A 57409-nucleotide genomic window follows, 5' to 3' on the forward strand; every position below is an offset into this window, starting at 1 on the left:
CCATGCCCCGGAAGATCGAGCGCAATCAGACGCCAATTCCGGGACAAATGGCTGTGTAGTTGCCGTGAAAAGACCGTCCGTGAGCTGCCGGAACCGTGTATCATAAGTAGTGGTGCAGCGCCATCGATAGTGTCACTGATGCGCACAGCGCCGTGGCTGGTGTCGATTGTACAGTGAAATACGTCCATAAGCTGCGACCCCTAAAGCGCAGCCAAAATCTTGCACAAAAAGATCTACGGCAGGTGCATAATCATCGTAAACCAGATCTAAACCAGGCCGTGCAATCACGACACGTTTCGATGCGGTTACGTATCATACATCAATCATTTGCCTTGGCGTTTTATACGGGTTAGGTCTGTCGCAGCAGCAATTGTAACCAACCTTTCAAGCTGGGTATCGAGATGCAATTTCTTCTGGACTTCATTATTTCGATCACCAGCCTGACTATCGTCGGGTCCTACGCGTGGTCGTTGCGAGGCCACTTCAACTCACCGAAGATGGAAGCCGGAGCAAAGCTGATCACCATCGGCGTCATCGCGACGACGGCGTTTTTCCTGTACCTGGTTTGGTCCGGGACCCAGATGCTATGGGTACAAGTAGTAGGACTGGGATTTGAAATCGGGTCGGCGGGCTTGTTCTGGTGGGCGGTGTCGGCCTCGCGACAGGCCAGGTTGCGCTTCGTGTTCACTCTCGATCATCCAGATAGTCTTGTCACCGACGGTCCCTATCGCTACCTGCGGCACCCTTTTTACACGTCCTACCTGCTCTTCTGGTCGGGGTGGGCGCTGGCATCTTGGTCGATATGGTCGATCCTGCCGGTCTTATTTTTTACGGTTGTCTACGTGATTGCAGCCCGCAATGAGGAGAGGAAGTTCTCCCTATCACCGCTGGCATCCGAATATGAAGCCTATCGGCGCAAGACGGGCTTGCTGACACCGTGGTTCGATTGGCGGTAAACCTGCTTCCGAGGGAGGGTACGCATGGCGGAACCGCGTCGGACGCGATGAAGCTGTACCACGAGGCAGCGGCTCGACAGGCGACTGACCTCTCGACGATGCGATAAAGCAATCAGCGTCGAAAGCCTCCGACCGATGGACTTTTCGGACTGCTCCACGGAAACTGTCGATCGTGGCCAGGCGAGTGTCGTTGCCTGCAACAAATCCAACTTGAACACATGGCATTAATCCGACGCCTGGCCCGGCTGTCGCCACGGTGGATCGCCGGGCGCGAACTCCCAAAGCAATTGCGGTTCGCGCTAACTATCACCTCGAACCCGGTCCGCGGTAAGCCCCTCAATCAAGCCGCGACCCGCGCCTTGGCGAAGCGCTTGATCGCCTGTTCCAGTGGCCGTTGGCCGTCGCAATAGTCTTCCCAGGCCGACGATTTCGCCAGAAGAGCAGGAACGGTGCGGATGGTGAAGCGCTTGGGGTCCAGGTCCGACTTGACCTGGGTCCAGGTCAGTGGCATCGAGACGGTGGCGCCCGGCCGGGCGCGCGGTGACAAAGGCGCCACCGCCGTCGCCATCCGGTCGTTGCGCAGATAGTCGAGGAAGATCCGGCCGTTCCTCAGGCTCTTCGTCATTTTGATCAGATAGAGATCGGGATTGTCGCGCGCCATCTGCTGGCACACATCGTGCGCAAAACCCTTCGCTTCAGCCCACGAAAGCGGCTTGCGCTTGTTGACCGCGAGCGGAGTGACAACGTGCAGACCCTTGCCGCCAGTCGTCTTGCAAAAGCTGATCAGGCCCAGCGCGTCGAGACGGTCCCGCATTTCCCGGGCCGCCGAAACCACAGCGGAGAACGGCACGTCCGGACCTGGATCAAGGTCGAAGACGAGACGCCCGGGCACCTCGGGCTGATGCGGTTCGCAATTCCAGGGGTGCAGCTCGACCGCGCCGATCTGCGCGACGGCGGCCAAGCCTTCGACCCGGTCGATTTGCAGATAGGGCTTTTTATCGCCGAAGACCTTGACCAGTTCGAGAAGGTTCGAGGTGCCGGGCATCGCATGGCGCTGGAAAAATTGCTCGCCGCCGATCCCGTCGGGTGCGCGGATGACCGAACATGGGCGTCCCTTGATGTGCTCGATCAGCCAGGAACCGACGGCTTCGTAGTAGCGGGCCAGCTCTTCCTTGGTGACCGCTTCGCCGTCATTCGCATCCGGCCATAGCGGCTTGTCCGGGTTTGAAATCAGCACCCCCATGACCTCGGCTTTGGCGCTTTTTCGGCGGACGGGCCTGGCCTTCGCCTGCACCGCCGGCTGCGGCACGTCAGTTCGCGCGGGCTTCGCCGGCCGTTCAGCCTTGACCTCTTTCGCCGGCTTGTCTTCCCTCAGCCCCTTGAAGGCCGCCTGCCGGACAATACCGTCTGAGGTCCATCCTGCGAATTCGATTTCCGCCACGAGCTCGGGCTTCAGCCACGTGACCTCGGCCTCCTTTTTCGGTGCGCCGACACCGGTGAAAGGCGATTTCGCCGTCTCGAGCGCCTTCAACTTCGGCAGCAGCGTTTCGACTTTCTTTGCGCCATATCCAGTGCCGACGCGGCCGACATAAACGAAGTGGTCGCCACGATAGACGCCGACCAGCAGGGATCGGAATTTCCCGTTGGTCTTTGCGTAGGCGCCAATTACCACCTCATGGCCGGCGCGGCATTTCGACTTCGCCCAGCTTTCAGTACGGCCGGATTGATAGGGTGCATCCGCTTGTTTGGAGATGATGCCTTCCAGCGAGAGCTTGCATGCAGACCGGAGAACTGCATCGCCGCCAGTCTCGAAATGTTCGACGAAACGAATGCGCGGATCGCTGCCGGCGTCGGACAGGAGGCTTTGAAGCCGCGCCTTGCGCTCGACGAGCGGCAGAGATCGCAAATCCTCCCCTCCCTCATAGAGTAGATCGAAGGCGAAATAGACGAGTTCGCTGGTCTTGCCTTCCGAAAGGGCAGCCTGCAGGGCCGCGAAATCAGGAGCGCCACTATCGTCGAGGGCGCAGATCTCGCCGTCGATGATCGCATCGGGCAATGCCGATGCCGCCTCGGCGATATCGGGATATTTTGCAGTCCAGTCGAGCCCTTTCCTGGTCTTCAGCGTCGCCTCACCATCGAGCACGCGCATCTGGATCCGGTAACCGTCGAACTTGATCTCGTGAATCCAGCCGGTGCCTGCCGGAGGGCGCTCCAGGGTCTGGCAGAGCTGCGGCGCAATGAAATCCGGCAAATCGACCTGTGTCACCGTCTTGGAGTCTCCTCCAGTTCGGGCATCCTCTTTTCTCTCGTCGGCAGCCAGTCCCTGATTGCTGTCCCAGACCGCATCGGCCCGAACATCGCCGCCCTCGACCATGAAAGGCTTGGGCTTTCGTCCTTTGCCGGCCGCGATCATTTCCATGGTTCGGCCGGAGGCAACCGATGTCTGATTTTCTTCGAGGATAGTCGCGCCGTTCTCGTCGACGGAGAACTCGTCGTGGTGTTTGATCAGCAGCCAGTTGGTGCGCTTGCCACGGTCGCGATCGTTGCGCATCCGCACCAGCACGAAGCTGCCGTGCAGGCGTTTGCCTTCCAGCGTAAACTTGAAATCGCCTTTTGCCAGCGCCTGCTCCGGGCTCTTCTTTCCTTCCGGTTCCCAATAGCCCCGATCCCACAGCATGACAGTGCCGCCGCCATACTGGCCTTTCGGAATGGTGCCTTCGAAATCACCATAGTCCAGTGGGTGATCCTCCACCTCGACGGCCAGCCGCTTGTCGTGCGGATCGAGGGATGGCCCTTTCGTGACAGCCCAGGACTTGAAGACGCCGTCCAACTCGAGTCTCAGATCGTAGTGCAGCCGGGTGGCATCATGTTTCTGGATGACGAAGCGACGGCGGTTGCTGCGCGTCAGGCGCTTTTCACCGCTCGGCTCGGCCGTTTTTTGAAAATCGCGCTTCGATCGATAAGTCGATAGTTTGTCGCTGGCCATAATCGCTCCAGAAAGCAGCCCCGACAGCGAAATGCCGGCTGGCAGCTGGAAGTTCCATCAGGGCGTTTATACCGGCGCTCATCGGGAAAACGCGCGCTTCGGCAAGACCTCGCCTCATCGGAGGCGAGGTCATCACTGATACCCTAGATGGCCGCGTGACGCGCTGGCCGGGGCGGATGCGGAGCGGGCTTCCTCTTCCACGGGACCAGGACGCCACGAAGGCCTCACGCGCGACGATGCCGGGAATGATCCCGTTAAGCGCGCCGCGGCACGTCTTCACCGCTCGCTCATGGCGCTCTCCATGACGCAGCGGCCATTCGTTCTCGAGAAAATCCAAGGCGTCGTAAACGCCTGTGAAGGTACGCTCTAAACCGCACTGCAGCCGGATCGTCACCGGCCGGATCCATGGAACATCGTTCAGCGGCATCTTTTCCTCCTTTCATGCCACCAATGGTCCTGACGAAATGATATTGTGGCTGTGCGCCGACGGTTCAAGGACCGCCGTGAAGCGTCTCTCAGATGATCTTCTCGATACCGGCATTGGCCCGTCCAGCTCCTGTAGCGCCTGCCTCGGCATGCGTCCTGGGATCAACCCGCCGCAACTGTCAGAAGATAGAGCGGTGAGTATCGGAACAAAAAATTCACCTCACCAAGCATCGTTATCCAGGCTCAAGCGTTAATCGCTACCATCAGGATGCAAAGATGCGCTGGGATCAATGGCTGTCCGTTCTCGTCATCACGCTGATGATGGGTGCGTTTCTATGGGATCGTTATCGATATGATATCGTCGCCGTGAGCGCACTTCTCATCGCGATCATTATCGGGGTCGTCCCCGCCAAAAATGCCTTTACCGGCTTTGCCGACGACATCGTCATTATCGTCGGCAGCGCGCTCATCGTGAGTGCGGCGATATCCAGATCGGGGATCATGGATGTCGCCTTGCGCAGATTTTCGCCCGAACGACGTGGGCCAAGGATGCAGCTGATCATCTTGGTTGCCATAGTCGCAGCCCTGTCAGCCTTTATCAAAAACATCGGTGCGCTGGCGATCATGATTCCGGTCGCTGTGCAAATGGCGCGAAAGTCAAACGTATCGCCGTCCATGTTCTTGATGCCGATGTCTTTCGCCTCCCTGCTTGGAGGGCTCATGACGCAGATCGGCACGTCGCCAAACATCATCGTGTCCCGGGTGCGCGAGGAGATCACCGGGCAGCCGTTCATGATGTTTGACTATACGCCTGTCGGCCTGGCGCTCTCGGTCGCCGGCGTTGTTTTTCTGGCGCTCTTCTACAGGCTGCTGCCTGAAAGATCGCGTGTAGAGACATCGATGGACGAGGCGGTAGCGATCAAAAACTATACCACCGAAGCCAAGGTCGCAGCGCCGTCCGGGGCGATCGGGCAGTCGGTCAGCTGGCTGCAGAAACCTGCCGGCGGCGATGCGATGGTCACCGCCATTATCGGCGGCGGCGGGCAAAAGCGCACGCCCCTTCCCGACACCGTGCTCAAGGATGGCGACCTGCTTATTATCGAGGGCGAGCAGAGCGCGCTCGACAAGATCGTCAGCGAAGCCAAGCTTCAACTGTCCGATCGCAAGCACCAGCCGGAGGCGCGCCGCGACATAGGTTCTGTCGAAGCCATTGTCGGCGAACATTCCCGATTGATCGGCGTCAGCGCAAAAGACGTCTCGCTTTTTGACAATACCGGCCTCAACCTTCTTGCCGTCAGCCGCCGCGACAAACGCTTCACCGAGCGTCTGGGGGAGATCAAGATCCGCAACGGGGACGTCTTGGTCCTGCAGGGCAACCTGCAGAAATTACCGGATCTTTTGCGCGAGTGGGGATGCCTACCGCTCGTCGAACGAAATCTGAAGCTCGGCAGCGCCCGCAATGGCCTGGTCCCCGTCATCATCCTCTTGGCGACGATGGCGGCCACGGCCTTTGGCGGGATCCCCGTTGCGACGGCGTTTTTCGCCGCAGCTTTTTTGATGGTGGTCACCGGATCCATCCCTTTGCGGGAAGTTTATCAGCATCTCGATGCGCCCATTCTGATCATGCTGGCCGCTCTCATTCCGATCAGCGACTCGCTCAGGACCACAGGAACCACCGACATCATCGCGGACCTCCTCTCGCGAACCGCCGAAATGCTCCCGCCCTTCGGTGCGTTGGCTCTCATCCTGGTTGCGGCCATGGCCGTAACCCCGTTTTTGAACAACGCAGCGACGGTTCTGGTCATGGCCCCGATCGCCGCGACCTTTGCCGAGAAGCTGGGCTTTAGACCCGATGCTTTTCTGATGGCGGTGGCAATTGGAGCCGGCTGTGACTTCCTCACCCCCATCGGACACCAGTGCAACACGCTCGTGATGGGACCGGGCGGATATCGGTTTGGTGACTACGCGCGATTGGGTCTGCCGCTCTCGCTCATTGTGGTGGTCGTCAGTGTGCCGATCCTGCTATTGGTCTGGCCGATCTGATTGCACCTGACCGGGCGTTGCGGCGACCGATAGAAGTTTCGAAGCCGAGATGTTTTCGTCAAGCAGCGACGTCAGGAAGAGGCAAGCCCAGGATCTCGGCATGTTTACAAAGCTTCTGCCAAGCCACCTCGCCGACCGGCACGCCCTCTTCCAACGCCGAGCGGCGCTTTCGTGCGGCGCTGTCGCCCGGCATGCGAACGGGGCCATTGTTCCAGGGCGCCGGAGGATTGCTGCGGCATGCAGAGGCGAGAAAGTCAGACTGCGCCGTAAAGGCATCCAGCCCGGCAAAAAAGGCGGGATCGATGACCTGAAGGAAAGCGCTTTGCGAAAAGACACCGGACGGCGTGTTGGCCCGTCCCTTGCCGGAAAGCCCCTGCCCCAGCAATTCGACGATCAGCCCGAGCCCAAAACCCTTGTGCCCCTTCAACTGGCCGCCAAGAGGCATCATTGTCCCGCCCCGTTCGGTCACTTCGCGTGGATCATCGGTCGGCTCGCCTGCGGCGGTGAGAGCCCAGGCCTCAGGAAATTTCTTGCCGGCCTTCGCCAGGTTTTGCGTCATGGTCGTGGTGGTGATCGAGGCCGAGACGTCGATCAGGATTGGATCCCTGGACGTCGGGAAGCCGGCCGCCATCGGGTTTGGCGTCAGAAGCGGCTTCGTGCCGCCATAGGGCGCGACACGGCTCGCCGCGGGATGCGAGACCGACAGCTGCACGATCAGACCGCGGTCGGTGACCTGCCGCATGAAGGCTGAAAGAGCGCAGGTATGGTGGCAGTTGCGGATCGCGGCGGTGACAACGCCATGATCGCCGACCCGTTCGCAGGCCTGCTCGATCGCCTTCGTCAGCAGCCATGCGCCTGGGAGGGATTTGCCGTCCCAAACAAAGGCTGCGCCGCGGTCATTGACGACCTCATAGCTGCCGGACTTCGCAAGGGAACCGTCCTCCAACGCCTCGACGTACCAGTTCAAAAGGCTGACGCCATGGGTTTCGTGACCGATCATGTCGCCTTCCACCAGCACGGCGGCAGTCGTTTCGGCCTTGTCGGGCTCCATGCCGGCGCGGGTCAATATCTGCTCGGCGAATTGGGTCAGGGCAATGCGGTCAATCAGCGGCATAGGCATTCCTCCCTCACGTCATGGAAAGCACGGGCCGCTATTTGCGGGCGGCCCGTGCTTAAGTGCGGCAACCCGGCTTACTTGAAGCGGATCTGCGACAACTGCAGTTCGGAATTCGTCGCGATCGTCGGCTTGAAGTCGAGACGCGGCGAGACGCGGGTGAAACCGACCATGTGGAACATCGGGATGTCGGCGATGATTTCGGTATTCACCTTGGCGAACAGCTCCTTCCAGAGTTTTGTTCGCTCGTCGCCGGTGGCAGACGTCGCCTTGGCGATCAGCGCGTCGACGGCAGGATCGCGAACCATGGAGTGCGAGCCGTCGGTCGCGTATTTCACGAATGCGGTGAAGACGGGATCGCCGGTCGCATTGTCGTGCTGCGACTGGGTCAGAGTCGGACCGGAATCGGCGACAAAGGGTGCAACGAAGTAGCCGTTCCACACGGAAACGTCATACATGTCGAGCTTTACGTTCAACCCAACTTCCTGAAGCATTGCCATCATCGCTTCCATCGCTTCGGTGGCATTGGGATATTGCCCATTACGGCCGATGATGCGGATCTCGCGATCGACCGGCACGCCGTCCGTTTTCGCTGCTGCGACCAGTTCCTTTGCTTTTTCGGGATCATACGGCCAGGCGGGAATATCGGCATTGTAGCCGATCGTGGTCGGCACGACGAGCTGTGTCGCGATCTTGGCCTGTTCGGGGAACAGTGTTCCGAGCATCGCCTGGCGATCAATAGCGAGGTTCATCGCTTCACGGATGCGCCGGTCGTTAAGGGGTGCTGCGCGCGTATCGATGCGCAGCGATGTCGTCTCCGAATTCGGATAGGCGAAATCGGTTTCCTTGTTGGTGGCATCCTGCACGGATACAGCCGGGACGATATCGGCTTCGCCGGCATCGACCATGGCGGCAGCAACGGCGCTGTCGGAGCGGAACAGATAGGTCGCCTGTTCCACCTGCGGCTTTTCCCCCCAATATTCCGGATTGCGTTTCAGCACGATCGACTGGCCGATTTCCCATTTGTCGAACGTATAGGGGCCAGTGCCAATCGGCTTGCGGGTGAATTCGTCTGCTGGTGTCGCCTCGGCCGATTCCACGGCCATCACGGTCATCAGAAGCGGAAGAATCGGTTGCGCCGGTTTTGTCGTAATCCGGATCGTGTTGGCATCCGGCGTTTCGAAGCTGAACTCGGTGCCGCCGAAATATTTGCCGCCGGTCTCACAGCTGAGCTTCTTGTTCTTGTTGCGCTCGATGGTGAACTGGACATCTTTGGCGGTGAACGGCTTGCCATCGTGCCATTTGACATTCGGGCGCAGCTTGAACTCCCAGGTGTCGTCGTCAATCTTCGACCATTCCGTCGCCAGGCGGGGCTTGAGGCCGCCATTGACGTAGTCGAATTCCACCAGCATCTCGTTGACGTTTTCAGAAATGACCCGGCCGACGTCCTGGCGGGCAGCCATACAGGGCTCGACGACATCGACCGTTTCGGCAAGCACAATAGTGACGTTGCTCTTGGCATCCTGCGCCTGAGCCGAGCCGAAACTCAGCGCGAGCACCGTTGTTGAAAAGCAGGCAGCTAACAAATGCAGTTTCATTTCGTTCTCCTCCCATGCGCCTTTGGCGCTCCTCACAGTAAATCTGTGTCCCGTTTTCCGGTGCTCCGGCATCCACTCGGCAGGCGCGAAATTTTACCCGGCCGAAGCGATCAGTTCGCGCATCATCTCGACTTCCTCGTCGGTAAGATCCGTCAGCGGCGCCCGCACCGGACCGGCATCAAAGCCGCGCAAACGCACGCCTGCCTTGACCGCAGAAACAGCATAACCGGCCTTGCGATCGCGGATGCGGGCAAAGGGATAGTAGAAATCGCGCAGCATCTGCTCACAGGCCGCGTCGTCGCCGGCGAGGAATGCCTTGTGGAATCTCAGTGCCGTTTCAGGCACGAAATTGAAGACCGCCGAGGAATAGGTCGGCATGCCGGCTCCGCGATAGGCTTGAGCAAACAGTTCGTGCGTCGGCATGCCGCCGATATAGGAAAGGCGGTCGCCGAGCGCGATCGTGACACGGCGCACCGTATCGATGTCGCCGGTTCCATCCTTGAAGCCGATCAGATTTGGGCATTCGTCGGCAAGCTGAGCAAGCTGCTCGGCCGACACCCGCGCCTGGCCACGATTATAAACGATGACGCCCATATTAGTGGCCTTGCAAACGGCTCGTACACGCGCGGCGATGCCATCTGCCGGCGCCTCGGTCAGGTAATGCGGCAGCAGAAGAATGCCGTCGCCGCCGGCCGCCTCGATGTCGCGCGCCATGTCGCAGGCAATCCGCGTGCCGTAGCCGCATCCGGCAATAACGGGTGCATCGCCGGATACGGCGCGGGCGGCCTTTACCACCTCAACCACCTCACCCGGCGTCAGCGAAAACAGCTCGCCGGTGCCGCCGGCAACGATCAGGCCGGCAACGGGGTAGGATGACAGCCATTCCAGATGCGCTGAAAATGGCTTGGCGGCAAACCGGTCTTCGGCATCGAAAGGGGTGACGGGAAAGGACAGCAGGCCGTTGCGAATGATCTCGCGAAGTTCAGTCGGGGCAATCAATTTGGCACTCCTTCAGTTGCGCAGGTCTTGCGGCAACAGGTCCGCGGGGAAATTCTGGTAGGCAACGGGGCGCAGAAACCTGCGGATCGACATGGTCCCGACGCTGGTTGCGCCGAAGTTGGTCGAGGCCGGGTAGGGTCCGCCATGCACCATGGAATCGACAACCTCGACGCCGGTTGGGAAGCCATTGACCAGCAATCTGCCCGCCTTTCTTTCGAGGATCGGCAGCAGGTCGCGGGCAAGGCGGAGATCGGCGTCGTCCATATGGATCGTCGCGGTCAACTGTCCCTGGAAGCTTTCGGCAAGGGCGAGCATTTTTTCAGGCGAGCCGACGCGTACGACGAGACCGAGAGGACCGAATACTTCTTCGCTGAGCGAGTGATCGGCAAGCCAGGCCGAGCCGTTGGTCTCGAACAGGTTCGGCGCTGCGTCGCGGCCGGCACTCTCTGCAGCGAGAACCGGCGCGACGGCATTGCTTGCCCGCAGGCGGTCCACGCCGTCGTGATAGGCTGTGGCGATGCCGTTGGTCAGCATCGTCTGCGTCGCCACCTTTTCAAGAGCCGCCTTGGCGGCACTGGTGAACTTGTCCGCCTCCGGCCCGTCGACGACAACGGCGATGCCGGGCTTGGTGCAAAACTGGCCGGCACCGAGCGTTAGTGAACCGGCCCAGCCTGAACCGATTGCCTCCGCCCGGGCAGCGGTAGCGGCCGGCAGCAGGAACATCGGATTAACGCTGCCCAATTCCCCGAAAAACGGGATTGGCTCAGGGCGCTGGGCGCAAAGGTCGAAGAGCGCCCGTCCGCCGGCAAGCGAGCCGGTAAAGCCAACGGCTTTGATGGCCGGATGGGTCACCAGCGCCGTTCCGACATCACGGCGGCCGCCCTGGATAAGGCTGAAGACGCCGGCCGGCATTCCAGTGCGCTCGACAGCGGCTGCAATCGCCTCGGCAATGATCTCACCTGTGCCGGGATGGGCTGAATGTCCCTTCACCACGACCGGGCAGCCCGCGGCAAGCGCGGCTGCCGTATCGCCGCCGGCCGTCGAGAATGCCAGCGGAAAATTCGAAGCGCCGAAGACGGCGACGGGGCCGATCGGCCGCTGCACCAGGCGGATCTCGGGGCGCGGCGCCGGTTGCCGGTCCGGTTGCGCCGCATCGATGCGCGCGTCGAGATGCGCGCCCTTGCGGATATGGTCGGCAAACAATCTGAGTTGGCCGGTGGTACGAGCACGTTCGCCGTTGAGCCGGCCCTCTGGAAGTCCGGTTTCCTGCGTTCCGATGAGGGTGACGGCCTCGCCACGCTTGTCGATCTCCTCGGCGATTGCCTCGAGGAAAATCGCGCGTTCCTCGCGTGTCGTTGCCGAATATGCTGCAAAGGCAGCTTCAGCAGCGCGGCAGGCGCGGTCGACCAATTCCGTTGTGCCGACAGCGAAGTCATGCGCCTGCCCATGCGCCGGCTCGGACCGAAATGTCGTCGTTCCGGCAATCCACTCGCCGGCGATGAAATGCCTGCCTGAAGGGGTCCAGCTCATTGTTATTCTCCTCGGCGGAGCCTTGCTCCGTCCTGGTTCCGTTGTTCAAGATGCGCCGCCTTAGCGGCCATTCACCTTCCGCCATTCGGCAAAGAGCGTCAGATTGCTTTCGTCGGTGGCCGGGTAAAGGCCAATGATCGTATGACCTTGCTTGACGCGCTCGGTGACGAAATCCTCGTAAGCGGTCATCTCTACCGCTTCATCGGCGATCTCGTCGGCGATCTCGGCTGGGATGACAATCACGCTGTCGTCGTCGCCGACCATGAGGTCGCCTGGGAAGACCGCCACATCGCCACAGCCTATCGGCACATTGATGTCGATCGCCTCGTGCAACGTCAGGTTCGTCGGGCTGGAGGGACGGTGGTGATAGGCGGGGATATCGAGACCGCCGATCGTCATGGCGTCCCGGAAACCGCCATCGGTGACGACGCCGGCGCCGCCGCGCATCATCAGGCGGGTAATCAGGATGTCGCCGGCAGAGGCTGCGCGCGGATCCTTGCGGCTGTCCATCACCAGAACAGCGCCTTCCGGGCAAGTCTCGATCGCAAGCCGTTGCGGATGTTTAGGGTTGCGAAAGACGTTCATCGCGTTGCGGTCCTCGCGCGCCGGCATGTAGCGCAGCGTGAAGGCCGGTCCGACCATATTGCGGCCCTTCGGCTGGACCGGCCGAACATCCTGGATCGTCTGGTTTCTCAAGCCGCGCTTGAACAGGGCCGAGCAGAGCGTCGCGACGGAGACACCCATCAGCTTTTCACGGGTTGCGGGGTTCATATTTCCTCCTCCTCGTTCTCGTTCAGGCGCCGAAGCTGCGGGTTTCCACAGTCCAGTCGCGGGCTTTGCCCGTCAGGCTGCAGCCGAGCCCCGGACGTGCCGGCACGATCATCCGGCCGTCCTTGATGTCGAGTTGTTCGTTAAACAGTGGCGCCAGCCAATCGAAATGCTCGACCCACGGCTCGTGCGCATAGGCGGCGGCCAGATGCAGATGGATTTCCATGGCGAAATGCGGGGCCAGGCGCATGCGTTTCACCTCGGCGTGCGTGCAGATGCGCAGAAAGGGGGTGATGCCGCCGACACGCGGCGCATCCGGCTGAATGAAGTCGACCGCATCGGCCCGGATCAGCGCCATGTGTTCGTCGGCGCTTGCCAGCATTTCGCCGGTGGCGATCGGCGTGGCAAGTTCCCGCGCCAGGGCCGCATGGCCCTCGGCGTCATAGGCATCGAGCGGCTCTTCGATCCATTCGAGGTTGAGCGGTTCGACCAGCCGGCCGAAGCGCAAGGCCGTCGTGCGGTCCCATTGCTGGTTTGCATCGACCATCAGCGGGACACGGCCATCGATATGGCTGGTCACCGCATCAAGCCGGCGAAGGTCGATCATCGGGTCTGGCTGTCCAACCTTGATCTTGATGCCACCGATACCGGAAGCGATCGAGTGGTCGATGGCATCGCGGATTTCCTCGACGCTCGACGACAGGAAGCCGCCGGAGGTGTTGTAGCAGGCGACACTGTCGCGATGGGCGCCAAGCAGTTTTGCTAGCGGCAGGCCGGCGCGTTTCGCCTTCAGGTCCCAGAGGCAGATGTCGATGGCGGCGATTGCCTGCGTTGCAATGCCGGAGCGGCCGACCGAAGCCCCGGCCCAGCAGAGCTTGTCCCAGATGCGCGCGGTATCGTTGGGATCTTCGCCGATCAGGTTGTCGGCAAGCTCGCAGGCGTGTGCATAAAGGGCAGGCCCGCCTGCCCGCTTCGAGTAACTGAAACCGAGACCGCTATGGCCGGCCTCGGAGACGATCTCGCAAAACAGAAAAGCCACCTGGGTCAGCGGCTTCTGCCGGCCCGTCAAAACCTTGGCATCGCTGATCGGCCGCGCCAAAGGCAGGTAAACGAGCGACAGGGTGACTGACCGGATGGCGTCCAACTTGGACGGACCGGCAGCGAAGCCAGCCTTGGGGGGCTGTGCGGGAATCGTACGTCGATCGGGATCAAACATCGTGGTGCCTCAGTTGATAGCCGGTTCCGGCGTCTTGCCACCGAATTGCGTCGTCAGGAAATCAAAGTCGCAGCCTTTGTCGGCCTGCTCGATATGGCCGGAGAACATAAAGCCGTAGCCGCGCTCATAGTGCCGCGTCGGCGCCGCCCAGGCGGCCCGCCGCGCTGTGATCTCTTCTTCGGAAACCAGCATATTGAGGCTGCGTGCCGCAATATCAAGCTCGACCATGTCCCCCGTTCTCAGCAGCGCCAAAGGCCCGCCAACATAAGATTCCGGTGCGACATGCAGCACGCAGGCACCGAAACTGGTTCCGGACATGCGGGCGTCCGAGATCCGCACCATGTCGCGCAGGCCGAGCTTCAACAGCGCCTTCGGCATCGGGATCATGCCCCATTCCGGCATGCCCGGTCCGCCCTGTGGGCCGGCATTGCGGAGAACGAGAACGGTGTCCGGCGTCAGCGGATAGTCTGGATCATCGATGATCTTCTTCATCTCCGCATAGCTGTCGGCGACCAGCGCCGGGCCGCAATGGCGATGGAATTTCGGGTCGCAGGCCGCCGGTTTGATGACCGCGCCGTCCGGACACAGGTTCCCCTTGAGCACGGCCAGCGAACCTTCGTGATAGACAGGGTTCGACAATGGCCGGATAACGTCGTCATTGTAGATCTTCACCTGGTCCAGACCATCCACCAAGGGTTTGCCCGTCACGGTGATCGCGGTGGGATCGAGCTTGTCGCCGAGCTGCTTCATCAGGGCGCGCAGGCCACCCGCATAAAAGAAATCCTCCATCAGGTAGGTCGAACCGGAAGGCCGGATGTTGGCGAGAACCGGCGTCGTGCGACCGATACGATCGAGATCATCAAGCTCCAGCGGGACGCCGGCGCGCCGCGCCATGGCGATCAGGTGAATGATCGCATTGGTGGAGCAGCCGGTCGCCATTGCGACCGTGACTGCGTTGTCGACGGCAGCGGGCGTGATGATCTGATCCGGCGTCAGATCCTCCCAAACCATATCGACGATGCGGCGGCCGCAGGCCGCCGACATGCGCTGGTGGTTGGCGTCGGCTGCCGGGATCGAGGATGCGCCCGGCAGCGTCAATCCCATAGCCTCGGCGATCGCCGTCATCGTGGATGCCGTGCCCATGGTCATGCAATGGCCGTAACTGCGGGCGATTCCGCCTTCGATGCCCTGCCACTCCTCCTGGGTGATCATGCCGGCGCGGCGCTCGTCCCAATATTTGAAGCCGTCGGTACCGGAGCCCAGCGTCTTGCCGGCATAGTTACCGCGAAGCATCGGGCCGGCCGGCAGATAAATGAAGGGAATGCCCATGCTGACTGCGCCCATGACAAGGCCTGGTGTCGTCTTGTCGCAGCCACCCATCAGAACGGCGCCATCGACAGGATGGCTCCGCAACAGTTCCTCGGTCTCCATCGCCAGCATATTGCGATAGAGCATCGTCGTCGGCTTGACGAAGTTTTCGGAAAGGGAAAGAGCGGGCAGTTCCATGGGGAACCCACCCGACTGAAGAATTCCCCGCTTCACCCATTCGGCGCGTTCACGGAAATGCATGTGGCACGGCTGCGCATCGGACCAGGTGTTGATCACGGCAATGATCGGCTTTCCCTGCCAATCCTCCGGCGCGTAACCCATCTGCATGGTCCGCGACCGATGGCCGAACGAGCGCTGATCATCCGGCAGCATCCATCGGGCGGACCGCAATTGCTCGTAGGTTTTCCTCGCGGTCACGGCCTTCTCCCACCTTTTCGCTTGCTTATTTCAGCGTTTGCACCAACTGATATTTTAGTTTGACATATATATCAATGGAAAGTTTGCGTTCTTGTGCATTAGGTCGTGCAAAGCTATGAATGGAGTCGAAAAGGACGCCTCACATGAATTCCCAGTTCGCCTCTACATTCGGCCTGACCGCGCCCGGCTTCCCGGTCGTCGCTGGCAGTACCGTCCAGCGAGTCTATGATGATCTGCGCAAGCGCATCATCACCATTCAGTTGCCGCCGGACACCACGCTGTCGCGCACCGAGCTCACCGAGACTTATGAAGTCAGCCAGACTCCCATCCGTGACGCATTGCAGCTTCTCAAACAGGAGGGTCTGGTTCGCATTTATCCGCAGTCCCGCACTGTGGTGACCAGGATCGACGTCCTGCAGATTTACGAGGCGCATTTCCTCCGCGTTGCACTGGAAACGGAGGTTTGCCGCCGCCTCGCAACCGATCCGGACCCGGATCCGAGCGTCATTACCCGCGCCCGATCGATCATCAAGATGCAGGCGGCAGTCGCCGACGACGCCGATCAGATCGCGATCTTCCAGGAGCTCGACGAGCTCTTTCACCAGACATTGTTCGCAGGCGCCAAGCGCAGCAGCCTCCACCAATTGATACGCGAGCGCTCCGGCCATCTCGAGCGTATTCGTCGCCTGCATCTGCCCGAGAAGGGCAAGATCGTCAGCATTCTCGATGGGCATCACGCCATTATCGATGCGATCGCCGCGCGCAACGAACAGGGTGCCGTCGACGCGATCCGCGAGCATCTCAGCCGCACCGTCGCAAAAGTGGAAGACCTGCGGAAGGAGTTCCCGGACTACTTCGTCTGATCTGCCGCGCCGCGGGTTTTGCCGGAGTCAATTGACCGGCGTCAGCAGCGGCCTGCCTGCGAAGAAGGCGGCAAGGTTGTCGACCGTCAATTGCGCCATCCTGTCGCGCGTTTCCTCGGTACCGCTGGCATGGTGGGGATAGAGCACGACGTTGTCGAGCGCTGCGAAGCGCGGATCGGGATTGGGTTCGTTGAGGTAGACATCGATGCCGGCCGAGGCGATCCGCCTTTCCTGCAAGGCCTTGATCAAGGCCGGCTCGTCGACCACGGTGCCGCGGGCAATGTTGATGAAGCTGCCGGTCGGTCCGAGCGCATTCAGCACGTCCGCCGAAATCAATCCTTCGGTGGCAGGCCCGCCAGGCGTCGCGACGATCAGGATATCGGCCCAGTCCGCCAGTTTTACCGGCGTGTCGAAATAGGCAAAATCGTTGCCGGCTTTCTTCGTCCTCCCGTAATAGCCGACCGTCAGCCCGACAGCTTCGCATCGCCTGGCAATGGCCATCCCTATGCGGCCGAGGCCGACGATCCCGGCGTTCTTGCCTGAGGTCGATGTCGTCAGCGGCATCATCCCTTTCTGACCCCAGTCGCCGGAGCGCACATAGCGATCGCCTTCCGGCAGGCGCCGTCGTGCCGCCAGCATCAGAAGCAGTGCCATGTCGGCAACGTCGTCGCACAGCACCTCGGATGTGTTGGTGAGCTTGATGCCGCGCCGTGTCATCGCCTCGACATCCATCTGGTCGTAGCCAGCCGAGGAACAGGCGGCGAGCTTTAATGCCGGCAATTTCGAAAGCAGGGCTTCGTCGATGGTCACATGGCCGTTGCAGACCAATGCGGAAGAGACCGGGCCGGCTTGCCGCAAGAGAGCATCCCGCTCTTCGCCTTTGACAAGATCGAGCCGGTGCAGCGTGTAGCTTTCCTCGAGCATCGCCATCTGATGGGGCCGGAGCGGATAGGCGACGATAACATCGGGCTTCATGCGGAAACGAGTCCTTCCTGTCGTTGGCGGGCGGCGCGTCGGGTGGCCTGGATCTCGGGATCGGGATCGAGGCTCGCGGCAAGAAGCGCCTGCGTGTAGGGGTGGGATGGCGCGTTGAAGATCTGTTCGACCGGCCCCTCCTCGACAATCTCGCCGGCCTTCATGACGATGACGCGATCGGCAAAATCGCGAACCACCGGCAGGTCGTGTGCGATGAAGAGGTAGGAAAGGCCGAATTCGCGACGCAGGCCCTCAAGCAAGGCGATCACCTGCGCCTGGATCGACACGTCGAGTGCCGAAACCGCCTCGTCGCAGATGATTAGTTTCGGCTCCATCGCCAGCGCCCGGGCAATCGCGATGCGCTGGCGCTGGCCGCCGGAAAACTGATGTGGATACCGGTCGGCCATATCCGGTTTCAGGCCAACCTTGACCAGCAGCTCGGCCACTCTTTCCTTCCATCTCGCTTTCGGCAGGATATCCGGGTGAATGACCCAAGCTTCGGAAATCAACCGGAATACGCTCATCCGCGGGTTCAGTGACTGGGTCGGGTCCTGAAAGACCATCTGCAAATCGCGACGCAGCCCGAATATTTCCCTCGGGGTCATCGCAAGCAGATCGTTGCCGCGGTAGAGAACCTGGCCCTCCTGCGGATCATCGAGGCGAACGATCGCCCGGGCAAGGGTTGACTTGCCGGAACCGCTCTCGCCGACAACGGCAACCGTCTCGCCGGGCATGATGACGAAGTCCACGCCCTTCAGCGCCTGGAATGCACCGAAACTCTTTTTCAAGCCGATGGCGCGCAGCAGCGGTTCGCCCTGTCGGTCACGCTCTTGCGCCATCGCACCCTTCCCCGGTGCGGCAGCAATCAGCTTCTTCGTATAGGCGTTCTGCGGGTTGCGATAGACTTCGGCCGCATTGCCGGTTTCGACCACGCAGCCGGAATTCATCACCACGACCCGGTCGGCGATCTCGGCAACGACGCCCAAGTCGTGGGTGATCAGCAACAGGCCCATGCCGGTTTCCTGCTGCAACTCCTGCAGAAGTTCCAGCACCTGCGCCTGCACCGTCACATCAAGCGCGGTGGTGGGTTCATCCGCGATCAGGATATCGGGCTTGCAGGCGATCGCCATGGCGATCATCAGGCGCTGCCGCTGTCCGCCGGAGAACTGGAACGGATATTTTCGCATCGCCGCCTGAGGATCGGCTATGCCGACGCGTCTGATCAATTCGAGCGCCCTCGCGCCGGCGCGCTCCGCCGACTGGCCATGCGTCGTCATCATCTCGGTGATTTGCCAGCCGACCGGATAGACCGGATTGAGGTGGGCGAGCGGGTCCTGAAAGATCATGGCGATCTTGGCACCGTTGATCGAGCGCCGCTCCTCGGGCGTCATTTTCAGCATGTCGCGCCCGTTGAGGAGAATGGCGCCGCTGGTGATCTTACCGGGCGGCATGTCGATCAGATTCATGACCGCCGAGGCCGACACGGATTTGCCTGAACCGCTTTCCCCAAGGATCGCCAACGTCTCGCCGCGATCGAGATGCCAGCTGACATCCTGCACCGCCTTGACGGTCCCGCTGGCGGTGTGAAACTCGACCGAGAGGTCACGCACTTCCAAAAGATGTTCAGCCATTTTTCCTGCCCCTCATTTCAAGGCGCCAGCGTTGCGTCGGATCGAGCGCGATGCGCAGCCAATTCGACAAAAGGTTCAGCGACAGCGTCGTCAGGATGATTGCAAGGCCCGGCCAGAAGGAAAGCCACCAGGCATTGGTGAGATAGGGCCGTCCTTGAGCAACCATGAGGCCCCAGGTGATCTCCGGCGCCTGAATGCCGATGCCCAGGAATGACAGGGAGGACTCCGCCAGCATGACGAAAGCGAAATCCAGCGTTGCGATGGTCACCAGCGTTGGGAAGATCACCGGCAGGATGTGATGGAAGACAATGCGCCAATACGACGCTCCCATGACCTTCGCCGCCTGCACGAACATCCGCTCGCGCACTTCCAGCACTTCGGCGCGCGTGGTGCGCAGATAGATGGGAATGCGGGTGATCGCCAGGACGAGGACGATATTGGTGACCGAGGGCTCGAGCATGTAGAGCACGATCACCGCCAGAAGCAGCGACGGAAAGGACATGATGACGTCGCCGAGGCGCATGATCCATTGAGCCGCGGAGGAGCGGCTGTAACCTGCCACCAGACCGAGCGCCGTACCAACGACGGATGATGCGAGCACGGCTGCCGCGGCCACCAGGATGGTGTTTTGCGCCGCCACGATGACGCGGGCAAGAAGCGGCCTGCCGAGCGCATCGGCGCCGAGGACATAAAGCAATCCGCGGGTGATATCGAACGGCGGTGCGTTGCGGCCCCGCAGGTTCTGCTTGGTGGCGATGGCCTCCAGCAGGAACGGGCCAAACAGCGCGCAGAGCAGAACGATCAAGAGGAACAGAGCCGCGAAAAAAGCGAGCTTGTCCGCCCACAGCATCGTCAGCCAGCGCCCGATCGGGCCGCTTGGTTTTTTCTCGGCGAGGATTTGTGTGTCGGCCATCGTCATCGCTCAATACCGGATGCGCGGATCGAGCAGCGCATAGGCGATGTCGATCAACAGGTTCATGATGAAGATCGCCAGTGCCGAGACCATGATGACGGCCAGCACGACGGCGAAATCGCGAAGCAAAATGGAATCGATCATCAGCTTGCCGATACCAGGAAAGCCAAACACCGTCTCGACGACGACGGCACCGTTCAGGATGGCGGCCGCCTGGTCGCCGATGACGGTGATCACCGGCAGCATGGCGTTGCGCAGTCCGTGAATGAAGATGATTGAGTTCGAGCGGACCCCCTTGGCGCGGGCCGTCTTCACATAGGCGGAAGACAGAACGCTGATCATCGAGCCGCGGACCACCTGCAGGATCAGGCCGAAAGGCCGGATGAACAGCACGCTGACCGGCAGGACCCAGTGCCAGAAAGTTCCCGTTCCCGATGTCGGCAGAACATGCAGTTTGACGGCGAAAATGACGATCGCCACGATGGCCAGCCAGAAGTCCGGCGCCGCAGCGCCGATCAGCGAGAAGAAAGTGGCGAGACGGTCGAAGACGCCGCCGACGCGAAACGCCGCGAGCGAACCGATGACGATCGCGGCGACCGTGACCAGCGCCATGGTGATGACAGCCAGCCAGAAGGTCCAGACGAAAGCCTCCAGCACGACATCCATGGCCGGACGGGCCTGTCGCAGTGACTGACCGAAATTGCCCTGGGCGAGATCCGAAACATAACGGCCGAACTGGATGATCAACGGATCGTTGAAACCGTTCATCTCACGGAATTGCTGGCGCATTTCGGTGGTCGCATCGATCGGCAGGTAGAGGTCGGTCGGATCGCCCGTCAGCCGGGACAGGAAGAACACGATGACGATAAGCACCACGAGCGATACGCCACTGGCGATCGCGCGTTTGCCGATGAAACTCTTCATGCCACTCCTCCCGAGTGAACCCCATGGGGTTCGTGATGTCCGGTTTCGTCTTCGTCTGTGCTGCCTGTAATACCCCTCCGGCAACAGGCACGGCTCGACGACCGGCGTTATAACTGAAATATTAGTGCATCTAAAATTTTTGTGAACCCCAAAAATGATCAGGGCTTATCGCGGCGGTTTGCGTCGCCATGTCATGCCGCGGGTTCCGACAATGGCCGCGCCGATGATCACCGCCGCGCCGATCCACGTCTGTGCGGCCGGAACTTCCGAGAAAAATAAGAAGGCCATAAGGGCCACGACGGGCAGTCGGAGAAAGTCGAGCGGTGCCAGGACGCTCGCGGCCGCCATGCCGAAGGCGCGCGTGATCAGCGTCATGTTGAGAGCGCCGAGTGCCCCTTGCAGGGCAAGCAGTGCGAGTTGGTTCCAGGTCGGCATTGACCAGACCGGCAGCATGATGATCAGGCCTAGCGGCACCGTCGCTATCAGATTCCATGCAACCAGCCGGTCGGCACTATCCCTCAATGCCATCCGCCGCAGCATCAATTGGCTGGCCGCCGTCAAGACCGCTCCTGCCAGTGCAAAAAGCAGCCATTGGTCGAAACCGGACGCTCCGGGGCGAATGATGATCATGACGCCGATAAAACCTGCGACAATGCCGGCCACGCTGGAGATGCCGACATGTTCCTTGAGTACCAGCCACGCACCGAGAACGAGAAACATCGGCATGGTGAAATTGACCGCCGTGGCATCGGCGAGTGGCGCGTGCGCAAAGGCGACGAACAAAGCAACCAGTGAGGCAAGCTTCAGACCCGCACGCACGACATGCAGAACACGATAGGGAGAGGATTTCAGGTCGACGCGTGACACGATCCAGGGCGTGACGACAAGAAGCCCGAAAAATGACCGGAAAAAGCCGATCATCAATGGATGCACGTCGCCGGCCAGCAAACGAACGATGACCGCGTCGAGACTATTTAAGAAAGCGGCAGCCACCATCAAGCAGACAGCAAGGCCTGTGCGACCAGGCTGCATTACGCTTCTCCTGACCGAACAAAGGTGAACCCTGCTATATCGGCCACTCGACACGGCAGCGCATTGAACCGGAGATCCATTGGAAATAAAGCCTTCCTGGCGTGTCTGCTAATCTCCCGCTCCCGCGGTTTGCCGCAACGGAGACTACTCGTTCTCGCCAGGGGCCGGCGGCATCCGCTATTCCCCGGTACGGATCAACGGCTTTATCTCAATCCTTCAGCCGCCGTCCACACTGACAGAGCGCATTGCTGACGGGAGCGCCTCGCTCACTGTTAGTGGATCATTCCGTTCGTCTTCGCCCGGTTCGAGAACTGGTGGACCAGCATGATGCCCTGCTCAAGGAGCAACTCGGCCGCCTGCAGATCGCGGGGCGTCATGTCCCCGGATAGTCCGCGAATCGTATTGGCGACGCAGATGGAGTTGGCGACGAAGCGGGTGTCGCCCTCACCTTCCGCCTCCTCGGCCGTTGCTTCCAAGGCATCGGCGACGGTGTCGAGCAGGCTCGAGCGTTCGACAAGCGTCATGTCGTTCAGGGTTTTGGAAATGCCGTTCATGATTGTCTCCTCGCGCGTGCTCAAGGCGGATCGCAGCTCGATTTCTCGATTTCAGTCATATGGCGGTGACTGTCAGATAGGATGGCTGTCTTCAGAAGCAACTCATGGCTGCCGCGCACCTCATGCATGGGTGCAGCGAAATGACGCGGCTCAATCAATCATTTCGGGCCGATCATTCCAGATGCGTCAGGAGGTCGGCAAGCATCGGTCGCTGCCCTTTCAACAGCTTTATGGCCGCTTCGCGTAGGGAAAACCAACCCGCACGATCGACCTCTGGAAAGCTCGTTAGCCGGCCTGACCGTGGTGGCCATTCTATTTCAAATTTGGAACTCCGTATCGCTTTCAGGTCCAGTACCGGATCGGCTTCGATCGACCACGCGACGACTATTTTACCGCCGGGTTGTCGGTATTCGCCCAATGGTTTGAACCTGCCATCGACTGGGACACCCAGCTCCTCGGCAGTCTCCCTGATTGCGGCCGCGAGCTCATCTTCGCCGGTCTCGATCAGCCCCTTGGGGATCGACCATGCAGCCTCATCTTTCCTAGCCCAGAAAGGACCGCCCGGATGGACGAGAAGGACTTCGTAGTCCTTGCAAATGCGCCGGTGGATGAGAAGTCCGGCGCTGCGAATGACCATCGCGTTGTGCCCTTCTTGTATCGATCACGAGGCCAGGCACTCCTCACAGATGCCGCACCCGTCGTCGTCCATCCACTGACGCCGCCGCTTGCAGCAAAGGCATGCACGACTATCCGGCTGCTCTTTTGCGTCTTCCGGAGGAATGATCTCGATCGTCGAGTCGAATGGAGTATCAGCCTCAAGTTCCGCCATCTCGTTGCTCCATTAGCCTGCTCTAAATAAAGATAGGTACGGCTATCGATACCGGCAAGCTCTCGACGACGGCAGGCGGCTCAATGAAAGGGTCAGCTTCGACGCCGGTCGGAGCGGCAATGGCTTACCGAATCACATTCGGCGATCTTAGCAGCGAACGCTGGGCCTCCTTGCGACAAGTGATATAGTTAAATTTCGGTCGTCCACCTGGACCATACGACAAAGGAATTATTCCATGGGAGACCAGAATCGCCCGCTGCAACCAGGAGAAACCGCCCCCGCCTTCGCACTCGCCACCGCCAACTTCGACGGAACGGTCTCATTCGCCGATTTGAGCGGTCGCCCGTTCCTGATCGGGTTCTTTCGCGGGCTGCACTGCCCGTTCTGTCGGCGCCAGGTCGAACAGCTTGCTGGCATGCAGCCCACCCTGCGCGCCTCCGGAGTAGAGACCGTGGCCGTTATCAACACACCGGTAGAACGCGCTCGCCTGTATTTCCGCCACCGTCCGACGCCAGTAACGCTGCTATGCGATCCCGACTGCCACACACATCGGGCCTATGGTGTGCCCCATGCTGAGTTCCTGCCCGATGGGAGCAGCAAGCAGCCCGAATGGCCTTATAGCGCGACGATGGCGCAGTTCCAGGCGGCGCGCATCAACCCCACGGGCGAGTTGCCGGAAGTGCTACAGCCGATGGAAGCCAATACGATACTCAACGCCAAGGACCGCTTCGAGCTTGATGAAGCCGATATGGCGATCTTCTCGAACCACGCCACCCAGCTCGTCGGGCACTTCCTGGTCAATGCGAACGGCACCATCGCCTGGTCGCAAATTGAGGCGCTGGACGGACCAAACAGTCTTTGCATCTTCCCGACTGCGGCGGAGATCATCGCCGCCGCCGGCAGCCTTGAACGCTGACTTTCAGCCAAACATTGGCCAGCGTTGGCGAACTCGTCTCCGACCTGTCATTAGTTTGACCTCCGCGTTCCGCCAGTCCGAAAAAATAGTCATGTTAGACAGACTTCAACCGTTGTTCGGTTTTTGCGTCGAACAGATGCAGTTTGCTGAGGTCTGGGCTAATGACGATTTGGTCGCCGGCGCGGAGATCAAGGCGCTCTCTCACCGTCGCAACGAGGTGATCCGCACCAAACTTCGTGGTGACCTGGATCTCAGCACCAGTGGGCTCGACGAGGACAACCTCAGCGGCAACGGGACCTTGTCCGATTGTAAGATGCTCAGGGCGAATGCCGTAGATAAGCTGTGCGCCGCGTTCCAATGGCGCTGCTTCGGGCAGCGGCAGCCTACCTCCGCCGTCCGCGATCAACTCCAGCGGCCCCGAAGTGCTGACCTGGCCTCGAATAAGGTTCATCGCCGGCGAGCCGATGAAGCCCGCCACGAAAAGGTTTGCCGGCCGGTCGTAGAGATCGAGTGGCGAGCCTATCTGCTCGACGAAGCCGTCCCGCATCACAACAATCCGATCGGCCATCGTCATGGCCTCGATCTGATCGTGGGTGACGTAAATGGTCGTTGTCTTCAGTCGCTGGTGCAGTTGCTTGATTTCCGAACGCATCTGCACACGCAGCTTCGCGTCCAGGTTCGACAATGGTTCGTCAAACAGGAAGACCTGCGGATTTCTAACGATGGCACGGCCCATCGCCACACGTTGACGTTGGCCACCCGACAGGTTTTTCGGATATCTGTCGAGCAGATGCCCGAGCCCCAGAATTTCAGCGGCCTCCCGAACACGTTGCCTGGTCTGTTCCTTTGGGGCTTTCGCCAGCTTCAGCGAAAAACCCATATTCGCCTCGACTGTCAGATGGGGGTAGAGCGCGTAGGATTGGAAAACCATCGCGATATCGCGTTCTTTTGGCGCGACATTGTTCACGACCTTGCTGCCGATCGATATCCGGCCGGCTGAAATCTCTTCGAGGCCGGCGATCATCCGCAACAATGTCGACTTCCCGCACCCGGACGGACCGACCAGGATCACGAATTCGCCGTCTTGGATATCAATATCCACTCCATGCAGAACTTCGAAGTGACCGTAGCTCTTGCGGGCATTCGCCACATTTACTGACGCCATAACTTTCTCCGGCTGAATGTTGGTATCTTCGGGACGCAGCCGCTCGTCTGACACGGCTGTCGATTGCTCATCGGCTTGCCGTGGCGGCTGAATAAGGCGCCAGTACCGCGTCGATCGCAGCAAGGCAGAGTTCGCGGGCCTTCGGAGCGACCCGCTTTGAAACCACGTCGGAATAGAGTCGGCCGAGATATTGGCTGATCAGAGTTTCGGGAATTTCATCGGGGAGCCGGCTGAACAATTCGCCGACCGCGGCGGATGCGCGGGGATCCGGCCAGTAATAGCGAATTCGATCACTATAGCTGAAATGCCGTTGCAGTCGCTCCTCATCGGGACTGCCGCCATAATGGGCCGCCCAGCTTGCCGGTTGTTCGACCATGATTTTTTCCATGGTCCTCACCAGTCCGGCTCGTGGCGTCCTCCCTGTAAGCACGTCAGCAATCGCATCGAGGCCGTACAGCGCTTCGCGCAGCGCGAAAGTCAGCCCTGGTCCGACCTTGAGGATCGCAAAGCCGCCGTCGACGAGAGCAGATAGCGCTTCGGCCGGCTGGTAGTCGGTGGAATGTGCTTCGAAAACCAAGCCCGGCATGTCGTCCAGCGAACGAATGAGGCTCGTGGCCCGTTCAGGCTTGTAGAGCGCCACGTCGGTATTGCCAAATTCCACGCCCGGCTGAACCACGATCCCAATGACCCGCTCCATCGCCGGCGCCAAACCTGCTTCGGCAAACGACGCCCGGTGAGCCGCCAGCGTTTTCATCGCCGCATCGGCCCGGGTAATTTCGATGTCTTCGAGTGCGTGCGTTGCACCACCTGGAGGCGGCACCTCGGTTCCGATGATATAGACCGGCGGAGGGCGGCCTGAACGAAGAGCGGCCTCCTCAGCGGCCTTTGCCAATCGAGCGGCCCGCGCCGCAGTCAATTCGTCATCGAGCGCCGCTGGTTCACCGGCACAGCCCATCGACGCGTCCAGGTGAATCTTTTCGAACCCTGCCTCGACATAGGCCGTCACCATAGCCGCGGCGCGCAGCATTGCCTCCTCGGCCGCCAGTTTTCTCCAGGGGTTGGGGCCGAGGTGATCGCCTCCGAGGATGATGCGTTCGGCTGGAAAGTCAGCCGCTGCGGCGATGTCCTCGATGAACCGGCGAAAGTCCGCCGGCGTCATCGCGGTATAGCCGCCCTCCTGATTGACCTGATTGCAGGTGGCTTCGATGAGGACCGCCCGGTGCTCCATGCCGGCACGCCGAAGGGCTGCCTCGATGACCAGCGGATGCGCCGAGCAGACCGAAGTGACGCCATGGGGAAAAGGCAGGTTTCGGGCACCGAAAAGCTTTCGCAGCGCGGTCTGGCGGTTTTCTTCGATCGACGTCATGCGAGCGTTACAACCTTCGTCAGGTGACGAGGAGAGACCGTGTCGATTTGCCGGGCCTGCGCGGCGCGTTCGCCGAGGACCTGCAGCGCCGGAAGGACAACGAGGCCCGCAAGCGACAGATCGACATCGACGGCGAGTTCCAGATCGCCTGGACCACCCACACCAATGACGACCGCGCCTTTTTCTCTCAGTTCTCCCACCAGTTTCGTCTCCGCCTCCCTCTGGTCGGAGCTGTACAGCATGACCGCAACCGTCTTTGCGTCAACGAGGCTGATCGGCCCATGACGGTATTCCAGCGGGTGGAAGGCCTGGGTCATGATCTGGCTCATTTCCATGAGCTTGAGCGCTCCCTCCAGCGCGATGCCGAAGAGCGGCCCGCCACCGAGAAAGACGAAGTGCGACCGGTCGGCGATAATTCCAGGAAGCGCCGCATCGAGAGCGCTCGCGAGCTGGCGGGCGGAATTCACGACCGAGGCAGGAACCTTCTGCCCGATCATCTGCAAACCGAGAAGGACCATGAGGCTCGCCGATACCGTCATGACGATACCTTCGTCGGGATGAGTTTCGGCAGCGACCATCCGATCGCAATTTTTCGCGAGAGAGCTTTCCGGTTCGACGGTGATCGCCGTCACGAAGGCGCCGGCGGCGCGGCTTGCCTTTGCTGCGGCGACTGTCTCTGTCGTCTCGCCGCTCCGGGAAAGTGCGACGACGTGCGTGTTGCGCCACTCCGGCCAGAAGGCCGAGGGGCGTTTTTGCCATTCGGCACCGGGCACCGCGATTGCCTTGCGTCCGGCCATATTGGCATAGGCTGCCAGCGAGAGTGCAAGATTGAAGGAGGTGCCGCAACCGACGAAGACGAGCAGCTCCGCGCGGTCGTCGGCAGAATTCAATTCAATGGCCTTCTCCCAATAGGGAAATTGCTCGAAAATAACCTTTTCGGTCGTGCTCATGAAGTCTCCGATTATTTGACGGAACCGGCCAACAGGCCGCTGACGAGGTAATGGTTGAGAAAAATGACGACGAGGGCGGGGATGACGATCGCGATCGAGCCACTCGCTGTGATGAGGCCGTAGTCGATGAAGTTCTTCGTTACGAATTCCGGAATCAGAACCGTTAGCGGCTTCGTCGCCTGCGGCGAAAAAATGAGCGGTACGAGATACTGCCCCCAGGCACCCAGAAACGTGAGGATTGCCGCTGCCGTCAGACCCGGTCCGGCCAGCGGCAGGACGATGTTGAAGAAGATGTAGAGCCGGCCCGCTCCGTCGAGTTGCGCCGCTTCCTCCAGTGCGATCGGAAGAGCTTCGAACACGCTCCGCAACAGCCAGAGCGACAGAGGCAGGAAGGCCGAGACATAGATCAGCGAAACACCCAGATAGGTATCGACGAGATGCAGCTTGATCATGATCTGATAGAGCGGGATCAAGACAGCGTAGGCAGGAATGGCCAGCGTCGCGACAACGGCGACAAAAAGCGCTTTCCGGCCGGGAAACTGAAGCCTGGTGAACGCGTAAGCCCCCAGAGAGGATATCGCGACGCAAAGCAGCGTGGCAGCGATTGAGGTCACCACGCTGTTGAGCAATGCGGCCCGGAACTGTTTGAACACGTCCACACCCCCGATCCGCGCAATATTGATGCCGAGCAGCCGGGAGTAGTGATCGAGCGTAAAGTGCTGCGGGAAGAAGTTGATCGGCCGGGTCGAAAAGTCTTCGCTGGGCGTAACCGAACTCGCAATGGTCCAGTAGATCGGCCCAAGAGACCAGATCAACAGGACGACGACACCGGCCCAAATCATCATTCGATAGGCAATAGTAGATCTCATCAGTCGAACCGTGTGTTGCGATAGACACGAAGGACGTAGACCAGCGAAATCAGCAGAGACACGAGAGTGATCACGACCGAAAGCGCCATGCCATACGAGAAGCGGAGATTCTGGAAGGTTTCGAGGTAGATCTGGACGAGCACCGGTCGGGTCTCGAGGCTGGCGCCCGCCAGAACCCAGGCCTCGTCGAAGAGATTGAAAGCGTTCACGGTTGCATTCGTCATGGCAACAGCGATCGCGCTGCGAACCAGCGGCAGGGTTACCCATCCGAACATCTGAACGCGCGTGGCCCCATCGATCCGCGCAGCCTCATAGAGATGAACAGGGATACTCTGCATCGCCGCAAGAACGATGACGATCGTCAAAGGCATCATGCGCCAGACATGGACGATCGTTACGGCGACGATTGCGCTGGTGCGATCGTTGAACCAGACGTGATTTTCGAAGGGGAGCCCGAGCGCTGAAAGAATGCCGTTCAACAGACCCGCGCCCGGTTGATAAATCCAAAGCCAAATGACCGAATTCACAACGCCGGGCAGCGCCCAGGGCAAGATCACCGCAGCGAGAACCCATTGCCGCCCGACCTTGATCTGATTGATGAGAGCGGCTGCAAGAACGCCGAACACGGTTTCGGCGGCGACAGCCAGAACAACATACATGAGCGTGTTGCTCCAGGCCGTCGCGAGCTGGCCATCCGACAGCATTCGGCTGTAGTTCTCAAGACCGACGAATGGCGTGCCGGCCTGCATGGGGTTGACCCTGTGCAGGCTGTCCCAGACGGTTCTTCCCATGGGGTAGAAGACCAAAGCTGCCATCGTGATAACGATGGGCGACACCAACAGCAAGCCGAGTGTGGCGTCGGCGTTGAAGCCGACCCCACGTTTGCTGGTGGCCCCTTCGGACGCCAAAGCGGTCATTGCGCCATCGCCTGCTTGGCGGCGGAAGCGATAGCCTCCATCGCCTGGTCGACGCTCATCTGTCCCTTGGCAGCGCTATTGATCGCTGTGTTTACGCCGCTGGAAAATTGCGGGTACCAAGGCGGCGTGCCCTGCGGGAACAGCGGCTCAACCGTCTTCGACTGCGCCACGAGAGCGTCGCCGCTGTTCAGCTTTCCGGACTCGTTGAGTTCGGAAAGCGCCGACGTGCGTGTCGGCAGGAAGCCGTTCACGGCATTCTTCTTCTGGAAGTCCTTGCTGGTAAACCATTTGACGAAGGCGATCGCCGCCTCCTTGTTGGGAGAGACGTTTGGAATAGCCAGCGCTTCCGGAAGGCCGAAGCTGCGCGTTTCACCGCTAGCCGTCGGCACGAGGATCGCCTCTACCTGGCCGGCGCCTTTCGACTGCTTGGGGTCGTTCATCTGGCCAAGGCGACCAGGCTCACCGGAGATCATGATGCTGGTGATGCCCTGGGCGAACATGCTCTCGTTGATCTGGCTGTCCTTCAAGCCGGTAGAAGCCGGATCGACCAGCCCTTCCTTGAGAAGCATCAATTCGAAAGCAAGCGCCTTGTAACCAGCCGAATCCGGCGAGGTGAAAAGCGGATTGAAGTCGTTGTCGAAGAGTTCGCCACCGAAGGCCTTCGTCAGCAGGTACCAGCTTGTCGACGCGCCTTCGGTTGCCGAAACCGGCAGGCCGATCGGATATTCGACAATGCCTTTTTCCTTGATCTTCTTGGCTGCAGCGACCAGGGCGTCCAATGTTTTCGGCATCTCGGTGATGCCTGCATCCGTGAAATGCTTCTTGTTGACGAGCATCACCCGGAAGTCGTTGGTGTAGGGAATTCCCAATAATTTGCCGTCGACCGTGAAGATCTTGGCAACGCCGATATCTTTCACCGTATCGGCGTCGATCACGTCGTTGAGCGGCATATACCAACCGGCCGCGCTGAACTGACCGGTCCAGGACCAATCGAATTCGGTCACATCCGCTGGCGCTGTACCGGCAACCAAGGCTGTCACCAGCTTCGGGCGGATGTCGTCCCACGACAGAGTCTGCAGGTCGACGTGAATGCCGGTTTCGGCCTCGAAGTCAGCGGCGATGTTCGGTCCCTGCGGCGATGGCATGAGCACCGTGATCGACTGACCGGCAAGCGGCTTGGCGTCCTGGCCAAGAGCCGGTGCGGCGATTGCCAAGGCCGCCGATGCAAGTAGAGGCAAGATCAATTTATGCATGTTCCCATCCTTCATTATTCTTGAGCTCAACTACTGGGATGCGCAGTCACCGCCTTCGGCCGTGGCCACGATTTGCCCGAACCAGCCGTCGTCTAACGGCCAGTCGAGAAGTTGGGCGGCAGCCAGGAGCGCGCCGCCAATCGGGGGAAGTTTCGGCAAAGCCGGAGGCCTGCCAATTCGCCGTTCAAGCGCCTCCAAAAGAAGCCGGCTCGAAAAAGTACCGCCGGCATAGGTCCAGTCGGCATCCGGATCACAATGGCCGGCAATTGCGACATGATGCTTCGCGAGCTCATCGGCGGCCTGCTCGATCAACCCGACCGCCCCTTTATCGCCGCCAAGTGCGACCTGATCGACGAGGATCGAAATTGCCGCAATGTCCGCCCGTGGGTTCACCAGGGAGCTGGCCCAATCGCCGAGCCCATTCATCGGATTGCTCAAGTCGATCCGAAGGTGGTCAAACAGGGCCTTTGCGAGAGCGGTTGCCGGAGCACGCCCGTCCAAGCTTTGGCTGACGAGATTGAGCGCCCTCTGCCCGATCCAATGGCTGCTGCCCTCGTCACCGATGAGATCTCCCCAGCCGCCGGTGCGCGCCGACCGGCCTTTGGAATTACGCGCCCATGCCATTGAACCCGTGCCGGAAAGAATGAGGATGCCCGGCTCGCCCGCAAAAGCACCGAGGTGCGCTGCGTCCACATCGTTGAGGACGCGCCGAGGGACGTTTGGGAACAGGCGCTCGATCGCATCGCGTTGTAGAGCCGACAGGCGCTCAACCTCGCCGTAGGCGGGCAGCGCTGCGGCGACGGCCGCCAGATTTCCTTCATCGCGAAAGGGAAGGAGATGCTGCTCCAGCTCATGGAGCCAATTCGGATTGTCCATGGGATTGACGCCATGGCCGCGGGAACGCCGCAATATCCGGCCACGCTTGTCCGCGAGGGCAACCAGCACCTTGCTTCCGCCACCATCGATGCCGAGGATCAGCGCGTCGCTCACTCTTTCGCCCTCAGATCCGCGATTGTTGCGTCGACGCCGAAGTTGACAAGCTCGTCACGCCAATGCCGCGAAAGCCCGGAATCGGTAATGACTTTCGCGGTGTCCAGCGGCGCGACCTTGTAGGTCGCGGTGGTTCCGAATTTCGAGGAATCGGCCAGGACGAAACGATTGGCCGACCGAGCCAGCATGCGCCGGTTGAGGCTCGCTTCCGCACTGTCCACGCTGTAGATCGCGCCGTCGGAGCTGATGGCGCTGGCGCCAAGAAAGAGCTGGTCGAACCATAATGTTTCCAGCATTGCCTCCGCCTGAGGTCCGACAAGCGACGCATTCTCGCTGCGCAGCTGACCGCCGAGAAGCACCACTTCCAAATTCGGAATATTCAGGAATTCCTGCGCTACCGTCAGGCCGTTGGTGAATATCCTGAGCGGCATGGGGTTGATGCGAATGAGGCGCGCAAGCTGCAGGACGGTGGTTCCCGCGTCGAGAAAGATTGCCGTACGCGGATGAAGCAGGTCGTAGGCCGCGGTGGCAATTGCCCGTTTGGCCGATAGATGGCGCTTTTCGCGCTCCTGAAATGCAACCTCAACCGACGATCCTTCGGCAATGCGCGCTCCGCCATGCACGCGATCAATGGCGCCCTCCTGCTCAAGGATCTGCAAGTCTCTACGAACCGTGGCAAGCGATGCTCCGATCGCATCGGCAAGCGCCTGAATGGTCGAAAAGCCGTTCGCGTAGAGGTGGCTGCGAATGGCATCCAGTCGATCGACCTTCATTCCAACTGCCTGGCTCAACGAAAACCTCCCTCACGGCCAATCCCAATTTCGATCATGATTCCATTTCAAATAATCAGTGTCAATCAATTTTATGACGTTTTGTGATTAATTGGATGGCCCTGGAATGAAAAAACGCGCCGTGAATTCGCGGCGCGTCTAAACGAATGAACTGCCATGCGTTTGTGGCTGGCTTACCCGCGGGATCTCACTGATATCTCGGCAGCAAATCGCCATGTGCGACGATCAGGTCGTCGACAAGGTTCCAGATTTGGTCTGGCGACAATTCCGCGGACGTATGCGGATCGAGCAGAGCGGCCTGGTAGATGCGCGCGCGGTTTTTTGTAAGAGCCGCCTCGACCGTCAACTGCTGAACGGAAACGCTCAAGTTCATGACGGCGGAAAGCTGAGAGGGGATCCGACCGACCCGGACCGGCTGAATTCCGTTTCTGTCGACATGGCAAGGCACTTCCACGATGCATTCATCGGGCAGATTCTCGATCAGGCCGTTGTTTGGGACATTGCCGTATATCAGCGCCGGGTTGCCGGTTACCGCGGCGTGAATGATGCCGGCCGCGTATTCGTTGCTGCGGCACACCTCGATCGGCTCGTCGCCTTCCAGTTCCTTGCGAAGGGCATGCCACTCTTTGATCTGCACCTCGCAGCGCCGGATGTATTCGTCCAACGGAATATTGAGCTGATCGATCAGATCCCCTCGTCCCTCCTTGATGTACCAGGAGGTATACTCGGAGAAATGCTCGCTGGATTCGGTGACGAAGTGGCCGAGCCGTTTGAGAACATCGAACCGCACCCGATCGTCCGGCGGAACGCGGCCATCGGCGGCGAGAGCGTTCAGTCTCGGATAAAGGTCTTCCCGCCGTCCGTCGCTATGAATTTTCTCATATTTCAGGAAGAAGGCGACGTGGTTGATCCCAGCCGAAACATAGTTCACGTCGGCAATGTCCTCGCCGAGGCATTGCGCGAGATGCCCGGCTGTGTGCTGCACACTGTGACACAAGCCGACGGTGCGGATTTCCGGGGCCAGATCCTTGATCGCCCAGCAGTTGATGGCCATCGGGTTGACGTACTGCATCAGAAGAGCCTGCGGGCAGACCTCCTGCATGTCTCGGCAGATCGCCTCAAGGACTGGTATCGTCCGCAAACCGCGGAAAATGCCGCCGATGCCAAGGGTGTCGGCGATCGTCTGACGCAAACCATATTTTTTTGGAATGTCGAAGTCCGTGACGGTCGCCGGTTTGTAGCCACCGACCTGCATCATGAGGATCACGAAATCGGAACCGCGCAGCGCTTCCCGCCGGTCGAGCGTGGCGTCGATCCTGACGTTTGAAAGCTTAAGCGACTCGCAGATCCGGCGAGCGACGATCTCTGATGTCTTCAGTCGCTCTGGATCGATATCGAAGAGGCTGATGACGTAGTCGCCGCCTCTCTGCGAGGACAGGACATCTCGCAGAATGTTCTGTGCAAAAACGGTGCTACCAGCGCCTACCAGGCAAATCTTCGGCATTGCAATCTCCCTATCGGTTGTGATTGCTTAGTGCTCCTTCTAGGTCAGAATTTCCTCCCGGCATCGGCCTATTAATTCCGGAATTCGAGTCTTGGACGCATGAAACATACCCAAAGCCGCGGCGAATGGATTGGCTCCCGAGGGGAGTTCCTGATCGAGCGTCACATCGCTGATGCGATGGCCGCACCGCATTGGCACGACCACGTTGAATTAAACCTGCTGATGGCAGGTCAGATGACCTACCTTTTCAATGGAAGGCGGGAACAGGTTGAGGCCGGCCGCCTAGTTCTATTCTGGGCCGCGATTCCCCATCAGACGATCGCTGTTGCCGAAAACGCGCCGCTCGTATGCCTCTATCTTCCCCTTGTCGATTTTCTGGGTCTGCCGGTGGACAGAAAGGCAAGGCAGTCGATCATGCAGGGGAGATTTCTGGCGCAGGGAAATCAGGAAACGATGGATGCTTTGACCCTCCCACGATGGGAAAAGGAATGGCAGGGCGGCAGTGCGGCCAGACGGAAATTGGTCGTGGAGGAAGCGCGACTGCGAATACGACGTCTGATTCTGGACAATGCTGAAAGCGACAATTCGCCAACACATGTCTCTCCGACATCGTTGGCCGGCCACGCGGTGCGCCACGTCGAGCTGCTGATCGACCTCATCAATTCCCGCTACGCTGATCCGGTGAGCGTAGCCGATCTCGCAAAACTCGCGGGCATGCATCCAAGCACCGCCAACAGCGCTTTCCGAAAGGTTTTGGGAATATCAGTCAACGAATACCTGACCCGACATCGGATTGCCCGCGCGATGCAGCTGCTGACGGACACGGACGATCCGGTCCTGCAGATCGGTTTTGACTGCGGGTTTGGCTCCAGCAGTCGCTTTTACGAGATTTTCAAGGAGCGAACCGGTACGACCCCCCGTCATTTCCGGGAAGCGGTAAACTCCAAGAACACTCCGGCGCCTTGATGGGATTCAAACCGGCGAGGAGAGATCGCTCTTTTGACCCTGGCCTCCGCTGCCGAAATAACGCCGATCCGGAGCAGAGTTGCAGCCGATACGATGCGCCTTACGGCAAAAACCGCTTTAGTGGAGCGTGCCGCTGATCACCATTTTTGACACGAATGCGGAAAGAAGCTGGCTATCGAAATGGCCCGGCGAATTCATCATCATGTTGATCGCCTCTGCTTGCGAGAAGGCGCGCTTATACGGCCTGATCGTGGTCAGCGCTTCGTAAACGTCACAAATCGCCGCAAGCCGGGCGACGTAAGGGATCTTCTTTCCGACGAGCCGGCCAGGATAGCCCGAGCCATCGAATTTTTCGTGGTGGTAGCGACAAATGTCGAGCACCGGCTTCGGGACATGCGCGACATGGGAAACCAGCTCATATCCCCGCTGAGGATGCCCTCGGACAAGATCCATTTCCTCGGCCGTCAGCTTGCCGGGTTTCGTTAAAATTTCGTCCGGCAGCGCCATTTTTCCAAGATCGTGAACCAGTCCGCCCAATCCCAGGACCCGTACCTCCTCTTCTCCATGACCGAGGCTGCGCCCTAGGGTGATCATCAATGCACTAACCGCCAGCGAGTGGAGGAACGTCAGCTCATCCTTTTCCTTCAGCTTTGCGACTGCGATCAGCGCACCGGCATTGTCGAAGGCTGCCGACATGATCCGCTCCACGGCTGCGCTTGCCACATCACTGGCGAACGCGGCTTTGATCCTGGCGTGGGCAAGCATTTGACGGATCTGCGGTCTTGTATCCTCGACGCACTCCCTTGCCTGCTTGATATCCTTGGCCGAAAACACGGCACGAAGCTCGGCGTCAAACGCAGCCCGGTCGATATCCTGTGGTGCACCCGCGTCGACATCCGCGCCTTTTCCGACGTCGATAACGACAGTCATCAGGCGGTTTGCCATCAAACTCTCGACCTGACCGGCGGCCGAGATCAGGAAAGGCTTGAACCGGCGTGTCCTGTCTTCTCCCTCAATTTCGACGTCCTCGACATACATTCCTACCCGCAGCTGGCTGACATGTATCCGTTTTCGCATCTCTGATCCGTTCAAAAATAGTCTTGGTACTCAAGCGTTGTCTCAGGTATCCGGTGCCGGCCCGAGCGCGAAAACCTCGCTCAGGCTATAGGGCTCCGGCACGGGTCTTGTCTTGGTTGAGCCGTTGTCCATGCTGCTCTAAAATGGCCGCGGCAACCGTTCGATCGACTGCTTTCGAAAACAGATAGCCTTGTCCGAGCTTGCAGCCCAGCCTGCTCAATTGAGCAGCTTGGGGTTCTGTTTCAATCCCCTCCGCGACGACCCGGATTCCGAGCTTGCGAGCTATTCCGATCAGGCCCTCGACGATGAAGGTCCCAGCATCGCCCGGCACCATTCGGTCGATGAAGGATTTGTCGATCTTGATAATGTCGACCGGCACCGTCAGCAGATGGGTCAAAGACGCGTAGCCCGTGCCAAAGTCGTCGAGGGCAACCCGCAAGCCCTTGGACCGAAGAGCCTTTATCTCGTCCGCTACGACATAGTCCCGTTGCCCGAGATAAACCGATTCCGTCACTTCGAGGATGATGTGCTTGAGAGGAACCTCTGCTTCCCCGAAAATTCGGCACAGCCTGTCTTGCAGATTACCGCCGCGAAAATCTGCGGCGGACAGGTTGATGCCGACATGCTGGAGAGGAAGGCCTCGGGCGAGCCAGCTGCGGATGTCTCTCGCGACCCTCAGCAACATCCGTTGGGTCAGCTCAGCAGCAATATGCGCGTCTTTCGTCGCCTCATGGAAATGCGCTGCAGCTATGATTTCGCCGGAAGGCGTGGTCATTCGACATAAGGCTTCGAAACCTACAATTTCCCGTGTATCGAGGCGCAAGATCGGTTGGTAATGCGCATCGATCCGATCGTCTTCCAGGGCGACACCCACATCGCGAACCGCCCTGAAGCGTCTGGTCAGGGCGGTGCCCAGGCCGGGATAGTGTTGCACGTAGCGGCCGCGATTGTGTTCTTTCGCATGATAGAGCGCCACATCGGCGTTCTGACGGATCTGGTCAGGGTTTGTTTCCGTCTCCGCCAACGCGCCGCCAATCGTGGCGGCGGGAAAGACGACATGACCGTCGCACGTTGAAGGAGAAGACAGTGCTTTGAGGATGTCGGATGCTCTCGCATTCAGATCAAGGTCTTTGTCGTCCGACACAATGACAGCAAACTCATCTCCACCAAGCCTAAACGTGTTTTTGGCGCCTGCTGTTGCGGCGATCCGGTCTGCGACCACTTGAATCAATGCGTCGCCGGCTGCGTGCCCGAACGTGTCGTTCACGAGTTTCAAGTTGTCGATGTCAACAAGCAGGATGCCCCAGGCGCGCCGGGATCGAGGCAGATCTTCGGCGAGAAGCTGGTTGAAACGAGCGCGATTCGACAGTCCCGTCATGGCGTCGCTATATGTCAGCCGCTGACGTTCCATCACCCGCTCTTCGCGATCGATGGCGATTGTGCAGAGATGGACACAAGCCTCGACGAGGTCCCGTTCGAGGGCCTTTGGACCACGGTGGTCTCGATAGTAGAAGGCGAAGCTACCAATCACCCGCTCGCCACGCTTGATCGGGCTGGACCAGCAAGCCTTAAACCCCAGCGGAAGGACCAGGGATTTGAAGTCCTGCCAACGAGGATCGGTCTCGATATCGGTGACAACGACCGCTTCTCCGAAATGGGCAGCGGCGCCACAGGAGCCCGCAAGAGGACCGGCTTCAAGATTGTCAACGGCCGCTGAATAATCAGGCGGAAGGGAGGGTGCAGCAAGTGTGTGAAGACGGCTCCCGTCGAACGTCAGCACCGAAGCGATGATCCCAGGAACGGCGGCCTCAACCTTGAGGCAAAGTTGCTCGATCGTTGCTGCCAGCGGTTCCCCTTTGGCAATCATTTCCAGAATGGCATTCTGCAACTCAAGGATCATGACGTCACTTCCCGGAAGGAGACTCTCCGTACCAAACCGACTTTCAAATCAGGTTACGCCGTTGATTACATTTTGATCGAATGAACGCACCTCGCGGGCCATCAGCGACCGAGCCTCGAAGCGGAGTTAGAAAGTCCAGACCCGAGGCAGGGTCGATCGGCTCACGCAGGCCTTGAATAATCGATCGTGGGACTCATCTCCTTTTGCTCGTGGAACAGCCGTTCCGGGCTGTGAACGGGTGTGATGCCCTGATTGGCGCCTGCCCGGCGCGCCTCTGATTGGCAGGGCTTGGCCCTGTTGCGTTCTCAGCTGTCTCCTGCAGCTCCCGCGCTTTTACCCAGCCAGAGCGAATCGCAGGATTTCCAAAACGTTTTGGCTTGACTCCCAAAACGTTTTGGAGAATCTTTTTGTCACTTCGGGAGGAAGATCTTTGGCCAATCTCAAACAGCTCGCGCAATCGCTGGGACTGTCGATCACCACGGTGTCGCGTGCGCTCGACGGTTATGCCGATGTGTCGGCCACTACGCGCGAGCGGGTTCGCGAGGCTGCCGACAAGGTCGGCTACCGGCCGAATGCTTCGGCCCGCCGCCTCCGCAAGCAGCGCGCCGAACTGGTTGCCGTCACGCTGCCGAGCGATCCTGGTCATATCGGCCCCCCGCATTTCCTCGATATGTTGTCAGGCTGCGCCGAACATCTTGCTGCTGCCGGCCTCAATCTGGTGATTGCGCCGGTACCGCGCGGCGAGAGCGAGCTCGACATCTGCCGCCGCTTCGTCGATGGCCGCCGCGTCGATGCCATGCTTCTCGTCCGCACCAAGCGGAAGGACGAGCGCGTCGAATTCCTGCAGTCGCGCGGCATCCCCTTCGTCACCAACGGCCGCACAGAAAGCCTGATGCCCCATCCCTATATCGATGGCGACGGTTTTGCCGGCTTCCGGGCCGCGACGTTGCGCTTCCATGCCTCCGGCCACCACCGCATCGGCCATATCGCCGGCCCGCAGGAATATTACTTCGCACATGACCGCTGCCGCGGCTGGCGGGCGGCGATGGAGGAATGCGGCCTTGCGACCGATCTCTGCGCCGAAGGCGCGCCGCTGGAGCAGGGCGGTTATCTCGCAGCACTCGAACTTCTGCGCCAGCCGTCGCGTCCGACCGCACTCGTCTGCGCCACCGACGAAATGGCGATCGGGGCACTCCGCGCGCTGCGCGAGGTCGATGGCGGCAACCAGATCAGCATTGTCGGCCATGACGACTTGCCGATGGGCGCGTTCACCAGCCCGCCGCTTTCGACCATGCGCATGACCGGCGAACACCTCGGCGCGAGCTTCGCCTCGCTGCTGCTGCGCGCCATCGGCGGCGAACCCGCCGAAGAACTCCAGGAGCTTCACGCGATCGAATTCGTCGATCGCGACAGCCATCGCCGTCCGCTTAGAGCGGCATAGACAGCAGTGCATCTCAAACAAAGAACAATGAAGGAGGAGAAGATGAAACATATCATGTCATTTGGAATTCTGGCTTCCACCGTGCTGGCCTTCGCCTCACCGGTGCTTGCCCAGACGGTTTTCGTGTCCACCCAGCTTCGTCCGATCGAGGAGGCGACCGTCGTCCGCGAAGAACTCCTGAAGGACGTCGGCCCGGTCGATTACGTGGTCGAGGAGCCGCCGCAGTTTGCCGTCCGTATGGAAGCCGAACGCCAGGCCGGCAAGCACACCGTCAGCCTCGTCGGTGCGCTGCATGGCGAGCTTTCGCCGCTTGCCGACAAGGACACGCTCGAACCGCTCGACGATCTCGCCAAGAAGCTGGCAGCGAGTGGCATGCCGCAGTCGCTGCTCGACCTCGGCAAGCTCGGCAAGTCGACCCAGCAGTATATCCCGTGGATGCAGGCGACCTATGTCATGGCCGCCAAGAAGGAAGCCCTGCAATACCTGCCGGCCGGCGCCGACGTGAACGCGCTGAACTACGATCAGCTGATCACGTGGGGCAAGAACATGCAGGAGGCGACGGGCCAGCCGCAGATCGGTTTCCCGGCCGGCCCGAAGGGGCTGATGGCGCGTTACTTCCAGGGCTATTTCTATCCGTCGTTTACGGGAGGTGTCGTGCGCACCTTCCAGAGTGCGGATGCGGCCGGAGGCTGGGAGAAGCTGAAGGCGCTATGGGCCTATGTGACGCCGAACTCGACCAGCTACGACTTCATGCAGGAGCCGCTGGCAGCCGGCGAAGTCATGGTCGCCTGGGACCATATCGCCCGCCTGAAGAATGCCATTTCTGCAGCACCTGACGATTATGTCGTCTTCCCGGCTCCTGCGGGTCCGAAGGGTCGCGGCTACATGCCGGTCGTTGCCGGTCTCGCAATCCCGAAGGGCGCGCCCGACAAGGCCGGCGCAGAAAAGATCATCGAACACCTTTCCATGCCGGACACACAGCTCCTGACCGCCTCCAAGGTCGGCTTCTTCCCGACCCTGAACGTCAAGCTGCCGCCGGATCTCGATGCCGGCGTCGCCCTGCTCGCCGGTGCGGTCACCGCCACCCAGGCTTCCAAGGACGCAGTCATCTCGCTGCTCCCGGTCGGCCTTGGTGACAAGGGCGGCGAGTTCAACAAGGTCTACATGGACAGTTTCCAGCGCATCGTGCTGCAGAACGAGCCCGTCGCCGACGTTCTGAAGGCCCAGGGCGCCACGATGGCCAAGCTGATGACTGACACGAAGGCTGCCTGCTGGGCGCCTGACGCCAAGAGCGACGGACCCTGCCCGGTCGAATAAATCCGCCCATGAAGCGTCCGGGCGAGATGCCCGGGCGCTCTTCCGACACTCTGCTCTTCAAGGCCGGAGCCGATGACCAACAGCCGACCCTGGATGCCCTATCTGCTGATCCTGCCATCCGTCGCCTTCCTGGCGCTGCTCTTCGTCGTGCCGCTGGTGCAGACGATCTGGCTGGCGGTTTCGGACAATGGCGCGCCATCGCTCGCAAATGCCGAGCGCATGGTCACCGACATCAATTTCACCCGCTCGGTGAAGAACACCTTCCTGCTGACGATCGCGGTCGTGCCGGTGCAGATCGCCATTGCGCTTGCCATGGGCACGATGGTTGCCAAGGTCGGCCGCGGGCGGGAGACGATCCTGTGGATCTGGACAATCCCGCTTGGCATTTCCGACCTCGCCGCCGGCCTCGTCTGGCTGTCGATCCTGCAGAATACCGGCTATCTGAATTCGCTGCTCTTCGGCCTCGGTATCATCGGCAGGCAGGCAAGCTGGCTCTCCTACCAGACGCCGGTCGCGCTCTTCCTCGCGATCGCCGTTGCCGAAATCTGGCGCGGCACGGCCATCGTCATGGTCATCATCGTCGCCGGTCTGAACCAGGTGCCGAAGGAATTCAAGGAAGCCGCCGAAATCTTCGGCGCGGGTCCGTGGACGCGCTTCTGGCGCATCACCCTGCCGCTGATCCGCCCCGCCCTGCAATCGGCGCTCATCCTGCGCACCGTGCTCGCCTTCGAGGTCTTCGCGGTGGTCTATGCGCTCGGCGGGCGCAATTTCCCGGTTCTCGTCGGCGAGGCGTACAACTGGCAGAACCAGAACCAGAACTACAGCGTCGCCGCCGCCTACGCGGTGCTGATCATGATCATCTCGCTTGCCGCCACGCTCATCTATCTCAAAGCCTTGAAGGTCGATCCGGAGCGCCTGCCATGACCACGGACATCATAAGCACGACCGCGGACACCCCCAACGCCGCCGGCTTCGTCTCCTCGCGGCGCTGGCTTCTCTGGAGCGGCATCGCCGCACTCTGCGCCTGGGTGCTGGTGCCGATCTATCTGGTGGCGCTCGGCGCACTCGGCGGCCGCCAGGGTGTTTATGTCTGGCCGAAGACGGGATTGCCGACTGGTCTGTCGCTGGAGCCCTTCATTCTCTTCCTGAAGACCGAAGGCGTCGTGCAATCCTTCCTCAATTCGCTGGGGGCAGCCGGCATTACGGTGGCGCTTTCGATCCTGCTCGGCGCGCCGGCGGGTTACGCGCTCGCACGCTACGATTTCCGCGGCAAGGACAGCTACCGGCTTCTGGTGCTGCTGACCCGCGCCTTTCCGCTGGCAATCCTGGCGCTGCCGCTGACTGTCTCCTTCATCCGGCTCGGCCTCTACGATACGATCCTCGGCGTCGGCCTTATTCATACGGTGCTGGCGCTGCCTTTCGCGGCTCTTGTCACCCAGGGCATTTTCCTCGGCGTGCCCAGGGAATTGGAGGAAGCCGCCTGGGTGTTCGGCTGCACCCGCATCCAGGCCTTCTTCAAGGTGGTGGCGCCACTCGCTCTGCCCGGCATCGTCGCGACCGCGGTCTTTGCCTTCGTCATCTCCTGGAACGAGGTTTTTGCCGCCTCGGTGCTGACGGTGCGCAATCGCACGCTGACCGCCTACCTGCTGACCGTGCTTTCGGAAAGCCCGATGCATTACCGCTTTGCCGGGGGCCTGATGCTCATCCTTCCCTCGGTTGTCTTCATCTTCGCGGTCAGGCGCTACCTCTTCGCGATCTGGGGCATTTCCTCCAAATAACGGGACCATCGATATGGCCAATATTGTCATCGACCGCATCCGCAAGAGCTTCGGAGCCTTCCAGGCGCTGAAAGAGGTCTCGCTGACGATCAACGACGGCGAATTCGTCTCGCTGCTCGGTCCGTCCGGCTGTGGCAAGACCACGCTGCTGCGCATCATCGCCGGCCTCGAGACGGCAACATCGGGAGATGTCCGTATCGGCGACAAGTCGGTGATCGGCCTGGCACCCCGGGATCGCGGGCTTGCGATGGTCTTCCAGAACTATGCCGTCTTTCCGCATATGACGGTCTACGAAAACGTCGCCTTCGGGCTGCGGATGCAGAAGGCCGACGACGCACGCGTGAAGGCGCAGGTCGAGAAGGCCGCCGGCCTCCTGCATATCGAGCAATATCTCGACCGCTACCCGAACAAGCTTTCCGGCGGCCAGCGCCAGCGCGTTGCGGTCGCTCGCGCCCTTGCCGTCGAACCGAAGGTTCTGCTGATGGACGAGCCGCTTTCGAACCTCGACGCGCTGCTCCGCCTCGAAATGCGCACCGAACTCAAGACCGTGCTGCAATCGGCAGGCACGACGACAATCTATGTCACCCATGACCAGACGGAAGCGATGGGTCTTTCCGACCGCATCGCCGTCATGCATGGCGGCGTGGTCGAGCAGGTCGGTCATCCGGTCGAGATTTACAATCACCCTGCGACACGGTTCGTCGGCGGCTTCATCGGCAATCCACCGATGAACTTCATACAGGTGCCGGTTTCGAACGGCCAGGTGGCCGTAGGCGCCGAACGGCTCGTGGCGCCGCAGGAATCCGGCGATCAAATCATCCTCGGCCTGCGCGGCGAGGCCGTCGAACTCGCGTCGCTGCCGCAGGGCCTCGAAATGCGGGTTCGCGTTGCCGAGCCGATGGGCTCGCATCTGCTGTTGACTGGGTCGATCCATGACCAGCCGGTCCGCGTCATCCTGCCGGCTTCGGAGACCGTGAAGAGCGGCGAGACGATCGGCCTAAAGCTCGACCAAAAGCGCATCACCTGGCTTTCGCCCGAAAGCGGCAAGTCCTTTCCGGCCGTTTTGGCCTAAGAATACCGGAGCATCCAGAATGAACACGCATATCGACCAGGCGAAGCGCATCCTCGCCCAGAACGATCGCGGCGGCTATACCGTGCCGACCGAGCGGCTCTATCCCTTCCAGTGGAACTGGGATTCCGCCTTCGTCGCCATGGGCTTCGCGCTCTACGATACCGGCCGCGCCTATCGCGAGTTGGAGCGGCTGGTCGAGGGCCAGTGGGCGGATGGAATGATCCCGCATATCGTCTTCCACGCGCCAAGCGAAACCTATTTCCCGGGGCCGACCGTCTGGCGCACAAATCATACGATCCCGACCTCCGGGATAACCCAGCCGCCGGTCTTCGCGATCGCACTGCGCAAGCTGCATGAGGTCGCCGGCAAGGAGGACGAGACGCGCACCCTGCCCCTCTACGAGGCGGCGCTGAAATGGCACCGCTGGTGGTATTCCGCCCGCGACCCTGGAGGCACGGGGCTCGTAGCACTCCTGCATCCCTGGGAAAGCGGCAGCGACAATTCTCCCGCCTGGGACATCGCGCTTGCCCGCGTGCCCGTCACAACCGACACGCCTGTCGTGCGTAAGGATATCGGTCATGTGGATGCCGACATGCGCCCGCGCGACGAGGATTACCGCCGCTTCATTCATCTGGTCGATACCTATGCCGCCTGTGGTTGGGATCCGGCGAAACAATGGGAAAAGGCGTCCTTCAAGGTCGCCGAGATCCAGACGACCGCCATCCTTCTCAAGGCGGGCGAAGATCTGGAACAACTCGCCCGCCTGTTTGGCCGGACAGAGGACGCGATCGAGATCGCTGCCTTCAACGACCGCAGCCGTACGGCGATAATGGCCCAGTGGCGGCCGGACCTCGCCCGCTTCGTCTCGCGCGACCTGATCTCCGGCGAAGATGTCGAAGCCGCCACGCAAGCCGGCTTCATCCCCCTCCTCTCGCTGGACCTCGACAAGCAGGTTGCGAACGCCCTGGTCTCGGAAATGAAGGCCTGGTCCAAGGATCTCAAAGTTGCCTTCCCCACGACCAAACCCGGCATCGCCAGCTGGGAGCCGAAGCGCTACTGGCGCGGCCCCGCCTGGGCGATCATCAACTGGCTGCTGATCGACGGACTCAGGCGCAATGGCCATGCGGATGTGGCCGAAGACCTGCGGAAATCGACCGTCACAGCGATCGAAACGGAAGGTTTCGCCGAATATTTCGATCCGGTCACCGGCGAAGGTTGCGGCGGCCTCGGCTTTTCTTGGACGGCTGCAGCCTATCTGTGGCTTGAGCGTGGCAGAGTGCTCGCCTGAGCATTGATCCTCATCAATCCGGCTGCCACGGCTGCATCGTGAGCACATTGCCGCCCAGCTTGGCGAAGGCGCGCTGGCGGCAGGAGAAGACCAGGATCTGCTGGTCGCGCGATTGGCGGTGCAGCGCATCGAACATCCGCTCGATCCGGTCGTCGTCGGAATAAACAAGCGCGTCGTCGAGGATGACAGGCGCCGGCCGGCCGTCGCGGGCAAGCAGCCTTGCGAATGCGAGGCGGGTCAGCACCGAGAGCTGCTCCCGCATGCCGCCGCTCAGGCGATCGACATCCTCGTCCAGGCCATTGCGGCGCACGATCTGCGGCAGCAAGGTGTCGCCGTCGAAGGTAATCGTGATGTCGTCAAACAGCAGGCCGACCAGCGGGGCGAGTTCGTTCATGACAGGCTTAAGATAGAGGTCGCGCGCCGCTGCTCGCGTCGCCGTCAGCGCCTTGCGCAGGCGATCCAGCACGGCGACCTCCGTCTCGAAACGCTTCACCTGCTCCCGCGCCGCGTCAAGCAAACCACGAGTTTCCAACCAGTTTTCTTCCACCGCACTGTCTGATCGGGTGCGGATCTGACCGCCGAGGTCGGCAAGCTCCTCGCGTAGCCTGGCAATTTCACGTGCTGCGGCGTCGGCGACCGAACGTGCCCTGGCAAGGGCGGCTTCCGCGCCGGCGAGGTCCCGCCCGGCCCTGCGCAAAGGCCCGGCCCGGAGCTCAACCGCATCGCATTGTTCTTTGGCGCTGGAAAGCCTTGCCGCAAGGTCCCGTTGCAATTCCGGTCGGCCGGCTTCGGGACCGATGATCGCCGCGATAGCCTCGAGCTCCTGGCCAAGTTTGGCGTGCTCCGTCTGCGCCCGCAATATTGCCTCGCCGGCCTCCATGCGCATCACCGACGCTTCCCGCGCCCAGTTTCGCGCCAGGTCGATACGCTGCGTCGCATCCGCGAGACGGGCGCGCACCTCTTCCGGGTCGGCGTCGAGTTCGACTGGACCCTGGCTGAGTTCCGCAAAGCGTGCGGCATCGAGGTGAAGCTGGTCGATGCCATTCGGAGCCACATCGGCGAACCGCTGGCGTGCCCGCCCCAGTTCCTCCTGCTTGCTCCGGGCGGCAATATCGCGCTGTCGCGCCGCCCGCAAACTGTCGACACCGAGCCTGGCAAGCAATGTTTGGCGCGTCGCTTCCGCAGCCTCGAGCGCCCCGTCCTGTTCTGCCTGCCGGCTGGAATGGATGGTCAGCGTACCGATGCCTGCTATGTCGAGTTTCGCCACCCCGGCAAAGCTCTTGTCCTCACCCCCAGGCAAAGGCTGGCGGTCCATGCTCACCGATCCGGAGGCGTCCTTCAGGTAGTCGATCCTGAGCCTGGGAAGGCCGACCTCGGCTGCTGCACGCAGGCCAACGATCTTGAGGTCCAACGCTTCGAGCCGTTCGATCGCATCGGCTGGAATGGCGAGCAATGCATGCGCAGCCTCCCCGTCCTCGATCTGCCGCCGCGCCGCTTCCGCCTGTTCGAGATGCAGACGAACCTCCGCCAGCCGCTCTGCGGCGTGACGCGAACGGAGTGCTGCCTCCAGCCGCGCCAGCAATTCGCGGTTTACCCGCTCATCCTCTTCGGCTGCCTGAACCTCCGCCGTAGCGGCCTCGCTTTCGGCCAGCGATGCCGCGCGTCGCTCGGCTGCATTTGAAAGCTCTTTTTCCGTCACGGCGAAACGCCGCGCGAGTTCGTCACTGCGGTTCAATGCCGCGTGGAAGCGGTCGAATGCCTGCTGCGCCTCATCGCGACGGCTGGCGGCCAGGGCAGCTTCGGCATCGAGTGCCTTGAGTTCCCTGTCGTGCAGTTTAGCGGCCTCGAGCACAGACTCGGCATTGGCAATCGCCGCCTTCCGGCCGGCCTCTTCGTCCGAATTTTCCAGTTCGCTGAGTCTCGCCTGCACTGAGCGGCGGCGGTCGAGCGCGCCGTGCAGCATCTCCACCTCCTTGGCCAGCCGCGCCTCCTCCGCCTGCAGCCGATCACGATCGTCGAGCGCGGCGGCAAAGCGGCCTCCGGCCTTTGGCCGGAGCGTCGCGGTGACTAGGCAATTGAGTTCTTCCTCGCAGGCTTCGAGCACTGCCGACATGCGCCGTCCGCCCGTCAGCGCCTCCACCTCGCCCTGCACCGAAGACAGCAGGCTTTCGCGCACCCGCTTGTCGTTTTCTTCCTCGCTCTTGCTGCGATTTTCGATGCCGGTGACGCCCTGGCGCACCCAGAGCAGGCCTGCCGGGCCGGCAGTTCCGCCGGAAATGAGATCGCCGATGAAAGCCTCGGCCTCGTCGGACTGGGCGACGAGCCGGCCGCTGCCGAGATCGGTGACGCTGGCGCGCCGTCCGCCATAGAACTGCTTGGTCAAGCGGTAGCGGCCGGCTTCAATCGTGATATCGGCCTCGACGATCGGATTGCCGCCGCTATAGGGGCGCAGCATCTGCACGCTCTTTGGCGTGCCGCCGTGCGGCTGGAAGAACAGCGCATGCAGCGCCTCGAAACAGGTCGATTTGCCGTGTTCGTTGGCAGCGCTCAGCACATTCACGCCGTCGGCGATTCCTTCGACGGATATGCCGCGGCCGGCGAAGCGTTTGACGTTGTGAAGGCGAAGAGCGTTGAGTTTCATCGATCGATCGCCTCGCAATAGGAAAACAGGCGGATCAACGCCTCACGCGCCACACCCCTGTCATCGCCAGAGCGGGATTGGTCGAGGCTTTCGGCAAGCAGCAAATCCGCAGTATCGCGCAACGCACCGGCTCGGTCGATGATCTCGAGATCATCGCTCTCGCAATCGGTCCCCAGCAGTTCCGTATCGATCTCCAGATGCGCAAATTCCGGCGCGACCTGCTGCAGCAGGCTGGTCATTGCCGTGCGCCCGTTCAATCGGGCACGGCCGGACAGCGCGACGCGCAACAGGGTTTGTCGCCGCGCGAACGGTTCCGGCAGCGCGGCCTTCAGCGCTTCAACACCGTCTTCCGCTGCCAGCAGCGGAAGCTGCAATGTCTGCCAGGAAAAGCTGGCAGTTGCCACAGCCGCCGTCGTCGGCATCGCCCCTTGTCCTGCAATGGAAACGACCATCGCCTGTCCCGGCCGGTCATGCTTGAAACGGTCCGGCTCGGGCGCGCCGCTGTAATACGTTCTGGCGTCCACCGCCACCGATCCGTGCCAATCGCCGAGCGCCATGTAATCGAGGCCGGCCAGCGCCGCGCGGTTCGGCGCAATCACGTTCGTGGCCGCGGCATCCTCCGAAAATTCCTGGATCGGGCCATGGGCGAGGCCAATGCGGATGGAGCCGTCCGGCGTGGCGGCACCCGTCATCCATTCGGTCAGGTCGCGGCCCGGCCTCCTGGTCGTGCAAGGCGCCGGCAGCAGGACGACATCCGGTCCAAGCGGAAGAGGCGTCGCTTCCGTCGCAAGGATGACATTGTCGGGCACCACGCCGCGCGCAGCACTCCAGAGCTGATCCGCCAGCAGTGAATCGTGATTGCCCGGAAGCAGGACCCAGCGCAGCGGTGCGTTTCGGGCCATCTCGCCAAGCGCTTGCCGAAGTACGGCCGGCGTCGGCGTCTCGGTATCGAAGGTGTCGCCTGCAAGCAGGATGACACTTGCCCCATGCTCTCGTGCCGTACCGGCTAGTCTCGCGATCACGCCATGCCGCGCCTCGCGCAGGCGCCCTCTCAAATCCTCCGGAAGATTGCCAAATCGTTTGCCAATATGAAGGTCCGAACTGTGCAGGAAGGAAAACATTAATCAGCCATGTTTGCGATGCGCCGCGAGCTTCCGAGCATGGCCTACAGCGCCGCGCGTCTTTTTAGACACACAAAGGACACTGTAGCGCTTCGCAGTAGGCCTCGTCCGCGGTTCGCGATTCCGTTGTTCCGCGACAGACCATGCCTCCCGATATCAGGCGAGGCAAGCCTATCCTGGCTCAACAAGCTCTTATCCAACGCTTATCTAATTCTGCGGGATATTCGACACCGTATCCATCCCGCTCACGGACGAGGACGGCTGCTGATACGGCCTGTGAACCTCGGGCAGAGTGCCGCCTGGTCCTAGGTAGAACGGTTGAACACCACCATCTTCGCGTCGGCCATCTATCAGACCTCCAATATATCAGGGAGCCGTTCGCGAAGCTCCTTTACCAGCACGCGTTCATTTTCCGAGTAGTCGACCGGAACGTTCACCAGATGGACGCCACCTCCGGAGAATGCCTCTTCGAGAACCTGTTTGAACTGGCCGATATCGTCGACTCTGGTTCCCTTGGCGCCGTAGGATTCGGCATATTTCACGAAGTCGGGATTGCCGAAGGTCATCCCGAAATCCGGGAATTCGTCCACCGCCTGCTTCCAGCGGATCATGCCGTAGGCATTGTCCTCGATGACGAGGACGACGAGGTTGAGTTTCAGCCGGACGGCGGTTTCGAGTTCCTGCGAGTTCATCATGAAGCCACCGTCACCACAAATCGCCATGACACGCCGCTCGGGATAGAGCATCGAGGCAACCATCGCCGATGGCAGCCCGGCTCCCATCGTTGCAAGGGCATTGTCGAGCAGTAGCGTGTTCGCCATCCGCGTCCGGTAGTTCCGGGCAAACCAGATCTTGTACATGCCGTTATCGAGCGCCAGGATGCCATCATGCGGCATCACCTCTCTTATGTCGTGGACCAGCCGCTGTGGCGTGAAGCGATCTTCTGTTGCCCGCGCGGCGATGCGCTCGAGAATGCGCTCGCGGAGATGAAGAAGCGCCTGCGCGTTTGGCAGCTTGCCCTCGAGGCGATCCGCCAGCGCCTTCAGCGAAGGGCCGATGTCGCCGATGACCTCGGACTGCGGGAAATAGACCTGCTCGACGGTCGCCGGCTGATATCCGACATGAACGACCTTCGGGCCGTCCTTGCCCATGATGAAGGGTGGTTTCTCGATCGTGTCGTGCCCGATCGTGATGATAAGGTCTGCCTGTTCAATGGCCTCGTGGACATAATCCCGCTCCGACAGCGCGGCGGTGCCCATATAAAGTTCGGTTCCGCCGGGCACCGTTCCCTTCCCCATCTGGGTGGTAAAGAACGGAATGCGCGTACGGATCACAAACTGCGCAATATCGGATGTCGAGCGGGGACGCGAGGCGGCGGCCCCGAACATCAGAAGCGGACGTTTGGCTGCGGCGATGAGGGCGGCAGCGCGATCGAGGGCCGCATCGCTTGCCGTCGGCAGTTCGAGCTGATGCGGCGCAATCAGCGCCACCTCCTGGCATTCTTCGGCCGCAATATCTTCCGGAAGCTCCAGATGCACCGGCCCCGGCCTTTCCTCCTGGGCGATGCGGAACGCCTCCCTGACCGTCGTCGGGATCATCTGCGGCGACACGATCTGCCTTGCGAGCTTGGTCAGCGGCTTCATCGACGCGACGACATCGACCACCTGGAAACGCGCCTGGCGGGACGAGAGGATCCCCTTCTGACCTGTGATCATCACCATCGGCATCGCGCCGAGCAAGGCATAGGCGGCACCTGTCGAGAGGTTCAGAGCGCCAGGCCCGAGCGTTGTCAGGCAGACGCCGGGCTTTCCAGTCAGGCGGCCATAGGTCGCGGCCATGAACGCCGCCGCCTGCTCGTGCCGGGTGAGGACGAGCTCAATCGAAGACTTGCGGATGGATTCGACGACGTCGAGATTCTCCTCGCCGGGAATGCCGAAGATGCGCTCGACACCTTCGTTCTCAAGCGCTGCCACTAGAAGATCGGAGCCTTTGGTCATTGATGTTTGCCCGTGCTGTTTGGTTCGAGGCCTCCAGAAAGGAAGGCCCCTTTGAAGATATGTTCTTTTCCAGGCCTGTCCATGCGTTCGCCGGCATCGGCGGTTGTCCTCAATCCCGCCGAGAATTTCTACATAGGATTTGCCGCGGGATAAAAAAGCTCTCCGCGATTCTGCTGGCAAACAGCTTTGACTGATGATGTGAGATGTTGCGGTTCAGGCCGGCGCCTCCCGCCCGCAGGGCGCAGAGCCCTGTTTTGGTGTATCCGAGGATATCAATGGCTTGGCGGCAACGCGCCTACAAGAGCCCCTTGGCCTTGAAGTCGGCGGCGAAGGTGGCAAGCGGCATAACAAGGGTGAGCGGTTTCCCTTGCAGCGGTTCGGCGCCATAGCTGGCATACCAATGGGCGGCGCGTTCGCTCTTGGCATCGATGATGAGCAGTATCCCGCCGCCCTCGCTGGCGAGCCGTAGGCAACGGAGCGCTGCAGCAGCGATGAGCTGGCCGCCTAAACCCTTTCCCGCCACCTTTATGTCGGTTGCCAAGCGCGCAAGCTTGAAGCCTGCGACTTCATGGCGTGCGAGGCCTCTGGTCAGCTTTGGAGGCACGGCCTCATGTGTAACGGCCGAAGGCGCGACTGTGTAGAATCCGAGGATGCGATGAGGTTGGGCCTTGTCGATAGCGCAGAAGGTCTTCGCCGCATTCTGCTCATGGCTCTGCCGAGCGAAGCGCCGAATGAACTCGTTCATTGCCGCATCGCCGCAATCGAATGCGGCCCGATCGTGCGACTTAGCGATCGGCTCTTCATGCCAGACGGGGAGGGTCACAAGGCATCCGGTAGAGCAGAGATCGCGGCGCGTAGTTTCGCGTTCGGTTTGGGCGGGTGTTCAAGCAGATCGAGGATGCGGATGAAATCGCGGCTCGACACGGTCTCAACTTCAGCAGCCTGGATGACGGCTTCGGCTTCAGGTACGATCTTATCGAGAATGAAATCGGCCATATCCTTGTTCGAGAGGGCAGCCGCGCGCGCGATCATTGCCTTCTGCTTTGGCGGGATACGCAGCTGGTAGCGTTCGGTTTTGTTGTCCGCGGTTCTCGGCATAGTTATCTCCTTAATCGCAGTATAGTGTACACATAGTATGTGTACAAGAAGTTTACTGTTGATCGCAGCATTCATGGCCGAAATCACACGGCGATCTCACGTCTCACACTCAAAGGTGGTGACGCTCAAATCGTCGATGTTCAGACAAGCTCCAGCCTGATCCCGGATGTGACTGGTACTTGCGACGTCATTGAGCGCAATTGGCAGATTTCGACGTGCCCAAGCGGTTCATGAGGATGAAGTTCGCGGGAACATTGCGGGGATTTGTTGCGGCTAGCCAGCGATCAGCCGAAAAATACGTCTTGGTCCTCACCTGCGAACTTGAAGTCGCCTTAAGACCAAGAACAAAATTGAAGATATTTGCGCCGCCTGCTTCGCGCGTGAAGCTGAGATAGGAGCCGAATCGTTCGTATTCGACATTTCGAAGGTTTTGGATCGAGGCAAGAGTATCTTCGAAATCACGCCAGCACGCCTGCTTCACGATGATCTCGAAAATGCGCAGGACGGCCGGGGCGAGACGTCCCTGGGCGTCGGTCGTCGGCCCAATGATCTTGGCGCGGATCTCAAGAATATCGCCCATTTCATCTCCACGAACCTTAACGAAGGTCGAGCTGAGTGGACGCACCTCGTCCCGTTCGTAGATGCGCTGAAAATAACACTCATAGCTGCGATTGCGCATCGATGCGGCTTTCCATTCGCTCATCTCGATGCCGGCTTCTCGAAGAGCACCGCAAAAGCTCGACCCCGAGACGCGCCAGATCCGCAGAAACTGACTTGCCAACTCCAGCTTCGGGGCCTCGATCAGCTGCAACGGTATCGACGTCGGCGGGAGGGGAGAAGGAACCGCCGGATCAGGGCGGGCGGCTATGCGAGATGATCGGGCAGCCTTATTGAGAGCTCGATTTTCGAAGGGGCCGACCGGATCTTCGAGGTGATGGATTTCACGGTAAAAAACGACGGTGCCTGCAAGAAGCAAAATTGATATCAAAAGCCCTGGCCAAAGCAGGGACCAGCGGTTGCTCGGCATTGGGAAATTCCGGTGCCAAGGCGGGCTGTCGCGAGGAGGATCGACTGCTGATGGCACTTTATCCACGGCGCAACCTCACAAGCAAATAGGAGCGGCTGCGAGTTCGAACTCAATCAATCTCGATCCTATTTGCGATCAACCGGTGTCGGTCGGCGCATGGACCAATCAACCCTGCTGACATCTCCCTCTGAGATGAGCAACGGATGCGAAAAACGGTTCAGTCTGTCCGACTCACCTTCGACAATGTAAGTGTGAAGTTGCGTGTGTCGAGCGTCAAGCAGCTACCCCAGTGGATAGCGCTCGTCCCCTAATATTCCCGTGGCGGCTTTGCAATGTCGGCAGCATCGGCGAGCGTTTCAAAGAACGAACGCAATCTGCGAGCAGACGACAGCCTTAGACAATACTTCGAAGCAATGGTGTCATGCCGTCATATGACGCGCTTGACGCCAGGCCTCATAACGTTCGAGGGTCTCCTTGTTGGGCGGGTATACCCCCAAGGTCGATTTGCCTGACTCGATTTCCAGCTTGAGAAACTCTTCCTGCTCCTCCATCGCAACAGCTTCTTCGGCAATGTCATCGACATATTCCCGCGGAATAACGATCACCGCTTCGCTGTCGCCAAAGATGATGTCATCGGGATAAACGGCGACGCCGCCGCAGGCGATTGGCTGGTTCATATCTGAGGCATGGTGGGCAACCAGGTTCGCCGGCGCTGCCGGTCCCATGCAGTAGGTCGGGAGTCCCAGCTGTGCGATATCGGCCGTATCGCGGACGCCGCCGTCGAGCACGAGGCCGGCGGCGCCACGATAGACAAGACGACGGGCAAGCATGGCGCCAATGCCGGCGACTTCCGCCAAGGAGCGGCAATCGAAGACGAGAACATGGCCGTCGGGGATCGTATCGATGGCCTTGCGCTGTTGATTGGATGGATCCGAACTGTAAGTCGAACCGTCGATATCTTCCCGTGCGGGGATGTAGCGTACGGTGACGGCCGGGCCGATCATCGGCCCGCCGGCGCTGGCCAGCGGCCGCACGCCGCGAACCGCGGTGTTCTTCAGGCCACGCTTCAGCAACAGAGTGCTGAGACTTGCAGAATTCGTCCGCAAAAGCTTTGCATAAACTGATGGGTCCAACGCCGTCATGAGATCCTCCATTGTCCGGTGGAAGCTCTACCACAACGAGAAGATAGTTCAATAAAGAATTTAATGTTTCTTATTTGGACAAAGGTTGCTTGCCATTAATCGCCTTTGTCAAGATGGCGGCACCCTCCACGACCTCGCGCTTAATTGCCCGTGCCCTGTCCGGCGTCGCTTCACCAATAAACGGGACGCTGATCGTCGCGACGAGTCGACCTTCGGAATCGAAGACGGGCGCGGCAAAGGCCCGGAGGCCGAGGTTGGATTCCTGATTGTCCTCGGCGCATCCATTGCGTCGAATTTCAACGAGTGCTTCCTTCAGCGCCTCCGGATCGGTAATCGTATATGGCGTCTTCGACTCCAGTCCGCCGCTGCAATAGGCCTCTATGTCACCGTAGTCCGAATAGGCAAGAGCGAGCTTGCCGGCGGCGCCGACATGTTTACGCGAGCGGCTGCCGACCTTGATGAAAAGCGAATAATCGCCGGGACTGGAGGCTGCAAATATCGTCATCATCTCGTTGCCTTCGGGGGCGGCCAGCCTGAAGGATTCGAAAATGCGGTCAGCCGCAGCCGTCAGGATCGGCCTTGCCGCCTCGATCACCGTTGCCCTGTCGGCGCCGGGCGAGATGCGCCGCGCAAGCTCGACGAATTTTGGCCCCAGCTCGTAGGACGCTCCACCATTCACCCGCGCCACAAGCCCATGCGCGGCCAATGAATTGAGGATCCGATAGACGGTCGAACGCGGAACTCCAAGCTGATCAACCAGCGCGGCCAAGGAAATTCCCGTCTTCGCATCGGCAACGGCCTCAAGCAGGTGGGCGGTCTTTTCGACGACGGGTGATCCATGTTTTGGTTCAATCATGAACTATAAATTCCATATGAGAATTATAATATTGACTTCGCAGGACTGAGCGAGCATGCTCAGTGGTGTGAGTGTCACATTTGACACTACGCGCTTGGCGGAGGAAGTAAAGCCATTTGCATACCCGCTGCGGCGGTGCGCAACCGGATGGTTTTCACAAGACGGCACTGCGATGGACGGGATGCCGCTCGTTTGGATCTGGAGGAGGGATTTCATGAAGAAGATGAAGGGAATTGGTGCGCTGAGCATCGGACTGGCATTCCTGCTGGCTCCGGGCAGCGCAATTCGCGCCGACGCTGCCTCGGATAAGCTGACGGTGGTGGTGACCGACGAACCGAAGTCGCTCGATCCCTGTGACACCGACCTTTCGGGCAACTCTCGCATTCTACACAACAACATCACGGAAGCGCTGGTCAATCTGAGCCCGGCCGACGGATCGGTCGTCCCGAGCCTTGCCACCAGCTGGCGGCAAGTGGACGAGTTGACCTGGGAACTCAAGCTCCGCGACGACGTCACCTTCCACGACGGCAAGGCGTTCGATGCCAGTGCAGTCGTTGCCGCTCTCAAGCGGGCGCAGGATCCGGCACTGGCCTGCGAAGTCGGACTTGCGACGTTGAAGGGCGTCAAGTTCAATGCAGAAGCGGTGAACCCGACGACCCTCCTCATCAAAACTGATATCGTCGAGCCGATCCTGCCGAACAAGATGTCCGCCGTGGACATCGGTTCGCCGGCGACCCCGAACGACGGCAAGTCGCGCTCCCCGGCCGGAACGGGACCCTACAAGCTTGCAGCGTGGACGCCAGGGCAATCGGTCGACCTCGTGGCCTTTGACGGCTATTGGGGCGACAAGCCGGCGATCAAGAACGCAACCATCATCTGGCGGGCCGAATCCGCTGTTCGCGCGGCGATGGTCGCCACTGGGGAGGCGCAGATCGCATATGAAATAGCGCCCCAGGACGGCACCACGGAACAGGATCATGCCTTCCCAAACGCCGAAACCTCGCTGCTGAGGATCGACGCGGAAATTCCGCCGCTCAACGACAAACGCGTGCGTGAAGCCCTTAATCTTGCGATCGACCGGGACGGCCTAGTCGGCACCATCTTCCACCAGGATGCCCAAAAGGCGATGCAGGCGGTGCCGCCGTCCGTCTTCGGCTTCAATCCCGACATCCCCGTCTGGACGTATGATCCCGAAAAAGCGAAATCCCTGCTCGACGCGGCCAAAGCCGATGGCGTGCCGGTCGACAAGGAAATCGTCATCTACGGCCGCATCGGCATCTATCCCAATTCGTCCGAAAGCCTGGAAGCCATTCAGGCGATGCTCGCGGATGCCGGCTTCAATGCCCGGCTCGAAATGCTTGAGACAAGCCCGTGGCTGAAGAAGCTGCTGAAGCCTTGGGACACGGAACGTCAGCCGTCGATCCTGCAGACGCAGATCGACAACACCGAAGGCGACGCCGTATTCACGCTGCCGAACCGTTTTACCACCGACGGCAACCAGTCGACCATCGCCGATACCAGGCTCGACACGTTGATTGGCGACGCGTCGAAGGCAACCGGCGACGAACGCAAGAAACTGTTCGAGGAAGCGTTCAGCTACATCGCCGTCGATGCGGTCAATATCGTCCCGCTGTTCCACATGGTCACGATTGCCCGCGTCGCCGAGACCGTCACCTATACGCCCGATGTGCAGGCCGGCAACGAGATCAAGCTTAAATCGATCAGCTACCGCTGACCGCCAGACTGGTCGCCGAACGTCCCTTGAGGAGAGCGGATGTCCTTCACCTACTTCCTGAAACGTGCGGCCTTTGCGGCACTCGCACTTGCCGCACTGATGACATCTGCCTTCTTCCTGGTGCGATTGACGGGCGATCCCGTCAATCTCTACCTGCCCGTCGATGCCTCGGATGCGGCCCGCGAAGCCATGCGCGTCCGCCTCGGCCTCGATCGTTCCCTCCCGTGGCAATTCCTCGACTGGGCGGGGGACATGCTGAGCCTCGATTTCGGCACGTCGCTTTGGCACAACCGCCCGGCCATGGACGTTGTCCTGGAGGCGTTGCCGAATACGCTGGCGCTCGGGGCCATTGCCTTGACCCTGGCCTTCATCGCTGCCGTCGTCATTGGATCGATTGCCGCTGTGAACGCCGGCGGCTGGATCGACCGGGCTATCAACGTGCTGTCGCAGGCAGCGGCCAGCGTGCCGGATTTCTGGCTCGGGCTGATGGGCGTCCTGCTGTTTGCCGTCACCTTGCGCATTCTGCCGACATCGGGTTTCGGCGGTCCGATCTATTGGATCCTGCCGGTTGCCTGTCTTTTTGCCAGACCGTTCGGGACGCTGGTGCAGATCGTCCGCGGCTCGATGATCGAAGCACTGAACGCGACATTTGTCCGGACTGCGCGGGCCAAAGGCGCGCGCGGCGGCCGGGTTACCTTCGTGCATGCGCTGCGCAATGCCCTCCTGCCCGCGGTGACCGTGACCGGTGACCTCGCCGCCCAGTTCGCCGGCGGCGGTGGCGTCGTCGAGGTTGTTTTCGGGTTTCCCGGCATCGGCAAGCTGCTGATCGACGGCATCCTGAAGCGCGATTTCGCGATCGTCCAGGCATCGATCTTCGCGGTCGCCGTCGTCATCTTCTTCATCAATATCCTGGTCGACATGCTCTATGCTTCGATCGATCCGCGCGTGAGGGTCGAATGACCAGTACGTCCGCCGACTTCCTCCCCGCCCGCGAGCGCCGAAGCCGCCGCATCTTGTGGTTCATGCGCGCGCTCGCAGGCGACCCCATGGCGGTCGCCGCGACAATCTGGCTGCTGATCGTCGTCCTTGCCATTCTTGCGGATGCATCGTCGCTGCTGGGAGAAAACCG

50 protein-coding genes and 1 pseudogene (2 of these 51 running past the window's edge) are annotated in these 57409 nt (G+C 60.7%); 14 read left to right on the top strand and 37 right to left on the bottom strand.

The window, feature by feature from the left end; translation table 11 throughout:
• Positions 1-188, bottom strand: the start of a protein-coding gene (locus tag RWJ89_RS00285; protein ID WP_168281493.1) for an alpha/beta fold hydrolase. 691 nt of this gene lie to the left of the window's left edge; only the first 188 of its 879 coding nucleotides appear in the window; its start codon is at positions 186-188; the stop codon falls past the left edge of the window.
• 213 nt (positions 189-401) lie between these two features.
• On the opposite strand from RWJ89_RS00285, the gene RWJ89_RS00290 reads away from it, so the two are divergent.
• Complete coding sequence (locus RWJ89_RS00290; protein ID WP_168281492.1) at positions 402-956, top strand: methyltransferase family protein; 555 nt, start codon at positions 402-404, stop codon at positions 954-956.
• A gap of 340 nt (positions 957-1296) precedes the next feature.
• On the opposite strand, the gene ligD is transcribed toward RWJ89_RS00290, so the two are convergent.
• Positions 1297-3942, bottom strand: coding sequence for a DNA ligase D (gene ligD, locus RWJ89_RS00295; protein WP_077980687.1), 2646 nt, complete (start codon positions 3940-3942; stop codon positions 1297-1299).
• Between the two features lie 143 nt (positions 3943-4085).
• Positions 4086-4369: pseudogene (locus RWJ89_RS00300) on the bottom strand (DUF982 domain-containing protein).
• A 275-nt stretch (positions 4370-4644) separates the two neighbouring features.
• On the opposite strand from RWJ89_RS00300, the gene RWJ89_RS00305 reads away from it, so the two are divergent.
• Positions 4645-6411 carry an SLC13 family permease gene (locus tag RWJ89_RS00305; RefSeq protein WP_316029684.1) on the top strand — a complete coding sequence of 589 codons (1767 nt, stop codon included), beginning with the start codon at positions 4645-4647 and terminating at the stop codon, positions 6409-6411.
• A gap of 58 nt (positions 6412-6469) precedes the next feature.
• Here the strand turns inward: RWJ89_RS00305 and RWJ89_RS00310 are convergent, their stop codons facing one another.
• The 7 genes from RWJ89_RS00310 to araD all read right to left on the bottom strand — a co-directional run bounded on the left by RWJ89_RS00310 (position 6470) and on the right by araD (position 15382).
• A complete protein-coding gene (locus RWJ89_RS00310) occupies positions 6470-7531 on the bottom strand; it encodes an Ldh family oxidoreductase (RefSeq protein ID WP_206111686.1) in 1062 nt (353 codons plus the stop codon).
• Positions 7532-7602: 71 nt separating this feature from the next.
• Positions 7603-9123 carry an ABC transporter substrate-binding protein gene (locus RWJ89_RS00315; RefSeq protein ID WP_077980683.1) on the bottom strand — a complete coding sequence of 507 codons (1521 nt, stop codon included), beginning with the start codon at positions 9121-9123 and terminating at the stop codon, positions 7603-7605.
• Positions 9124-9216: 93 nt separating this feature from the next.
• Complete coding sequence (locus RWJ89_RS00320; RefSeq protein WP_222000440.1) at positions 9217-10122, bottom strand: 5-dehydro-4-deoxyglucarate dehydratase; 906 nt, start codon at positions 10120-10122, stop codon at positions 9217-9219.
• A gap of 12 nt (positions 10123-10134) precedes the next feature.
• Complete coding sequence (locus tag RWJ89_RS00325; RefSeq protein WP_222013266.1) at positions 10135-11652, bottom strand: aldehyde dehydrogenase (NADP(+)); 1518 nt, start codon at positions 11650-11652, stop codon at positions 10135-10137.
• A gap of 60 nt (positions 11653-11712) precedes the next feature.
• Positions 11713-12423 (bottom strand): ribonuclease activity regulator RraA, encoded by a 711-nt coding sequence (locus RWJ89_RS00330; protein ID WP_222013267.1) that lies wholly within the window; start codon positions 12421-12423, stop codon positions 11713-11715.
• A 22-nt stretch (positions 12424-12445) separates the two neighbouring features.
• The gene (locus tag RWJ89_RS00335) at positions 12446-13636 is read right to left on the bottom strand and encodes an L-talarate/galactarate dehydratase (RefSeq protein ID WP_020046972.1); all 1191 of its coding nucleotides are present in this window, start codon (positions 13634-13636) and stop codon (positions 12446-12448) included.
• 9 nt (positions 13637-13645) lie between these two features.
• Complete coding sequence (gene araD / locus RWJ89_RS00340) at positions 13646-15382, bottom strand: L-arabinonate dehydratase (RefSeq protein ID WP_131663478.1); 1737 nt, start codon at positions 15380-15382, stop codon at positions 13646-13648.
• Between the two features lie 143 nt (positions 15383-15525).
• On the opposite strand from araD, the gene RWJ89_RS00345 reads away from it, so the two are divergent.
• Positions 15526-16245 (top strand): GntR family transcriptional regulator, encoded by a 720-nt coding sequence (locus RWJ89_RS00345; RefSeq protein WP_020046970.1) that lies wholly within the window; start codon positions 15526-15528, stop codon positions 16243-16245.
• A gap of 27 nt (positions 16246-16272) precedes the next feature.
• On the opposite strand, the gene RWJ89_RS00350 is transcribed toward RWJ89_RS00345, so the two are convergent.
• From RWJ89_RS00350 to RWJ89_RS00385, 8 genes are all read right to left on the bottom strand, one after another.
• Positions 16273-17220 carry a 2-hydroxyacid dehydrogenase gene (locus RWJ89_RS00350; RefSeq protein WP_316030394.1) on the bottom strand — a complete coding sequence of 316 codons (948 nt, stop codon included), beginning with the start codon at positions 17218-17220 and terminating at the stop codon, positions 16273-16275.
• A complete protein-coding gene (locus RWJ89_RS00355; protein ID WP_316030395.1) occupies positions 17217-18851 on the bottom strand; it encodes an ABC transporter ATP-binding protein in 1635 nt (544 codons plus the stop codon). Before RWJ89_RS00355 ends, RWJ89_RS00350 begins: the two co-directional genes overlap by 4 nt.
• Positions 18844-19770, bottom strand: a complete 927-nt coding sequence (locus RWJ89_RS00360; RefSeq protein WP_020046967.1) for an ABC transporter permease — start codon at positions 19768-19770, stop codon at positions 18844-18846. The genes RWJ89_RS00355 and RWJ89_RS00360 overlap by 8 nt, the downstream gene beginning before the upstream one ends.
• Before the next feature lie 3 nt (positions 19771-19773).
• The gene (locus tag RWJ89_RS00365) at positions 19774-20688 is read right to left on the bottom strand and encodes an ABC transporter permease (protein WP_003550760.1); all 915 of its coding nucleotides are present in this window, start codon (positions 20686-20688) and stop codon (positions 19774-19776) included.
• Between the two features lie 165 nt (positions 20689-20853).
• Positions 20854-21720 (bottom strand): DMT family transporter, encoded by an 867-nt coding sequence (locus RWJ89_RS00370; RefSeq protein ID WP_316030396.1) that lies wholly within the window; start codon positions 21718-21720, stop codon positions 20854-20856.
• 272 nt (positions 21721-21992) lie between these two features.
• Positions 21993-22274 carry a hypothetical protein gene (locus RWJ89_RS00375; RefSeq protein ID WP_025397396.1) on the bottom strand — a complete coding sequence of 94 codons (282 nt, stop codon included), beginning with the start codon at positions 22272-22274 and terminating at the stop codon, positions 21993-21995.
• Positions 22275-22446: 172 nt separating this feature from the next.
• Positions 22447-22911, bottom strand: coding sequence for an NUDIX domain-containing protein (locus RWJ89_RS00380; protein ID WP_316030397.1), 465 nt, complete (start codon positions 22909-22911; stop codon positions 22447-22449).
• Positions 22912-22935: 24 nt separating this feature from the next.
• Positions 22936-23103, bottom strand: coding sequence for a hypothetical protein (locus RWJ89_RS00385; protein ID WP_020046963.1), 168 nt, complete (start codon positions 23101-23103; stop codon positions 22936-22938).
• Between the two features lie 235 nt (positions 23104-23338).
• Here RWJ89_RS00385 and RWJ89_RS00390 point away from each other — a divergent pair, with 235 nt between their 5' ends.
• Positions 23339-24019: a redoxin domain-containing protein gene (locus RWJ89_RS00390; protein ID WP_222000435.1), complete on the top strand. Its 681-nt coding sequence runs from the start codon at positions 23339-23341 to the stop codon at positions 24017-24019.
• A 94-nt stretch (positions 24020-24113) separates the two neighbouring features.
• On the opposite strand, the gene RWJ89_RS00395 is transcribed toward RWJ89_RS00390, so the two are convergent.
• The 9 genes from RWJ89_RS00395 to RWJ89_RS00435 form a co-directional block, all read right to left on the bottom strand.
• Positions 24114-25184, bottom strand: a complete 1071-nt coding sequence (locus tag RWJ89_RS00395; RefSeq protein ID WP_222000460.1) for an ABC transporter ATP-binding protein — start codon at positions 25182-25184, stop codon at positions 24114-24116.
• A 67-nt stretch (positions 25185-25251) separates the two neighbouring features.
• Positions 25252-26550: a D-tagatose-bisphosphate aldolase, class II, non-catalytic subunit gene (locus RWJ89_RS00400; protein WP_222000434.1), complete on the bottom strand. Its 1299-nt coding sequence runs from the start codon at positions 26548-26550 to the stop codon at positions 25252-25254.
• The gene (locus RWJ89_RS00405) at positions 26547-27500 is read right to left on the bottom strand and encodes an SIS domain-containing protein (RefSeq protein ID WP_316030398.1); all 954 of its coding nucleotides are present in this window, start codon (positions 27498-27500) and stop codon (positions 26547-26549) included. The genes RWJ89_RS00400 and RWJ89_RS00405 overlap by 4 nt, the downstream gene beginning before the upstream one ends.
• An 11-nt stretch (positions 27501-27511) precedes the next feature.
• Positions 27512-28345: a carbohydrate ABC transporter permease gene (locus RWJ89_RS00410; protein WP_316030543.1), complete on the bottom strand. Its 834-nt coding sequence runs from the start codon at positions 28343-28345 to the stop codon at positions 27512-27514.
• A gap of 23 nt (positions 28346-28368) precedes the next feature.
• On the bottom strand, positions 28369-29286 hold the full coding sequence (locus tag RWJ89_RS00415; protein ID WP_017956464.1) for a carbohydrate ABC transporter permease: 918 nt from the start codon (positions 29284-29286) through the stop codon (positions 28369-28371).
• Entirely contained in the window at positions 29283-30539 is a 1257-nt protein-coding gene (locus RWJ89_RS00420; protein ID WP_316030399.1) for an ABC transporter substrate-binding protein, read from the bottom strand. Before RWJ89_RS00420 ends, RWJ89_RS00415 begins: the two co-directional genes overlap by 4 nt.
• A gap of 30 nt (positions 30540-30569) precedes the next feature.
• Positions 30570-31529, bottom strand: coding sequence for an N-acetylglucosamine kinase (locus RWJ89_RS00425; RefSeq protein ID WP_316030400.1), 960 nt, complete (start codon positions 31527-31529; stop codon positions 30570-30572).
• Positions 31526-32320 carry a DeoR/GlpR family DNA-binding transcription regulator gene (locus RWJ89_RS00430; protein ID WP_168281467.1) on the bottom strand — a complete coding sequence of 265 codons (795 nt, stop codon included), beginning with the start codon at positions 32318-32320 and terminating at the stop codon, positions 31526-31528. Before RWJ89_RS00430 ends, RWJ89_RS00425 begins: the two co-directional genes overlap by 4 nt.
• Before the next feature lie 187 nt (positions 32321-32507).
• Positions 32508-33824 carry an alpha-glucosidase/alpha-galactosidase gene (locus tag RWJ89_RS00435; protein ID WP_316030401.1) on the bottom strand — a complete coding sequence of 439 codons (1317 nt, stop codon included), beginning with the start codon at positions 33822-33824 and terminating at the stop codon, positions 32508-32510.
• A 99-nt stretch (positions 33825-33923) separates the two neighbouring features.
• On the opposite strand from RWJ89_RS00435, the gene RWJ89_RS00440 reads away from it, so the two are divergent.
• Positions 33924-34790 (top strand): helix-turn-helix domain-containing protein, encoded by an 867-nt coding sequence (locus RWJ89_RS00440; RefSeq protein ID WP_316030402.1) that lies wholly within the window; start codon positions 33924-33926, stop codon positions 34788-34790.
• Between the two features lie 117 nt (positions 34791-34907).
• Here RWJ89_RS00440 and RWJ89_RS00445 read toward each other — a convergent pair whose 3' ends face one another.
• Positions 34908-35867: an HD-GYP domain-containing protein gene (locus RWJ89_RS00445; protein ID WP_168281461.1), complete on the bottom strand. Its 960-nt coding sequence runs from the start codon at positions 35865-35867 to the stop codon at positions 34908-34910.
• A gap of 85 nt (positions 35868-35952) precedes the next feature.
• Entirely contained in the window at positions 35953-37767 is a 1815-nt protein-coding gene (locus RWJ89_RS00450; RefSeq protein WP_316029672.1) for a putative bifunctional diguanylate cyclase/phosphodiesterase, read from the bottom strand.
• Between the two features lie 430 nt (positions 37768-38197).
• On the opposite strand from RWJ89_RS00450, the gene RWJ89_RS00455 reads away from it, so the two are divergent.
• From RWJ89_RS00455 to RWJ89_RS00480, 6 genes are all read left to right on the top strand, one after another.
• Positions 38198-39208, top strand: a complete 1011-nt coding sequence (locus RWJ89_RS00455) for a LacI family DNA-binding transcriptional regulator (RefSeq protein WP_316029671.1) — start codon at positions 38198-38200, stop codon at positions 39206-39208.
• Positions 39209-39250: 42 nt separating this feature from the next.
• Complete coding sequence (locus tag RWJ89_RS00460; RefSeq protein WP_316029670.1) at positions 39251-40525, top strand: ABC transporter substrate-binding protein; 1275 nt, start codon at positions 39251-39253, stop codon at positions 40523-40525.
• A gap of 72 nt (positions 40526-40597) precedes the next feature.
• Positions 40598-41449, top strand: a complete 852-nt coding sequence (locus RWJ89_RS00465) for a carbohydrate ABC transporter permease (protein ID WP_316029669.1) — start codon at positions 40598-40600, stop codon at positions 41447-41449.
• Positions 41446-42303, top strand: coding sequence for a carbohydrate ABC transporter permease (locus RWJ89_RS00470; RefSeq protein ID WP_168281445.1), 858 nt, complete (start codon positions 41446-41448; stop codon positions 42301-42303). The genes RWJ89_RS00465 and RWJ89_RS00470 overlap by 4 nt, the downstream gene beginning before the upstream one ends.
• A gap of 13 nt (positions 42304-42316) precedes the next feature.
• Complete coding sequence (locus tag RWJ89_RS00475; RefSeq protein ID WP_316029668.1) at positions 42317-43375, top strand: ABC transporter ATP-binding protein; 1059 nt, start codon at positions 42317-42319, stop codon at positions 43373-43375.
• Between the two features lie 19 nt (positions 43376-43394).
• Positions 43395-44663, top strand: a complete 1269-nt coding sequence (locus tag RWJ89_RS00480) for an MGH1-like glycoside hydrolase domain-containing protein (RefSeq protein WP_316029667.1) — start codon at positions 43395-43397, stop codon at positions 44661-44663.
• A gap of 13 nt (positions 44664-44676) precedes the next feature.
• Here RWJ89_RS00480 and RWJ89_RS00485 read toward each other — a convergent pair whose 3' ends face one another.
• The 8 genes from RWJ89_RS00485 to RWJ89_RS00520 form a co-directional block, all read right to left on the bottom strand.
• Entirely contained in the window at positions 44677-47304 is a 2628-nt protein-coding gene (locus RWJ89_RS00485; RefSeq protein WP_316029666.1) for an AAA family ATPase, read from the bottom strand.
• Entirely contained in the window at positions 47301-48425 is a 1125-nt protein-coding gene (locus tag RWJ89_RS00490) for a metallophosphoesterase family protein (RefSeq protein ID WP_222011686.1), read from the bottom strand. Before RWJ89_RS00490 ends, RWJ89_RS00485 begins: the two co-directional genes overlap by 4 nt.
• Positions 48426-48775: 350 nt before the next feature.
• Entirely contained in the window at positions 48776-50422 is a 1647-nt protein-coding gene (locus tag RWJ89_RS00495; protein WP_316029665.1) for an acetolactate synthase large subunit, read from the bottom strand.
• Between the two features lie 295 nt (positions 50423-50717).
• The gene (locus tag RWJ89_RS00500; RefSeq protein WP_168302548.1) at positions 50718-51245 is read right to left on the bottom strand and encodes a GNAT family N-acetyltransferase; all 528 of its coding nucleotides are present in this window, start codon (positions 51243-51245) and stop codon (positions 50718-50720) included.
• Positions 51242-51520, bottom strand: coding sequence for a type II toxin-antitoxin system TacA family antitoxin (locus tag RWJ89_RS00505; protein ID WP_020046930.1), 279 nt, complete (start codon positions 51518-51520; stop codon positions 51242-51244). Before RWJ89_RS00505 ends, RWJ89_RS00500 begins: the two co-directional genes overlap by 4 nt.
• 187 nt (positions 51521-51707) lie before the next feature.
• The gene (locus RWJ89_RS00510; protein WP_246621819.1) at positions 51708-52547 is read right to left on the bottom strand and encodes a DUF6030 family protein; all 840 of its coding nucleotides are present in this window, start codon (positions 52545-52547) and stop codon (positions 51708-51710) included.
• A gap of 419 nt (positions 52548-52966) precedes the next feature.
• Positions 52967-53689 (bottom strand): ribonuclease activity regulator RraA, encoded by a 723-nt coding sequence (locus RWJ89_RS00515; protein ID WP_020046929.1) that lies wholly within the window; start codon positions 53687-53689, stop codon positions 52967-52969.
• Between the two features lie 70 nt (positions 53690-53759).
• Positions 53760-54545 carry an IclR family transcriptional regulator gene (locus RWJ89_RS00520; protein ID WP_020046928.1) on the bottom strand — a complete coding sequence of 262 codons (786 nt, stop codon included), beginning with the start codon at positions 54543-54545 and terminating at the stop codon, positions 53760-53762.
• A gap of 214 nt (positions 54546-54759) precedes the next feature.
• Between RWJ89_RS00520 and RWJ89_RS00525 the strand changes: the two genes are divergently transcribed.
• The 3 genes in view from RWJ89_RS00525 to RWJ89_RS00535 are tightly spaced (at most 39 nt apart) and all read left to right on the top strand, a layout consistent with a single transcriptional unit that may run on beyond the window.
• Positions 54760-56280: an ABC transporter substrate-binding protein gene (locus RWJ89_RS00525; RefSeq protein ID WP_316029664.1), complete on the top strand. Its 1521-nt coding sequence runs from the start codon at positions 54760-54762 to the stop codon at positions 56278-56280.
• Between the two features lie 39 nt (positions 56281-56319).
• A complete protein-coding gene (locus RWJ89_RS00530) occupies positions 56320-57240 on the top strand; it encodes an ABC transporter permease (protein ID WP_168281429.1) in 921 nt (306 codons plus the stop codon).
• Positions 57237-57409 carry the 5' end (the start) of an ABC transporter permease gene (locus RWJ89_RS00535; protein ID WP_065282748.1) on the top strand. 745 nt of this gene lie beyond the right edge of the window, so the window shows 173 of its 918 coding nt (coding positions 1-173); the start codon lies at positions 57237-57239; its stop codon lies beyond the right edge, outside the window. The genes RWJ89_RS00530 and RWJ89_RS00535 overlap by 4 nt, the downstream gene beginning before the upstream one ends.

Source organism: Rhizobium sp. 10PS4 (assembly GCF_032464805.1).
Classification (GTDB): domain Bacteria; phylum Pseudomonadota; class Alphaproteobacteria; order Rhizobiales; family Rhizobiaceae; genus Rhizobium; species Rhizobium laguerreae.

Excerpts from the sequence above, each read along its gene's own strand:
- RWJ89_RS00485 (WP_316029666.1), bottom strand. The coding sequence starts at position 47,304 with ATGAAACTCAACGCTCTTCGCCTTCACAACGTCAAACGCTTCGCCGGC.
- RWJ89_RS00510 (WP_246621819.1), bottom strand. The coding sequence starts at position 52,547 with ATGCCGAGCAACCGCTGGTCCCTGCTTTGGCCAGGGCTTTTGATATCA.
- RWJ89_RS00515 (WP_020046929.1), bottom strand. The coding sequence starts at position 53,689 with ATGACGGCGTTGGACCCATCAGTTTATGCAAAGCTTTTGCGGACGAAT.
- RWJ89_RS00345 (WP_020046970.1), top strand. The coding sequence starts at position 15,526 with ATGAATTCCCAGTTCGCCTCTACATTCGGCCTGACCGCGCCCGGCTTC.
- RWJ89_RS00310 (WP_206111686.1), bottom strand. The coding sequence starts at position 7,531 with ATGCCTATGCCGCTGATTGACCGCATTGCCCTGACCCAATTCGCCGAG.
- RWJ89_RS00530 (WP_168281429.1), top strand. The coding sequence starts at position 56,320 with ATGTCCTTCACCTACTTCCTGAAACGTGCGGCCTTTGCGGCACTCGCA.
- RWJ89_RS00450 (WP_316029672.1), bottom strand. The coding sequence starts at position 37,767 with ATGATCCTTGAGTTGCAGAATGCCATTCTGGAAATGATTGCCAAAGGG.
- RWJ89_RS00490 (WP_222011686.1), bottom strand. The coding sequence starts at position 48,425 with ATGTTTTCCTTCCTGCACAGTTCGGACCTTCATATTGGCAAACGATTT.
- RWJ89_RS00525 (WP_316029664.1), top strand. The coding sequence starts at position 54,760 with ATGAAGAAGATGAAGGGAATTGGTGCGCTGAGCATCGGACTGGCATTC.
- RWJ89_RS00520 (WP_020046928.1), bottom strand. The coding sequence starts at position 54,545 with ATGATTGAACCAAAACATGGATCACCCGTCGTCGAAAAGACCGCCCAC.
- RWJ89_RS00475 (WP_316029668.1), top strand. The coding sequence starts at position 42,317 with ATGGCCAATATTGTCATCGACCGCATCCGCAAGAGCTTCGGAGCCTTC.
- ligD (WP_077980687.1), bottom strand. The coding sequence starts at position 3,942 with ATGGCCAGCGACAAACTATCGACTTATCGATCGAAGCGCGATTTTCAA.
- RWJ89_RS00460 (WP_316029670.1), top strand. The coding sequence starts at position 39,251 with ATGAAACATATCATGTCATTTGGAATTCTGGCTTCCACCGTGCTGGCC.
- RWJ89_RS00315 (WP_077980683.1), bottom strand. The coding sequence starts at position 9,123 with ATGAAACTGCATTTGTTAGCTGCCTGCTTTTCAACAACGGTGCTCGCG.
- RWJ89_RS00465 (WP_316029669.1), top strand. The coding sequence starts at position 40,598 with ATGACCAACAGCCGACCCTGGATGCCCTATCTGCTGATCCTGCCATCC.
- RWJ89_RS00360 (WP_020046967.1), bottom strand. The coding sequence starts at position 19,770 with ATGACGATGGCCGACACACAAATCCTCGCCGAGAAAAAACCAAGCGGC.
- RWJ89_RS00480 (WP_316029667.1), top strand. The coding sequence starts at position 43,395 with ATGAACACGCATATCGACCAGGCGAAGCGCATCCTCGCCCAGAACGAT.
- RWJ89_RS00415 (WP_017956464.1), bottom strand. The coding sequence starts at position 29,286 with ATGACCGCTTTGGCGTCCGAAGGGGCCACCAGCAAACGTGGGGTCGGC.
- RWJ89_RS00420 (WP_316030399.1), bottom strand. The coding sequence starts at position 30,539 with ATGCATAAATTGATCTTGCCTCTACTTGCATCGGCGGCCTTGGCAATC.
- RWJ89_RS00470 (WP_168281445.1), top strand. The coding sequence starts at position 41,446 with ATGACCACGGACATCATAAGCACGACCGCGGACACCCCCAACGCCGCC.
- RWJ89_RS00390 (WP_222000435.1), top strand. The coding sequence starts at position 23,339 with ATGGGAGACCAGAATCGCCCGCTGCAACCAGGAGAAACCGCCCCCGCC.
- RWJ89_RS00405 (WP_316030398.1), bottom strand. The coding sequence starts at position 27,500 with ATGAGCACGACCGAAAAGGTTATTTTCGAGCAATTTCCCTATTGGGAG.
- RWJ89_RS00330 (WP_222013267.1), bottom strand. The coding sequence starts at position 12,423 with ATGAACCCCGCAACCCGTGAAAAGCTGATGGGTGTCTCCGTCGCGACG.
- RWJ89_RS00325 (WP_222013266.1), bottom strand. The coding sequence starts at position 11,652 with ATGAGCTGGACCCCTTCAGGCAGGCATTTCATCGCCGGCGAGTGGATT.
- RWJ89_RS00385 (WP_020046963.1), bottom strand. The coding sequence starts at position 23,103 with ATGGCGGAACTTGAGGCTGATACTCCATTCGACTCGACGATCGAGATC.
- RWJ89_RS00350 (WP_316030394.1), bottom strand. The coding sequence starts at position 17,220 with ATGAAGCCCGATGTTATCGTCGCCTATCCGCTCCGGCCCCATCAGATG.
- RWJ89_RS00305 (WP_316029684.1), top strand. The coding sequence starts at position 4,645 with ATGCGCTGGGATCAATGGCTGTCCGTTCTCGTCATCACGCTGATGATG.
- RWJ89_RS00400 (WP_222000434.1), bottom strand. The coding sequence starts at position 26,550 with ATGACGTCGATCGAAGAAAACCGCCAGACCGCGCTGCGAAAGCTTTTC.
- RWJ89_RS00335 (WP_020046972.1), bottom strand. The coding sequence starts at position 13,636 with ATGTTTGATCCCGATCGACGTACGATTCCCGCACAGCCCCCCAAGGCT.
- RWJ89_RS00395 (WP_222000460.1), bottom strand. The coding sequence starts at position 25,184 with ATGGCGTCAGTAAATGTGGCGAATGCCCGCAAGAGCTACGGTCACTTC.
- RWJ89_RS00505 (WP_020046930.1), bottom strand. The coding sequence starts at position 51,520 with ATGCCGAGAACCGCGGACAACAAAACCGAACGCTACCAGCTGCGTATC.
- RWJ89_RS00440 (WP_316030402.1), top strand. The coding sequence starts at position 33,924 with ATGAAACATACCCAAAGCCGCGGCGAATGGATTGGCTCCCGAGGGGAG.
- RWJ89_RS00370 (WP_316030396.1), bottom strand. The coding sequence starts at position 21,720 with ATGCAGCCTGGTCGCACAGGCCTTGCTGTCTGCTTGATGGTGGCTGCC.
- RWJ89_RS00435 (WP_316030401.1), bottom strand. The coding sequence starts at position 33,824 with ATGCCGAAGATTTGCCTGGTAGGCGCTGGTAGCACCGTTTTTGCACAG.
- RWJ89_RS00495 (WP_316029665.1), bottom strand. The coding sequence starts at position 50,422 with ATGACCAAAGGCTCCGATCTTCTAGTGGCAGCGCTTGAGAACGAAGGT.
- RWJ89_RS00445 (WP_168281461.1), bottom strand. The coding sequence starts at position 35,867 with ATGCGAAAACGGATACATGTCAGCCAGCTGCGGGTAGGAATGTATGTC.
- RWJ89_RS00380 (WP_316030397.1), bottom strand. The coding sequence starts at position 22,911 with ATGGTCATTCGCAGCGCCGGACTTCTCATCCACCGGCGCATTTGCAAG.
- RWJ89_RS00375 (WP_025397396.1), bottom strand. The coding sequence starts at position 22,274 with ATGAACGGCATTTCCAAAACCCTGAACGACATGACGCTTGTCGAACGC.
- RWJ89_RS00290 (WP_168281492.1), top strand. The coding sequence starts at position 402 with ATGCAATTTCTTCTGGACTTCATTATTTCGATCACCAGCCTGACTATC.
- RWJ89_RS00410 (WP_316030543.1), bottom strand. The coding sequence starts at position 28,345 with ATGATGATTTGGGCCGGTGTCGTCGTCCTGTTGATCTGGTCTCTTGGG.
- RWJ89_RS00365 (WP_003550760.1), bottom strand. The coding sequence starts at position 20,688 with ATGAAGAGTTTCATCGGCAAACGCGCGATCGCCAGTGGCGTATCGCTC.
- RWJ89_RS00355 (WP_316030395.1), bottom strand. The coding sequence starts at position 18,851 with ATGGCTGAACATCTTTTGGAAGTGCGTGACCTCTCGGTCGAGTTTCAC.